The 57,671-nt window shown below is 39.7% G+C and carries 54 protein-coding genes; 43 read left to right on the top strand and 11 right to left on the bottom strand.

Annotated features, from left to right (window positions below; genetic code table 11):
• Positions 1–30: 30 nt before the first annotated feature.
• Positions 31–1,179, bottom strand: a complete 1,149-nt coding sequence (locus BUA88_RS07505; RefSeq protein ID WP_072915263.1) for an acyltransferase family protein — start codon at positions 1,177–1,179, stop codon at positions 31–33.
• 176 nt (positions 1,180–1,355) lie between these two features.
• Here BUA88_RS07505 and nadA point away from each other — a divergent pair, with 176 nt between their 5' ends.
• The 10 genes from nadA to BUA88_RS07455 all read left to right on the top strand — a co-directional run bounded on the left by nadA (position 1,356) and on the right by BUA88_RS07455 (position 15,025).
• Complete coding sequence (gene nadA / locus BUA88_RS07500) at positions 1,356–2,261, top strand: quinolinate synthase NadA (protein WP_072915260.1); 906 nt, start codon at positions 1,356–1,358, stop codon at positions 2,259–2,261.
• The gene (locus BUA88_RS07495; protein ID WP_072915256.1) at positions 2,261–3,565 is read left to right on the top strand and encodes an L-aspartate oxidase; all 1,305 of its coding nucleotides are present in this window, start codon (positions 2,261–2,263) and stop codon (positions 3,563–3,565) included. Before nadA ends, BUA88_RS07495 begins: the two co-directional genes overlap by 1 nt.
• A 1-nt stretch (position 3,566) precedes the next feature.
• Positions 3,567–4,418, top strand: a complete 852-nt coding sequence (gene nadC / locus BUA88_RS07490) for a carboxylating nicotinate-nucleotide diphosphorylase (RefSeq protein WP_072915253.1) — start codon at positions 3,567–3,569, stop codon at positions 4,416–4,418.
• A 13-nt stretch (positions 4,419–4,431) separates the two neighbouring features.
• Positions 4,432–4,959 carry a transcription repressor NadR gene (locus BUA88_RS07485; RefSeq protein ID WP_072915248.1) on the top strand — a complete coding sequence of 176 codons (528 nt, stop codon included), beginning with the start codon at positions 4,432–4,434 and terminating at the stop codon, positions 4,957–4,959.
• A 21-nt stretch (positions 4,960–4,980) separates the two neighbouring features.
• Positions 4,981–5,655 carry a uracil-DNA glycosylase gene (gene ung, locus BUA88_RS07480; protein ID WP_072915244.1) on the top strand — a complete coding sequence of 225 codons (675 nt, stop codon included), beginning with the start codon at positions 4,981–4,983 and terminating at the stop codon, positions 5,653–5,655.
• Positions 5,656–5,835: 180 nt separating this feature from the next.
• Positions 5,836–8,283: an ATP-binding protein gene (locus BUA88_RS07475; protein ID WP_072915241.1), complete on the top strand. Its 2,448-nt coding sequence runs from the start codon at positions 5,836–5,838 to the stop codon at positions 8,281–8,283.
• Positions 8,284–8,301: 18 nt separating this feature from the next.
• The gene (locus BUA88_RS07470; RefSeq protein ID WP_072915236.1) at positions 8,302–9,066 is read left to right on the top strand and encodes a response regulator; all 765 of its coding nucleotides are present in this window, start codon (positions 8,302–8,304) and stop codon (positions 9,064–9,066) included.
• A 76-nt stretch (positions 9,067–9,142) separates the two neighbouring features.
• On the top strand, positions 9,143–11,200 hold the full coding sequence (locus BUA88_RS07465; RefSeq protein WP_072915232.1) for a methyl-accepting chemotaxis protein: 2,058 nt from the start codon (positions 9,143–9,145) through the stop codon (positions 11,198–11,200).
• Between the two features lie 70 nt (positions 11,201–11,270).
• Complete coding sequence (locus tag BUA88_RS07460) at positions 11,271–12,356, top strand: metallophosphoesterase family protein (RefSeq protein ID WP_072915228.1); 1,086 nt, start codon at positions 11,271–11,273, stop codon at positions 12,354–12,356.
• Positions 12,353–15,025, top strand: coding sequence for an AAA family ATPase (locus BUA88_RS07455; RefSeq protein WP_072915224.1), 2,673 nt, complete (start codon positions 12,353–12,355; stop codon positions 15,023–15,025). Before BUA88_RS07460 ends, BUA88_RS07455 begins: the two co-directional genes overlap by 4 nt.
• Before the next feature lie 40 nt (positions 15,026–15,065).
• Here the strand turns inward: BUA88_RS07455 and BUA88_RS07450 are convergent, their stop codons facing one another.
• The 3 genes from BUA88_RS07450 to BUA88_RS07440 are packed head-to-tail and all read right to left on the bottom strand — an operon-like array spanning position 15,066 to position 18,032.
• Positions 15,066–15,338 carry a hypothetical protein gene (locus BUA88_RS07450; RefSeq protein ID WP_072915220.1) on the bottom strand — a complete coding sequence of 91 codons (273 nt, stop codon included), beginning with the start codon at positions 15,336–15,338 and terminating at the stop codon, positions 15,066–15,068.
• A 26-nt stretch (positions 15,339–15,364) separates the two neighbouring features.
• Positions 15,365–16,654: a UDP-N-acetylmuramoyl-L-alanine--D-glutamate ligase gene (murD, locus tag BUA88_RS07445; protein ID WP_072915216.1), complete on the bottom strand. Its 1,290-nt coding sequence runs from the start codon at positions 16,652–16,654 to the stop codon at positions 15,365–15,367.
• Complete coding sequence (locus BUA88_RS07440; RefSeq protein ID WP_072915212.1) at positions 16,626–18,032, bottom strand: MurL-like N-terminal domain-containing; 1,407 nt, start codon at positions 18,030–18,032, stop codon at positions 16,626–16,628. Before BUA88_RS07440 ends, murD begins: the two co-directional genes overlap by 29 nt.
• A 96-nt stretch (positions 18,033–18,128) precedes the next feature.
• Here BUA88_RS07440 and BUA88_RS07435 point away from each other — a divergent pair, with 96 nt between their 5' ends.
• The gene (locus tag BUA88_RS07435) at positions 18,129–19,091 is read left to right on the top strand and encodes a helix-turn-helix transcriptional regulator (protein ID WP_072915208.1); all 963 of its coding nucleotides are present in this window, start codon (positions 18,129–18,131) and stop codon (positions 19,089–19,091) included.
• Positions 19,092–19,386: 295 nt separating this feature from the next.
• Here BUA88_RS07435 and ymfI read toward each other — a convergent pair whose 3' ends face one another.
• Positions 19,387–20,118: an elongation factor P 5-aminopentanone reductase gene (gene ymfI / locus BUA88_RS07430; protein WP_072915203.1), complete on the bottom strand. Its 732-nt coding sequence runs from the start codon at positions 20,116–20,118 to the stop codon at positions 19,387–19,389.
• A gap of 190 nt (positions 20,119–20,308) precedes the next feature.
• Between ymfI and hpf the strand changes: the two genes are divergently transcribed.
• The 4 genes from hpf to BUA88_RS07410 all read left to right on the top strand — a co-directional run bounded on the left by hpf (position 20,309) and on the right by BUA88_RS07410 (position 24,376).
• Complete coding sequence (gene hpf, locus BUA88_RS07425) at positions 20,309–20,842, top strand: ribosome hibernation-promoting factor, HPF/YfiA family (RefSeq protein ID WP_072915198.1); 534 nt, start codon at positions 20,309–20,311, stop codon at positions 20,840–20,842.
• A gap of 92 nt (positions 20,843–20,934) precedes the next feature.
• Positions 20,935–21,831 (top strand): helix-turn-helix transcriptional regulator, encoded by an 897-nt coding sequence (locus BUA88_RS07420; protein WP_072915194.1) that lies wholly within the window; start codon positions 20,935–20,937, stop codon positions 21,829–21,831.
• Between the two features lie 103 nt (positions 21,832–21,934).
• On the top strand, positions 21,935–22,978 hold the full coding sequence (locus BUA88_RS07415; RefSeq protein WP_072915190.1) for a D-alanine--D-alanine ligase family protein: 1,044 nt from the start codon (positions 21,935–21,937) through the stop codon (positions 22,976–22,978).
• A gap of 18 nt (positions 22,979–22,996) precedes the next feature.
• The gene (locus BUA88_RS07410) at positions 22,997–24,376 is read left to right on the top strand and encodes a UDP-N-acetylmuramoyl-tripeptide--D-alanyl-D-alanine ligase (RefSeq protein ID WP_072915186.1); all 1,380 of its coding nucleotides are present in this window, start codon (positions 22,997–22,999) and stop codon (positions 24,374–24,376) included.
• On the opposite strand, the gene BUA88_RS07405 is transcribed toward BUA88_RS07410, so the two are convergent.
• Positions 24,377–25,108, bottom strand: a complete 732-nt coding sequence (locus BUA88_RS07405; protein WP_072915182.1) for a lysophospholipid acyltransferase family protein — start codon at positions 25,106–25,108, stop codon at positions 24,377–24,379.
• A gap of 272 nt (positions 25,109–25,380) precedes the next feature.
• Between BUA88_RS07405 and BUA88_RS07400 the strand changes: the two genes are divergently transcribed.
• The 11 genes from BUA88_RS07400 (at position 25,381) to BUA88_RS07350 (ending at position 34,648) form a co-directional block, all read left to right on the top strand.
• Positions 25,381–25,620, top strand: a complete 240-nt coding sequence (locus BUA88_RS07400; RefSeq protein WP_015548439.1) for a Veg family protein — start codon at positions 25,381–25,383, stop codon at positions 25,618–25,620.
• Positions 25,621–25,777: 157 nt separating this feature from the next.
• On the top strand, positions 25,778–26,875 hold the full coding sequence (locus BUA88_RS07395; RefSeq protein WP_072915179.1) for a coiled-coil domain-containing protein: 1,098 nt from the start codon (positions 25,778–25,780) through the stop codon (positions 26,873–26,875).
• The gene (locus BUA88_RS07390) at positions 26,872–27,630 is read left to right on the top strand and encodes a hypothetical protein (protein WP_072915173.1); all 759 of its coding nucleotides are present in this window, start codon (positions 26,872–26,874) and stop codon (positions 27,628–27,630) included. Before BUA88_RS07395 ends, BUA88_RS07390 begins: the two co-directional genes overlap by 4 nt.
• A complete protein-coding gene (locus BUA88_RS07385) occupies positions 27,608–28,480 on the top strand; it encodes a methionyl aminopeptidase (protein ID WP_072915169.1) in 873 nt (290 codons plus the stop codon). Before BUA88_RS07390 ends, BUA88_RS07385 begins: the two co-directional genes overlap by 23 nt.
• A gap of 12 nt (positions 28,481–28,492) precedes the next feature.
• Entirely contained in the window at positions 28,493–29,197 is a 705-nt protein-coding gene (locus tag BUA88_RS07380) for a pseudouridine synthase (protein WP_072915164.1), read from the top strand.
• Between the two features lie 98 nt (positions 29,198–29,295).
• Positions 29,296–30,483, top strand: a complete 1,188-nt coding sequence (locus tag BUA88_RS07375) for an ABC transporter substrate-binding protein (protein ID WP_200798852.1) — start codon at positions 29,296–29,298, stop codon at positions 30,481–30,483.
• An 88-nt stretch (positions 30,484–30,571) separates the two neighbouring features.
• The gene (locus BUA88_RS07370) at positions 30,572–31,453 is read left to right on the top strand and encodes a branched-chain amino acid ABC transporter permease (protein WP_072915155.1); all 882 of its coding nucleotides are present in this window, start codon (positions 30,572–30,574) and stop codon (positions 31,451–31,453) included.
• Positions 31,454–31,462: 9 nt separating this feature from the next.
• On the top strand, positions 31,463–32,542 hold the full coding sequence (locus BUA88_RS07365) for a branched-chain amino acid ABC transporter permease (protein ID WP_072915326.1): 1,080 nt from the start codon (positions 31,463–31,465) through the stop codon (positions 32,540–32,542).
• Positions 32,542–33,300, top strand: a complete 759-nt coding sequence (locus tag BUA88_RS07360; RefSeq protein WP_072915150.1) for an ABC transporter ATP-binding protein — start codon at positions 32,542–32,544, stop codon at positions 33,298–33,300. Before BUA88_RS07365 ends, BUA88_RS07360 begins: the two co-directional genes overlap by 1 nt.
• A gap of 1 nt (position 33,301) precedes the next feature.
• Positions 33,302–34,006 carry an ABC transporter ATP-binding protein gene (locus BUA88_RS07355; protein WP_072915144.1) on the top strand — a complete coding sequence of 235 codons (705 nt, stop codon included), beginning with the start codon at positions 33,302–33,304 and terminating at the stop codon, positions 34,004–34,006.
• Positions 34,007–34,018: 12 nt separating this feature from the next.
• Positions 34,019–34,648: a cytidylate kinase-like family protein gene (locus BUA88_RS07350; RefSeq protein ID WP_072915140.1), complete on the top strand. Its 630-nt coding sequence runs from the start codon at positions 34,019–34,021 to the stop codon at positions 34,646–34,648.
• Between the two features lie 44 nt (positions 34,649–34,692).
• Here BUA88_RS07350 and BUA88_RS07345 read toward each other — a convergent pair whose 3' ends face one another.
• Complete coding sequence (locus BUA88_RS07345; RefSeq protein ID WP_072915135.1) at positions 34,693–36,105, bottom strand: class I adenylate-forming enzyme family protein; 1,413 nt, start codon at positions 36,103–36,105, stop codon at positions 34,693–34,695.
• A 124-nt stretch (positions 36,106–36,229) separates the two neighbouring features.
• Here BUA88_RS07345 and BUA88_RS07340 point away from each other — a divergent pair, with 124 nt between their 5' ends.
• The 6 genes from BUA88_RS07340 to BUA88_RS07320 all read left to right on the top strand — a co-directional run bounded on the left by BUA88_RS07340 (position 36,230) and on the right by BUA88_RS07320 (position 42,268).
• On the top strand, positions 36,230–38,794 hold the full coding sequence (locus BUA88_RS07340; RefSeq protein WP_408633808.1) for an endonuclease MutS2: 2,565 nt from the start codon (positions 36,230–36,232) through the stop codon (positions 38,792–38,794).
• Between the two features lie 237 nt (positions 38,795–39,031).
• A complete protein-coding gene (locus BUA88_RS16335) occupies positions 39,032–39,169 on the top strand; it encodes a hypothetical protein (protein WP_176757570.1) in 138 nt (45 codons plus the stop codon).
• Positions 39,170–39,364: 195 nt separating this feature from the next.
• A complete protein-coding gene (locus BUA88_RS07335; protein WP_072915130.1) occupies positions 39,365–39,709 on the top strand; it encodes a PadR family transcriptional regulator in 345 nt (114 codons plus the stop codon).
• 20 nt (positions 39,710–39,729) lie between these two features.
• Positions 39,730–40,698 (top strand): permease prefix domain 1-containing protein, encoded by a 969-nt coding sequence (locus BUA88_RS07330; RefSeq protein ID WP_072915125.1) that lies wholly within the window; start codon positions 39,730–39,732, stop codon positions 40,696–40,698.
• 3 nt (positions 40,699–40,701) lie between these two features.
• Entirely contained in the window at positions 40,702–41,490 is a 789-nt protein-coding gene (locus BUA88_RS07325; RefSeq protein ID WP_072915122.1) for a DUF4097 family beta strand repeat-containing protein, read from the top strand.
• Positions 41,491–41,659: 169 nt separating this feature from the next.
• Positions 41,660–42,268 carry a hypothetical protein gene (locus BUA88_RS07320; RefSeq protein ID WP_072915117.1) on the top strand — a complete coding sequence of 203 codons (609 nt, stop codon included), beginning with the start codon at positions 41,660–41,662 and terminating at the stop codon, positions 42,266–42,268.
• 87 nt (positions 42,269–42,355) lie between these two features.
• Here BUA88_RS07320 and BUA88_RS07315 read toward each other — a convergent pair whose 3' ends face one another.
• Positions 42,356–44,398 carry a beta-galactosidase gene (locus BUA88_RS07315; RefSeq protein ID WP_072915112.1) on the bottom strand — a complete coding sequence of 681 codons (2,043 nt, stop codon included), beginning with the start codon at positions 44,396–44,398 and terminating at the stop codon, positions 42,356–42,358.
• Between the two features lie 198 nt (positions 44,399–44,596).
• On the opposite strand from BUA88_RS07315, the gene BUA88_RS07310 reads away from it, so the two are divergent.
• The 5 genes from BUA88_RS07310 to BUA88_RS16650 all read left to right on the top strand — a co-directional run bounded on the left by BUA88_RS07310 (position 44,597) and on the right by BUA88_RS16650 (position 49,052).
• The gene (locus tag BUA88_RS07310) at positions 44,597–45,547 is read left to right on the top strand and encodes a 3'-5' exoribonuclease YhaM family protein (protein WP_072915108.1); all 951 of its coding nucleotides are present in this window, start codon (positions 44,597–44,599) and stop codon (positions 45,545–45,547) included.
• Positions 45,547–47,208 carry a 23S rRNA (uracil(1939)-C(5))-methyltransferase RlmD gene (gene rlmD, locus BUA88_RS07305; RefSeq protein WP_072915102.1) on the top strand — a complete coding sequence of 554 codons (1,662 nt, stop codon included), beginning with the start codon at positions 45,547–45,549 and terminating at the stop codon, positions 47,206–47,208. The genes BUA88_RS07310 and rlmD overlap by 1 nt, the downstream gene beginning before the upstream one ends.
• Positions 47,209–47,427: 219 nt before the next feature.
• Positions 47,428–47,718, top strand: a complete 291-nt coding sequence (locus BUA88_RS07300; protein ID WP_026511000.1) for a CD3324 family protein — start codon at positions 47,428–47,430, stop codon at positions 47,716–47,718.
• On the top strand, positions 47,702–48,010 hold the full coding sequence (locus tag BUA88_RS16765) for a DUF1062 domain-containing protein (RefSeq protein ID WP_072915098.1): 309 nt from the start codon (positions 47,702–47,704) through the stop codon (positions 48,008–48,010). The genes BUA88_RS07300 and BUA88_RS16765 overlap by 17 nt, the downstream gene beginning before the upstream one ends.
• A gap of 46 nt (positions 48,011–48,056) precedes the next feature.
• A complete protein-coding gene (locus tag BUA88_RS16650; protein WP_083572435.1) occupies positions 48,057–49,052 on the top strand; it encodes a GNAT family N-acetyltransferase in 996 nt (331 codons plus the stop codon).
• Positions 49,053–49,172: 120 nt separating this feature from the next.
• On the opposite strand, the gene BUA88_RS07280 is transcribed toward BUA88_RS16650, so the two are convergent.
• The gene (locus BUA88_RS07280) at positions 49,173–49,985 is read right to left on the bottom strand and encodes a helix-turn-helix domain-containing protein (protein ID WP_072915095.1); all 813 of its coding nucleotides are present in this window, start codon (positions 49,983–49,985) and stop codon (positions 49,173–49,175) included.
• 206 nt (positions 49,986–50,191) lie between these two features.
• Here BUA88_RS07280 and BUA88_RS07275 point away from each other — a divergent pair, with 206 nt between their 5' ends.
• From BUA88_RS07275 to BUA88_RS07250, 6 genes are all read left to right on the top strand, one after another.
• Positions 50,192–50,542, top strand: a complete 351-nt coding sequence (locus BUA88_RS07275) for a plasmid mobilization protein (RefSeq protein WP_026528705.1) — start codon at positions 50,192–50,194, stop codon at positions 50,540–50,542.
• Between the two features lie 166 nt (positions 50,543–50,708).
• Positions 50,709–50,903, top strand: coding sequence for a hypothetical protein (locus BUA88_RS07270; RefSeq protein WP_044931394.1), 195 nt, complete (start codon positions 50,709–50,711; stop codon positions 50,901–50,903).
• An 86-nt stretch (positions 50,904–50,989) separates the two neighbouring features.
• Positions 50,990–51,352 (top strand): helix-turn-helix domain-containing protein, encoded by a 363-nt coding sequence (locus BUA88_RS07265; RefSeq protein ID WP_027207030.1) that lies wholly within the window; start codon positions 50,990–50,992, stop codon positions 51,350–51,352.
• A 142-nt stretch (positions 51,353–51,494) separates the two neighbouring features.
• A complete protein-coding gene (locus BUA88_RS07260) occupies positions 51,495–52,418 on the top strand; it encodes an ORF6N domain-containing protein (protein ID WP_242939591.1) in 924 nt (307 codons plus the stop codon).
• 20 nt (positions 52,419–52,438) lie between these two features.
• Complete coding sequence (locus BUA88_RS07255; protein ID WP_072915090.1) at positions 52,439–54,115, top strand: recombinase family protein; 1,677 nt, start codon at positions 52,439–52,441, stop codon at positions 54,113–54,115.
• A 115-nt stretch (positions 54,116–54,230) separates the two neighbouring features.
• The gene (locus tag BUA88_RS07250) at positions 54,231–55,718 is read left to right on the top strand and encodes a GGDEF domain-containing protein (RefSeq protein WP_072915087.1); all 1,488 of its coding nucleotides are present in this window, start codon (positions 54,231–54,233) and stop codon (positions 55,716–55,718) included.
• On the opposite strand, the gene BUA88_RS07245 is transcribed toward BUA88_RS07250, so the two are convergent.
• Together BUA88_RS07245 and BUA88_RS07240 are read right to left on the bottom strand one after the other, a co-directional pair.
• On the bottom strand, positions 55,704–56,675 hold the full coding sequence (locus BUA88_RS07245; protein WP_083572432.1) for an ion transporter: 972 nt from the start codon (positions 56,673–56,675) through the stop codon (positions 55,704–55,706). The genes BUA88_RS07250 and BUA88_RS07245 overlap by 15 nt on opposite strands.
• Before the next feature lie 27 nt (positions 56,676–56,702).
• Positions 56,703–57,506 carry an N-acetylmuramoyl-L-alanine amidase gene (locus BUA88_RS07240; protein WP_072915081.1) on the bottom strand — a complete coding sequence of 268 codons (804 nt, stop codon included), beginning with the start codon at positions 57,504–57,506 and terminating at the stop codon, positions 56,703–56,705.
• Between the last annotated feature and the right edge of the window lie 165 nt (positions 57,507–57,671).

The raw sequence follows: 57,671 nt of genomic DNA, 5'->3' as shown, positions 1-57,671 counted from the left end.
GTCTCACCTGATATGGTGGGACCTCTTTTTTTATCCTTTTATATATAACCATTTTGATTTCTTTATTACATACGTAAGTAATACAAATATCCAGTAAGCTACAAGACCGATTCCAAACACACCGGCTGTCCAGATGAAGAGCTTTAAGGCGAATCCCCAGAAATCATTATAAAGAAGAGTTATCCAATCCTGAGTCTGCCAAATGCTGTAGGCAAAGCCGTTGTCATGTAAGAGATAAATCATGAAGGTAGCTTTTGCTATTGTATTAATGATGCGAAGCTCTGGAAGATTGATTCTTCTGAAGAGCTCGAAGATACATACACCCATGATGACTACCACAATGCTGTAGTTATCAAACTTAGGAATAGACTGAGTAAATTCAGTGACTTGAGCTGTAGTAGTACTCTGATTGTAATAGTATGACTGAATCTTTCCAATAACAGTATTGTGATATGAAATACCAATAAGCACATTAGTAAGAATGATAACTAGGAAGAAAACGTATCCACGAATCTTATCGAAAGGATTGTATTTCTTTATGTAACCGCCTAAGGCATAAAGGAAAATGCCGATTACAACAGTACGAAGGCCCTTTGCCAAATCATCTAAAAGCGAACCAGACCAGCTAAGTTGTGAGATAGCAAGGATTGTGAATAAGAATCCTAAATACTTCTTTCTATCAAGACTGGCAAGGAACTTATTTAAAAAGCAAAATGCTAAAAGCATGATAATGAAATAGTAGCCTACAAACCAGGACATTTTGTTGAAGTACTGAATCCTTATGTAGCTGAATAGATTTTCGTTTACATCGATTTGTGTGTACTTCCAAATAAATAGTGATGAGGTAAGTACAAGTGTGACAGCTGCAAATAAAAGCTGTGATAATAATTTCTTAGATATCTTTAACATGTCGATTTCTCTGTCTGCGAGAAAATATCCAGAAATCATAATAAAAAGCGCATTACCTACAAGGCCAAATGGCATAATCAGTGCCAGTGCCAGTAGCTGCTTATAAAACAGAGGATTGTTGAACCATCCATTCTGTAGCTTTTCTATTGAAGTGAGATTTACAAGCTGGACATTTACGCAATGAAGAATGATGTGATAGCTAATAATCATAAACATTGCAAATATGCGAAGCAGCTCTATATTTGAAGCTCTTGAGCTCTTGTTATACATATGATTCTCCTAACAGTGAAAACTTATTATTAGCAAATACATTATTATACATATTCCTAGTAAAAAGTCCAATTTGAAGCAATTTATTCTGCTGTTTTTACAACTGTCTTGTCAGTAGACTTTACATATGATATAGTGGGTGAAAATGACACCGGTTTGTAAAAGGAGAATAAGTTATGACACTGGTAGAAGAAATACAGAATTTAAAGAAGGAGAAGGATGCGGTAATCCTTGCTCACTATTATGTTAACGATGAAGTACAGGCTATTGCAGACTATATAGGCGATAGCTACTATCTGGCAAAGGTAGCTGTGGGACTAAAGGAAAAGACTATTGTTTTTGCAGGAGTAAAGTTCATGGGAGAATCTGCAAAGATTCTCAATCCAGAAAAGACTGTGCTTATGCCTGACGAAAAGGCTGATTGCCCGATGGCTCATATGGCGGAGATAGAGCGTATTGAGGAAGTAAGACGTGAGTATGATGACGTGGCTGTAGTTTGCTATATCAATTCTACCGCAGAGCTTAAGATGCATTCGGATGTGTGCGTAACATCTGCAAATGCTATGAAGATTGTAAAGTCACTTCCAAATAAGAATATCTTTTTCATTCCTGACGAGAATCTTGGAAGATATATAGCTACAAAAGTTCCAGAGAAGAATTTTATTTTCAACGACGGATATTGCCATGTTCACAAGAACGTAACTGCAGATATGGTAAAGCGTGCTAAGGAGGCTCATCCAGAAGCAGAGGTGCTTATCCATCCCGAGTGTACTCTTGATGTACTTGAGTATGCGGATTATATCGGAAGTACATCGGGAATCATTGATTATGCTACCAACTCTGATAAGAAGGAATTCATTATTTCTACAGAGCTTGGAGTTCTTTATCAGCTTAAGCAGAAGAATCCAGATAAGACTTTCTACGCAGCTGGATCAGTACAGATTTGTCCAAATATGAAGAAGGTTACTCTTGAGAAGGTGCGCGATTGCCTCCGTGACGGCACTGGGATAGTGGAAGTCAGTGAAGAGAAAAAGGAGATGGCATTGAAGCCTCTTCAGCGTATGTTGGAGCTTGCAAAATAATGGAAAAATACGATGTGATTATAGTAGGTAGCGGTGTGGCAGGTCTTTTCTGTGCACTTAGCTTACCTAGGGAAAAGAATATACTTGTAATCTCAAAAGATGCTCTGGACGGTTGCGACTCATTTTTGGCACAGGGTGGTATCTGTATGCTTAGAGATGAGGATGATTATGATGCATACTTTGAAGATACCATGCGTGCAGGTCATTATGAGAACAGAGTAGAGTCTGTAGAGATTATGATTAGAAGCTCTCAGGATATTATCAATGACCTGGAGGGCTATGGAGTAGAATTTGAAAAGAAGAATGGTGAATTTGTATTTACGAAGGAAGGTGCTCATTCTAATAATCGAATTTTGTTCCACGAAGATGTTACTGGAAGAGAAATTACCAGCAAGCTTTTAGCCAGAGCCCAGGAGAGAGAGAATATTACTCTCATGGCTCATACCACAATGGTTGACTGGGTATGCAAGGATAACGTGTGCTACGGAATCGTTGTGGCAGATATGGACGGAAAGACCACAGCCATTCAGGGTGATGTAACGGTTCTAGCCTGCGGTGGACTTGGAGGAGTATATCCACATTCCACAAATTACCGCCATATCTCAGGTGATGCGTTAGCACTTGCTATGTATCACAATGTAAGATTAGAAAACTGTGATTATGTCCAGATTCACCCAACTACTCTTTACTCAAACCAGAGTGGCAGAAGCTTTTTGATTTCAGAATCTGTAAGAGGTGAGGGAGCGGTTCTTAGAAACAAGGCAGGAGAGCGTTTTACAGATGAACTCCAGCCTAGAGATGTGGTGAGTAAGGCTATTTTTGCTCAGATGGAAAAGGATGGAACTGAGCATGTATGGCTGGATTTTTCGCCAATCCCACGTGAGGAGATTTTAAATCATTTCCCTAATATCTATGCACGCTGCAAGCAGGCAGGCTATGATCCGCTTGAAACATGGGTGCCTGTAGTTCCAGCCCAGCATTACTTCATGGGTGGAATTTATGTAGATAAGGACAGCAAGACTACCATGGAGCAGCTTTATGCAGTAGGTGAGACCAGCTGTAATGGTGTGCATGGAAGGAACCGTCTTGCCAGCAATTCTCTTTTAGAGAGCCTTGTATTTGCAAAGCGTGCAGCACATGATATCGCAAATACGAAGTGCTTTAAAACTACAGATGATTTTGATAATCTTGTAAATGTTGATGGTTATGAGGATCTGCCATCAATCATGGAAAACTACCATGCGATGGTAGTTGGCGAAATAAAGAAAGAAGAAACTCTTAGAGCCAAGAAGGAGGCTATATAAAATGAATGATATTACTATGACTTTAAATGCAGATGAGCTTATCAGAATGGCTCTCAGAGAAGATATTTCAAGCGAGGACGTAAGCACTAACTCAGTTATGCCAGAGGCTAAGCCAGGCGAGGTTGAGCTTATCTGTAAGCAGGATGGTATTATATGCGGTATGGATGTTTATGAGAGAGTATTTAAGATTCTTGATGCGAATACTGTTGTAGAAAAGTATGTTAAGGATGGCGACGAGGTAAAGAAGGGTCAGCTTATGGCAAAGGTAAAGGGTGACATCAGAGTCCTACTTTCTGGCGAGCGTGTAGCTCTTAACTACCTCCAGAGAATGAGTGGTATCGCTACTTATACAAATGAAGTTGCATCACTTTTGAAGGGAAGTAAAACCGTTCTTCTTGATACAAGAAAGACAACTCCAAACATGAGAATCTTTGAGAAGTATGCAGTAAAGTGCGGTGGTGGACAGAATCACCGTTACAATCTTTCTGATGGAATCCTTCTTAAGGATAATCACATTGGCGCAGCTGGTTCCATTACAAAGGCTATCGAGATGGCGAAGGCTTATGCTCCATTTGTTCGTAAGATTGAAATCGAGACAGAGACACTTGAGCAGGTAAAGGAAGCGGTGGAAGCAGGCGCAGACATTATCATGCTTGATAATATGGACGTTGCAACAATGAAAGAAGCTGTTAAAATAATAGATGGCCGAGCAAAGACAGAATGCTCTGGAAATGTTACAAGGGAGAATATCGCAAACATTATCGACAGCGGAGTTGATTATGTTTCAAGTGGTGCACTTACTCACTCAGCACCAATCCTTGATATTTCAATGAAGAATCTTCATGCTATCTAATTAGGAGAATAGAATGGACGGACAGGCTAGAAGACAAAAAATAATAGAGATTATCCAACAATCTGATAAGCCTGTATCAGGCACAGCCTTGGCGCAGCAGCTTGATGTTAGTCGTCAGGTAGTTGTCACAGATATCGCCCTTATCAGAGCGAATGGTATAGAGGTTACATCTACAAACCGTGGATACGTAATTACGAATACCAATAAATGTAAAAGAATAATAAAGAGTCGTCACACAGATGACCAGATTTTAGAAGAGCTTTTTGCTATTGTAGACAATGGTGGTGTAGCAGAGAACATCATTATCAACCACCGTTATTATAACCGCCTGGAGGCACCTCTTAATGTAAGTTCCCGCCGAGAGGCAAAGGAATTTATGGAAGCCATCGAATCTGGTAAATCAAAGTCACTAAGCTCAGCCACCAGTGGATACCACTATCACATCATCAGCGCCGCCGATGAGGAGACGTTGGACGTAATCGAGCAGGAGCTGAAGGAGAAGGGATTTTGGTTACCACTCGACAGTTGGATACTAGAGTAACAGGCGAGGAAAGGATATAGAATGTCTGCAATTTCAAATGACTGGCTGGAGCCACTGACTCCAGAATTTAAGAAACCATATTACAAGAGCTTATATGAAAGCGTAAAGCGAGAATATCACGAAGGTCCGGTGTTTCCACCAGCTGATGATATTTTCAACGCCTTCGATTTCACACCACTTTCAGAGGTAAAGGTGGTAATCATAGGGCAGGATCCATATCATGAGCCAGGACAGGCCCATGGATTATGCTTTTCAGTAAAGCCTGGAGTAAAGACTCCGCCATCACTGGTGAATATTTACAAGGAGCTTCAGGACGACCAGGGATGCTACATTCCAAATAATGGTTATCTTGAAAAATGGGCCCGCCAGGGAGTATTGATGCTTAACAATGTGCTCACAGTAAGAGCTCATCAGGCTAATTCCCACAAGGACTTGGGATGGGAGCAGTTTACAGATGCAGTAATTGATATCCTGAATAAGCAGGACAGACCAATAGTATTCCTACTTTGGGGGTCTCCAGCAGCAAAGAAATGTGCAAAGTTGAATAATCCTAATCATTTGATTTTAAAAGCTCCACATCCATCGCCACTATCAGCTTACAGAGGCTTCTTTGGATGTAAGCATTTCAGTCAGACAAACGAATTCTTAAAGTCAAAGGGGCTTGCTCCAATTGACTGGCAGATAGAGAACATATAAATAACGTTTAAACTAAGCCTACTGGCCACACAAATGCTGTGACTAGTAGGCTTTTTTCACAAATACTTCATTGTTTTAACATTGTGTCTACTAAGCAAAAACATTATAGTTATATTAGAGTATTTTACGCTAGGCGGATTGTGTAAAAAGTTAGATTTATAAATATCACTGGAGTTTGTTTTGAAAAGACTAATTGGATTTATAAAACACTTTTTTAGTCCGGACTTACCAACGGACCTTATATTGTTCAATATCATTACCATCATAGGTTTCATTGGTGGTATTATTGCCATCCCATTTAATGCTATCAATGGTACTACGCCTGCACTTACGGTGGTAATTCTAATAGCTTGCATTAACGATGGTATATGTATTTATATGGCAAACTATAGAAACAGACTAAAGAACGCTACTATAGCGGTCTGTTTTACAGTGGGTATTGGTTTGTTCCCAGTCATGTTCTTCCTAACTGGTGGTATCAACAGTGGTATGGTTTGCTGGCTATCCATGGGAATCGTATTTGTATTTATGCTACTAGATGGCATGGATTTTGTTTTCATGCTGCTTACTGATATAGCTATTATTATTGGTTGTTTTGTTATTTCATACTATCATCCAGATTATGTAATTAGTTTGGATTCAAGAAAAAGCGTTTATTATGATGTGGTGCAGTCTCTTTTGATAAGTGCGCTTGCTGTAGGTTCGATTATTAAGTTTCAGAAATCGATTTATAGAAATCTTTTTAAGCAGGCAGCCATTAATAATGATGATTTGCTGGAGAAAACACTCCAGGCAAAGAAGGCGGAGCGTCAGGCCCAGACAGCAACAGAGGCTAAGAGTAGCTTCCTCGCAAATATGTCTCACGAAATCCGTACACCTATTAATACCATCATGGGTATGGATGAGATGATTCTGCGAGAGACCTCAGAAAAGGTAGTAGAGGAATATGCTTTGGATATTAAGACGGCTTCACAGAATCTACTATCGCTGATTAATGATATTTTGGATATTACTAAGATTGAGTCAGGTAAAATGGGACTGGTAAATGGCGAGTACCAGTTCATGAGTCTTATGCATGATGTACTTAATAACGTCACCATAAGAGCAAAGGAAAAGGGATTAGACGTAAGGCTTGATATTGCCGGCAATATCCCTTGCGATATGTTTGGAGATGATGTTAGAATCCGCCAGATTCTGACTAATATAATAACAAACGCCGTTAAGTACACACAGGAAGGATATGTAGAAATATCTGCCAGATGTAAACGTAATTACGATAATACGGTTGATTTGACATTTGCTGTAAAGGATACAGGTATTGGTATCAAGCAAGAGGATATCAAGCGAATGTTTGAATCCTTTGAGCGTCTGGAGGAAAACCGCAACAGAAATATCGAGGGAGCAGGCCTTGGAATGGCAATTACCCAGAATCTTTTGAAGATGATGGGAAGTAACCTGGAAGTTCAAAGTGTTTACGGAAAGGGTTCTACATTTTCATTTACAATTAATCAGGAAATTGTTAACGATGAGGACATTGGAGATTTCAATCAAAAGCTAAAACAGCTGACAGCAAATTATGAGTACAGCACCAGCTTCGAAGCGCCAAAGGCAAAGTTTTTGGTTGTAGATGATAATACCATGAATCGTAAGGTTTTCGTTTCTCTCTTAAAGGAAGCGAAGGTTAACATTGATGAAGCGTCAAGCGGTGATGAGTGTCTGAACATGATTAAGAAAGAGCATTACGACATGATTTTCCTTGATCATATGATGCCGGGGCTTGATGGCCTTGAAACCTTCAAAATGATGGCCGCTCTTCCTGGTAATAAATGTCTTGGAACACCGGTTATTGCTCTTACTGCAAATGCTATTGCCGGAGCTAAGGAACGCTACATGACACTGGGATTCCACGGGTTCTTGTCAAAACCAATTGTTCCAGCTCAGTTGGAAAAAATGATTCGAGATTTCCTGCCAGAGGATTTGCTTGAGTATCATGAGACTAATGCAACTGATGAAGCAAGAAAGAATCGAGTTAAACAGGTTGAGCTTCCCGATGTGGAAGGTGTGGATTGGGATTATGCTCTTCTTCATTTCCCAGAAGCCAACATGGTTTTCCAGACTGCAATTGATTTTCATGATTCCATCAGCTATGAGCGAGATGAGATTATGAGATTTTATAGTGAGATTGATGGAGATGGTTTTCCGCTAGAGGATTATCGAATCAAGGTACATGCCGTAAAGAGTATGGCTAACACCATTGGAGCTACAGCTCTAGGAGGTTTGGCTAAGCTTTGCGAATATGCTGCCAGAGATGAGCAGATGGATAGAATCAGAATTCTTACTCCTGTTCTGATGGATGAGATGGATATTATGAAAGCCAGGCTTTCAGTTCTCACCTCAGATGTGGAAAAACCATTAATGGAGGATATGGACGACCTGTTTGCATTTCTTGAGATGCTGAAGATGGCTATCAGAAGTCACAATAGTGATCAGGCGGACAAGATTATGAAGCAACTTATGTCGTTCTCATATCCAAGAGATATACAGGAAAAGATAGAGCATCTTAATCTTCATGTCATGAACTTGGAGGAGGATGATGCTTTGATGGATATAGACGAACTACAACAGTAATCACTAAGGAGAATAGACATGCGAAAAATATTAATTGTAGGAGATTTTAGTAGCGACACCAGCGATGTTAACTCATTTCTTGAGCAGCATTTCCATACTCAGCTATGTACAGACAGCGGAAAGATAGTAAAGAGTATGCTTAAGATGTATGCGCCTGAGCTGGTTTTGATGGATATTGATGGTTTTGAGAATGTTCACGAGGAGGTTTTCGAAGCTATTAAGGAATATAATCCGGATCTCCCAGTTATCACATATGGACGTGAAAAGAAAAAGCAACTGTTCATATCATACTACTATTCTGGACAGTGTAAGCATATTGCACAGCCTACAAGAGAGACAATTATCCGTGAAATTTGCAAGGAGTTCAATATGAACGCCGATGTAATTATAAACGCGGTTGTAGACACAGAAAAAAAACACATCATTGTGGTGGATGATAATCCAGTTCTTCTTCGTAATATGCGAAATATGCTGCAGGATAAGTACAGAGTTACTCTTGCTACATCGGCAGCACAGTGTATGAAGGCAATGGGGCAGGATAGTCCTGATTTAATCATTCTTGACTACGAGATGCCAGTTGTTGATGGACGCCAAACGCTAGAAATGATTCGTGCAGAGGAAGATTACAAGAATGTGCCGGTGATCTTTCTTACCGGAATTGCCGACAAGGAGCATGTAGATGCGGTGCTTGATCTTAAGCCAGCAGGTTATTTTGTAAAACCACCAATGCAGACCAAAATTATTAATGCTATTGAAAATATATTTTTAAAACAAGGGGATTAAAGGGAGAATAAAAACTGAATAGTGGCTCAATGTGGTTGAATATTAGGTAGAGATAAATGTAATTTGGGGGGTGCCTATGAATTTCAAGAAGATTGGAACCAAGATGTTAGTTATGATTTTACCAGTGCTTGTGTTAGCGCAGATTGTTCTTACAATCATGTCTGCAACATCAAGTAATGCATTGGTAGATGAAAAGACACAGCAGGCAATGGAGGCAGAGCTCAAGGCTAACAATTCCATCGTTGGAGGATACCTTAGAGATGTTAAGACCTTAGCAGATGCTATTGTTATCAGTGTAGCAGATTCCTACACTTACACTCAGTGGGACGATTACGAGAAGATGCTACAGGATATGATTGCTACAAACGATATCGTTTTAGGTTCAGGACTTTGGTTTGAGCCTTATGCTTATGACCCTGAGCAGCAGTACTATGGTCCTTATGTTTACAAGGATGGTAATTCCACAGTAACTACCTGGGATTATAGCAATGCGGAGTATGATTACTTTAACCAAGAGTATTATACCAATGCTATGGGTTCCGATGTTGCAATGATTACTGACCCATACTATGATCCATCATCAGGAATTGTTATGTCGTCATGCTCTACTCCTATTGTGGCAGGAGGTAAGAAAATCGGTTGCGTAACTGTTGATATTCAGCTTACCGCAATTACGGACATAATTGCAAATGTTAAGGTTGGAAAGACAGGTGTTGGTATTCTTACAGCTGCAAATGGTTTGCTTATAGCAGGTCACGACGACCAGATGGTTCAGGATGGAAAGAGTGTATCAGAAGATTCCAATCCATCTTTTGTTGCTATGGCAGAGGATGTTTTGAAAAATCCATCAGGTGTTACAGGCTACCAAGAAGGAAAAACCAATTACAAGGTATTTTACGACACAATAGAAGAAACAGGCTGGAAATTTATGATTTCCATAGATGGCTATGAGCTTCTACAGCCAATATATCTGTTGATTAATAGACTTGTTCTTGTTTGTATCGTTGCAGTTTGCATTGCAATTATAATAATTATTATAGGAATTGGCGGTGTAGCCAAGACTATCAAGAGAGTACAGAAATTTGCAACAGAGCTGGCAGGTGGAGATTTCACAGTTGATCAGCTTTCAATTAAGGGTAAGGATGAGCTTGCTATCATGTCCAATTCTCTTAATGAAATGTACGGAAACAACAAAGGCGTTATTCAGAGCATATCTGACTACGCAGTTGAGATCAATGAATCCAGCAGTAATCTTAAGTATTCAGCTGGAGAGTTAAAAACAGAGTTCGATAAGATTGTTGATATTATGACATCCGTAAATGCGGATATGATGAATTCATCTGCAGCCACAGAGGAGCTTTCTGCTTCTGTTGATCAGGTAGCCCAGTCAGCTGATAATCTTAACGAGGAAACAAAGAATAGTCTTGATTTGGCAATTGATATCGAAAAGAGAGCTACAGATATCGGAAAGAACAGTCAGGAGGCATTTGATAAGTCTCAGACCCTTCAGGCTAGCTTCCAGGAGAAGTTAGAGGAAAGTATTTCTCAGTCTCAGGTTGTTGAAAATATTGGTGAGATGGCCAGTGTTATTGCTGATATTGCTGACCAGATTACATTACTTTCTCTTAATGCTTCTATCGAGGCTGCAAGAGCAGGTGAGCAGGGCAAGGGCTTTGCAGTAGTAGCAACTGAGATTGGAAAACTTGCAGGTCAGACTTCTGATTCGGTAGAAAAGATTCAGGAAACTATTTCTGCAATCAAGGATGCATTCGAAGGTCTTTCTACAAATGCTAAATCACTTCTTGATTATGTATCAGACACAGTTACACCTGATTACAAGAATTTCGTTGGTGTAGCAGAAAGATATGGACAGGATGCAGAGAATATTAAGAATAGTTCAGAACAGCTTTCAATAATGACTGATTCTATTCAGAACATAATGAGTGAGGTGCGTCTTGCACTGCAGAATATTGCAGAAGCAACACAGAATACTGCGGCCAACAGCGGTGAGGTCATGGATTCTATAGATCACCTTTCAGGTACTGTATCTAACATTAATGATATGTCAGATGAGCAGAATTCTATCTCTGACAACCTTTCAAGAGTTGTTAGTCAGTTTAAGCTTAGTGAATAGTTTAAAATGCTAGACACAAACCCGCACTAATATTATCATATATGGGGAGAATTAATGTTAGGGAGATTGTATGCGTATTATTCATTGTGCTGACTTGCATCTGGACTCCAAAATGGAGAGCAATTTAGATAGAGATCAGGCGCTTCTTAGACGTTCAGAATTAATAGAAACCTACGAGCGCATGGTCGAGTATGCAGAGGCAAATCAGGTTAGAGCGATTCTTATAGCGGGAGATTTATTTGACAAGCCACACATTCGTAAAGAAGTTAAAAAGCGTGTGGTAGAGCAGATTGTATCCCACCCTGAGATAGATTTTTACTATCTCAAGGGAAATCATGACAGATGTGATTTTATGGAAGAGGGAATTGATATAATTCCCTCTAATTTCCATATGTTTAATTCCGAGAGCTGGACTAGCTACACCTGTGAGGATGTTGTTATCACAGGCATGGAGCTCAATTCAACCAATGTATCCACATTGGCTCAGCGCCTCGTACTTGATTCTGCAGCTACCAATATCGTTATGCTTCATGGTCAGCAGTCTGATTATGATGGCAAGGATGGTGCAGAAATCGTTAATACCACCACATTAAAAGGAAAATTCATAGACTACCTTGCTTTAGGTCATGTCCACAAGTATATCTACGAGCAGCTTGATGACAGAGGAGTATTCTGTTATCCAGGCTGTCTGGAAGGGCGCGGCTTTGATGAGACAGGGGATAAGGGCTTTGTTCTTATGGAAATCAATGATGGCAAAATCGAAGCAGAATTTATTCCATTTGCAAAGAGACGTCTCCACGAAATCGAAGTAAATGTTAAAGCGGAGATGGATCTGCAGGGAGCCATCAATAAGGCTAAACGTCTAATAGATGATGTGGATCCTCAGGATATGATTAAGTTTATTATCACTGGCGAGCGAGAGCTGGATGATGAGCTGGACATTGTTCGTTTCGTTAGAAACTTTGAGAATAAATATTTCTTCGTAAAATGCTATGACCGTACAAAGACCATGGTAGATTACGACAGCTTTTTATACGACAAATCCCTCAAGGGGGAGTTTGTCCGTCTTGTTCAGGCTCAGGATATGGATGAGGATGAAAAAGCTAAGATTATTGAATTAGGCATTAGAGCCATTATGGGGGAGGATATCGAATGAAAATAATATCATGTTATATCGCCCATTTTGGCAAAATCAATGAATTCAAGTTCAATTTTGAAGATGGGTTTAATTCAGTTTTACAGGAGAATGGATGGGGCAAGACCACCTTCTCTGTGTTTATTAAGGCTATGTTTTATGGCCTGGAGTATTCTCCAAATACAAAGAAAAAGCTTTTAGACCGAAATCACTATCTGCCTTGGGACGGAAGTATCTGCGGAGGAAATATCGTATTTCAGGCTAAGGGCAAGGAGTACCGAATTGAGCGTACCTTTGGCCAGTCAGATAAGGATGATACCTTTGCTCTGTACGATAATGTAACAGGGCTTCTTTCTGACGATTATAGCGAGAATATTGGCGAGGAATTATTCCGTGTAGATAGAGATTCCTTCGAGAAGAGTGTCTATATTCCGCAGACTAGTCTGGCTACTGCTATGACAGATTCTCTTAATGCAAAGATGGGAAATCTTGCAGCAGCAAAGGATGATATCAGTAATTTTGATGTGGCATTAAAGAGTGTGAAGGATGCTAAGTCCAATTACACTAGAAATAGTAAGATAAATCCAGGTAAGCTTGTTTCTGTTAAGCAGGAAATTAACCGCTGTAAAGAAGAGTATGAAAAGCTTCCAGCCATAGAGGAAAGTGTAGAGGCTATGAGCTGCCTGGTGGAGGAAAAGCAGGCAAATATAGACAAGCTTACAGCTGATAAGACTAAGCTGGCAGAGACAATTCAGCTTCAGAGTAAGAGAGAACAGGAGCTTGGTGCATATAAGATTCAAAAGGAAAATCTCAGCAATGAGCTGACCACACTAGGTTCTCTAGAAAAGTTTTTTGCAGCAGGAGTTCCATCAGATGATGAGCTTGCAGTACTAGAACAGACTGAGCGTGATTTGGCAGTTCATGAGCGCGCAGTAAAAGTACTTGAGGATGAACAGGAAAAGGAACCTCCTGTTTTTGACAAGCCTTTTGAAAATAAGATTCCAGATGAAAGCGAATTTGCTATTTGGAATAAAATGGCAGCAAACCTTTCAGAGCTTAGAGCAAAGGCGGAGCATGCAAAGCTTTCTGAGGAATCCAGCCGACTTCTTACAGAATTAAAATTTTTCTTTGATAAGCTAGTGCCTACAGATGAGCAGCTTGCACATATTGAACATCAGACCACTCTTATCACTGGTATCAGCGCAAGGGTGGAACAGAGCAATGAGCGTCTGATTACACTTATTGCTGAGCGTGATGCAGAGGAGAGACACAGTAAGAGTAAGAGTATCTCTGTATGGCATATATTAGGAACGATACTTCTGGTTATTTTTATTCTTATTGGAGTTGTATTTACCAGATTTATAGATGACCAGATTGGAAGAATAATTGAGATAAGCAGCTTTGCAGCAGTCGGTATCGATTTGATACTTCTTTTGATAACAGGCAGACGTGCTTACAAGAAAAAGATGGAGACAGCCACGGAATACCAGGAGCGTATCAAAGAGGAAGAAGATGCTCTTGAAATCAGCAAGCTTGAGCTTCGTGAGCTGGAAGAAGAATGTGAGGAGTTCCTTTCTCATTTCCTTCTGACCAGAGCTGCTACTATGCAGGAAAATGTTTATGAAATCAGAAGAAAGCTGGATCAGTACCGTCACCTTTTGGCTGAGGAGCAGTCACGTCATCAGGAAGCAGAAGGCACTTTGGACGAGCTGGCAGATGTTCAGCTGGAGCTTTATACAAAGATTCAGCCATTTGCATCTGCATATGGAATCAACCTTTACGATATGGGTGGAGAGTATGAATTCCTTGCTCAACTGAAGAAGGATGCCCAAAGATTTATAGATTATCTGGCAAAGCAGGAAGAGCTCGCCCGTCACGAAAATACAATTCGTACAGTCAGTGCGGATATAAGTAATATTCTTAAAAATTATCCTGTGGATGAGAGTCTTGACAGAGCTGAAAAGGTACAGGAAATAAGCATCAAAAAGAAAGAATATCAGGCAGTTTTGGAGCGTGTTAAGAAGCTCAATGAAGAGATTGCACGCTTTGAGGCAGAGCATGATTTGAACGAGCAGGTTCTTTCGGTGGATGATTTGCAGCAGCAACAGACTGCTATTGATGAGCAGATTATGGAGCTCAACCGCCAGATTATTCAGGAGAAGGAGAACCTTTCTCAGGCTCTTGAAGGTGTGGAACGCCTGGCAGATATTGCAGAGCAGATTGAGCGCCTGGAGGAGCAGGAAAAGGAATATAAAAAGAATGCAGATATTCTTGCCAAGACAGAGGACTTCCTTCAGAAATCCAGAGAGAGCTTCCTGTCAAAATATATGCAGCCACTGCAGAATGGCTTGCACAAATATCTCAGTCTTCTTGATAGCCCAGATGGAACAAAGTCTGGCTATGCTATTGATGACTTTGAGCTTGATATGGACCTTAATATAAAGCTTTCTTATTCCGGAAGCACAAAGAGTGCGGAGTATCTTTCTCAGGGCTATCAGGATTTGGTGGCACTCTGCTCACGTCTCGCCCTTGTAGATGTACTCTACCCAGATGAGAAGCCAATACTTATACTGGATGATCCATTCACAAATCTTGATGACAAAAAGATAAAGGAGTCCTTAAAGCTCCTTCATAAGATTGCTGCTGACAGGCAGACAGTGTATTTTACATGTCATGATAGTAGGTTATAGTGGCAAATATAAATGATATTGTCATTTTTAAAGGCTTGAGTTAAAACTCAAGCCTTTTCTTATACTCCAGATGTCCTTCAACTACCCACTCATGAACGATGGAACGTTCAATTCCAAATTCCTGAGCGACAATCATTTCGTTAACATCATCGTTTTCATTTATGAACTCTTTCACTTTTGGGAAGAGTTCTTTTTTCATGCAGTCCCTACAAAGCTCGTAAGGAGAGTTTACAGGTATACGACAGTTACATTTTGTACAGAATTTTACTCTTGGACCTTCTTGATTTAAAAATGCTGAACGTGATCGTGCCATAAATCTCTCCTCCTATCAGGGAAGCTTTACAATCCAATATGTTCCTTAAAGAAATCACCGCGCTGCTCGAAGTTTTTGAAGACTCCATAGCTTGCTGCTGCAGGTGAAAGAATAACTGCTGTGCCTTTGCTTGCGTTTTCTTTAACGAATGCGCAGGCGCTGGCTAAATCTTCTATGTAATGCACATGCTCCATAAATTCTGGTGAAGCAACAGCAGAAAGCTTGTCTAAAAGGACCTTTCCACTGTCATACATAAGGATAATGTGCTCTAGTGTACGTGTTTGTAAAAATTCTACAAGTGGATCGTAGTCGATTCCTCGGTCCATACCACCAAGAAGAATTGTGCCTGCATTAGGAATAGCCTTGATGGCGCTCATGCAGGATTCTACAGTGGTAGAGATGGAATCATCATAATAATCTACGCCGTCCTTTGTGCCGATGAATTCTAGGCGGTGTGCAAGTGTCTTGAAGCTTGCGAGAGCCTCCATGAAATCCTTATCGCTGATATCGTAGCGGCGGCAAACATCATAAACAAAAGCTGTATTGAAAAGATTGTGAGTGCCGCGAAGTGTGACACCAGGAATCTCTTCGAAGCTTGAAAATGGAAGGTCGCCAGTCTTAACCTTGATGATGGCTGCCTTGCATTCGCCCTGTTTTGGAAGGAAATCTGGGTTGCAGAAAAGGAAATCGCAGTAGCCCTGATTTCTGTAAATGTTCTGCTTTGCGTACCAGTATTTTTCTACTGTACCATAGTGGTCAAGGTGATCCTCGTAAAGATTTAAAAGGATAGCCTTTGATGGTGAGTAGTGAGCATATTCTAGCTGATGGCATGAAAGCTCAAATACGATAATAGTACGTGGATGAATCTGATCTGTAATATCAAAAATTGGAAGACCAATATTTCCACCGAAGAGTACATCCTTACCACATGTCTTAAGTATATGATATAAAAGTGAAGATGTTGTGGATTTGCCTTTAGTTCCTGTAATTCCTATTGTCTGAGCGCCGTAAACCTGCAGGAAAAGATCTGCCTGGCAGGTGATATGGCACTTATACTCCTTAATGTCCTTTGGAAGAACGATCCCTGGGCTCTTGAAAACCACGTCGTAGTCATCGAGACAATCTAAGTAAGCAGCACCTGTAATTACATTGTGCATAGCTGTAAGATCTGAGCTGACAGCGTTAGCATCTGCAATATCGAGGCACTCATATACGCCTACTGATGAAATCATTCTAAAACTTGACTGGCCCTCACGGCCGAATCCTAAAATTAAAACCTTTTTATTATTAACTAAATTTCTGATTGTTTCCTTCATTTGATAGTGCGTCCTTAATTATTTTTTCAAAGAATTCATCCAAGGCATGCTCTGATGAATACTGATTTTTAAATTTTTCGAATGTGATGGCAGGAACTACTGCTGAGTCCTGATAGTGCATCAAAAGTGCTGGAAGCTGAATCTGCTTCTGCGCATATTTGCTGATAGCCTCAGTGATTGCAGCATTAACCTCATCACGGCTACCTACACATTCAAATGGCTTCTCAGGCAAGATTCCACAAAGCTTGTCGAAATCCTCCATGAGAGTCTCATCCTCAAAAAGTCTCTTGCCAAAGATGGCATCTAATTCCTCAAGTGTAAGGAATGGTGACAGGATGATATAAACAAACAGGCACTTTGGACAGTGTCCGCACCAGATGTCCTGCTTGCTGCCTACATTACAGCTCTTGAAAATGCCGTGGTACTTCTTGAAACGTGAGAAGAGCATGGCAATCTGAAGCTCAGAAAGTGGGCGCAGAAAGCTAAAGTAGAACACTCCTGAGCCGATGAAGTTCTTTTCATAATGTCTGAAATCAGCCTCGAATTCAAAGCTCTTTGAATACTGGTGATTTACATAGCTGTCCTTTACAGTGGATTCGTTGGCACTGCCTTCATTTGAAAGTGCCACGAACTGTAAGTCGTTAAGGTATCCTGCGATGATACTTGAAAATGCAACGAGAGCAGAGAATGGTGTGTGACCATTTAAGAAGCCCTGAGCATTAAGGTCTAACATGTTCTTATCAAGAGTACGCTTAGCGTAGATAGTGTGGTCAGTAAGTCCGCCTACTTCCACTGTGGCATCTGTAGCTCCTCTTGAATTGATAACATAGCAATTAACATCAGCTTTTTCACGAAGAAGCTCGATAGAAACTACAGAATCCTTTCCGCCACCAACAGGAACCATAACACGTGGCTTTTTGCCAGCTGCTATGCGCGGTCTGTCCTTTGGAGTGATGCTTCTAGGCTGCTTTGTGCCTTCGCATTTTACAGTCATGAAATCATCAAAGTCTTCCTCGATACCATTTGTGTAATAGAACTCTCCAAGACCATTGAAATAAAGCTTCTTCCACCAGCTAATCTGCTCTGCTGAAAGCTGTCTGTCCTTAATTATAACTGTAGGAGGGCAGGCAATCTTCCAATAGCTGACAAGCTCAACCATACCAAGTGAGAACACCATGTCATCAATAAGCTCTTCATCAATTGAAGCTACATCATTGATGCGTGGAATGCTCCATGTAGGATGAAACTCGCTTAGACCATCAATGGAAAAATCGAAGGTCATGCTGATGCCTTCATTATTTAAATCATAAGAATATCCCTGATATGTAAATGTAGGGTAATCTTCTCTGCATTTTTTATAAAAATCTTGTCTACTCATATATTTCCTTTTAAACAATTGATATTTCTTTTATACTTAACGTATGAATTATATCACAAAAAATTGTAAATAGAATAACTAAGCGGGGGATATGTAATGCCACACGTTGGAGGCCAGAAGCTAAAGATTATAAATGAATATCAAATACTTATGGATGAAAGCGATGAGCAGCACCAGATTAATGCTATGGAGATGACTCGCCGCCTTAAAGCAAGAGGAATTCCTGCTGAAAGAAAGACAGTCTATAAGGATATGGATACGTTGATGGATGCCGGTGTGGATGTGGTAAAGGGCGACCATGGCTATTACATTGGCACTCGCGCGTTTGAGCTGGCAGAATTAAAGCTACTTGTGGATGCAGTAGGCGCATCAAAGTTTATATCTCAGAAGAAAACAAAAGAGCTTGTGGAAAAGATTACTACTCTTGCAGGTATGGAAGAAGCAGCACAACTTCAGCGTCAGGTAGTTGTGCCAGAAAAGGCTACTGCTGCCAATGAAAAGATTTTCTATACAATTGATGTTATTTATCAATGTCTGGATAACGATAAGATGATGTCCTTCAAGTATCAGGAGTGGACTCTTACAAAGGAAATGAAGCCCCGTCATGGAGGAAAGATATATAAGGTAAGCCCTGCTTTCCTTATTAGAAATGATGAGAACTATTATCTTGTAGCTTTTGACGGAGAGAATCAGGAGATACGTCACTATCGTGTGGATAAGATGGTATCGGCTGAAATGCTTGATGATGCTCGTGAGGGTAGAACGCAGCGCGACGCACTGAACCCACAAGAATACGCAAGGCATCATGTCAGCATGTTCGCTGGCGAGGAGCGAGCAATCACCATAAGATTTCCTAAGCATCTGGTAGGTGTTGCCCTTGATAAATTTGGCACAGGCATAGACCTTCGACCTGATGGAGAAGACTATGTAAAGGCTCGAATCAATGTGGCGGTCAGCCCTCAGCTGTATGGTTGGCTCACAGGTGTTGGAGCAAGTATTTGCTTCCCTGATGAGGAGGCTGAGAAGTATAAGGAATATTTAAAGAGGTTGATTTTATAATCCATTTTAAAATGACAAAGCATATAACTTATTAAATTTCTAGATAATTATATGCTTAAAACAGGCATTTTTAGTTTATCAAGCATATAAAAAAGAAAAAAACTTTCATTTTATATGCTCATACAAGATATTTAGAGATATAAAACTTCTAAAAAAGCATATAATTATTAAAATAATTTGATTATTATATGCTTGGACATCTAAATTAGCCCTTCTCAAAACTAGAAATAGCATATAAAAATGTATTTATACCCTATATTATATGCGTGATGGGAATTATAGTCCTTGTTATATATCAAATATAGCCCCCATCAACTCCGATTATCTGCCCTGTCATGTATGATGGGGCATTTATTATGCTTAAAACAGTCTGAGCAATCTCACCAGGATCGCAGAAGCGACCAACAGGGATTTCCTCTGCAAGCTCAGCCTTTTCCTCAGGGGAAAGCTGTCCATTCATGTCTGTATCTACAACTCCACAGGTGATGGCATTGACAGCCACGCCATTAGGAGCAAGCTCTTTGGCAAATGCCTTTGTAAAGGAATTTACACCCCCTTTTGAAGCAGAGTAGGCTACCTCGCAGCTGGCACCTACAGTTCCCCACATAGAACTGATGTTAATGATATTGCCAGCTCTACGGCTAACCATAGAAGGGGCCACAGCTTTTGATGTGTAGAAAACTGAGGAAAGATTAGTGTTAATAACATTATCCCACTCGTCTACTGACATATCTGTTAATAATCCGATGTGAGCAATACCTGCATTGTTGACAAGTACATCTATCTGCCCCAGCTTATCCAAAGCATCCTCACAGGCAGGAATAGTAAAGCCGTAATCGGCAACATCTCCCTGATATGTGTAAACCTCGATTTTATAATTGGCATGAAGCTCTTCTGCAAGAGCATTTAGCATATCTATATTGCTGTGGCAAAACAGAGCCAGGTGATATCCATTTTTAGCAAGTTCAATTGCTATGGCACGTCCGATACCCCTGCTTGCACCAGTGATTAAAGCTGTCTTTTTCATTGAAATCTCCTTATTATTTGGCGTATGTCGCACTATTAGTATATACAATATATTAAGAAAATATTAATTATCTGATAAATTCTTGAGGTTTTTACACTCAATTGATATACTGTTTACATAATAAATCAATTTCTCTAAATATAAAAGAGAAGGGGGTTTGTTAAATACTTGGTAAAGGTGGTACGACATCATGAAAACAACAATTACAGGAAAGAACATCGAGTTAACTCAGGGTCTTAAGGAAGCGGTGGAGGAGCGCTTTAAGAAGTTAGACAAGTATTTTAACAAGGATACTGAAGCAATCGTAACATTAGACGTAGAGAAAGGACGTCAGAAAATAGAAGTTACAATCCCTATGAAGGGAAGTTATCTGAGAGCAGAGGAAGTTACTTCTGATATGTATGCTTCAATCGAGGCTGTCACAAACACATTGGAGGCTCAGCTCAAGAAGCACAGAAATAAGATTATCGACAGAAAGCAGTCTGATTCAAGAGCAATCTTCGCACAGGATTTTATCGAGGAAAAGGTTTCAGACGAGGAGAAAATCCAGATTATCCGTACCAAGAAATTCGATATGAAGCCAATGTATGCTGAGGATGCATGCCTTGAAATGGAAATGCTTGGACATGATTTCTTCATGTTCAGAAATGCTGATACTGACGAGATTAACGTAGTTTACAAGAGAAAGAACGGAGCTTACGGTCTTATTGAACCAGAGTTCTAAAGTTCGGAATTTAATTAAAAATTTAACAATGAATTTTAACCTCCTATTGCTATAATGCGAGACATTCCATTATAGGATTAGGAGGTATTTTTATGCGAAAAACAAATTTTAGTACGTATTTGAGGTGGTTGAGAAAGGAGTTTAAGCTGACGCAGCAACAGCTGGCGGAAATGGTGGATTGTGCTATAAGTACAATTGCAAGGCTTGAGGCAGGGAAAGAACTGCCTAGTCGAAAAATTTTTATGAAGCTGGACAGTATATTTGAATCCTTTGGGATAATATACGACGAGCTGTGGATGGAAAGTGTATTTGGCTTTAAATCTGCAAGGAAGGAATTGTTAAATGCCATAAAAAATGGACGTGGTGAAGAAATCGAAAGAAAGTTGGAGAAGTTTAGATGCCTGATGGAGGAGTGCGAGGGGGATAATGATGAGGAAGAAAAAAGAGAAAATATGCAGTATTATGCTTTGGGACATCTTATATCTATAAGGAAAAGAGGGCTTAGCGTGGAGCAGTTTCTCGATGAGATAATTCAAACCTACGAGCTTAGGAGAAAGATTCCTGATTTTAATGATTTGCCTAATATTAAATTGTCTCTGATAGAATTTCAGATTTTATATGAAATTAGTGAAGCATATCGAGTTATGGGGGATGTGGAGACAGCAGAATTGATATGCAGAGGCCTATTGGCTAATGACTTTGATCCACGAAGCCCTTTTGTAATAGATAAATATATGGAAGCTTCCTTTGCACTGGCCAGGGTCTGCATGACAAAAAACGATTATTCCACTGTGAAGCAATGCTTAGAATACATTTTCAGCAGATATTTAAGTGATAAGGATACCAGGACTTTGCTTCATTCACTAATGATTCAAATGGACGTATGTGAATCTTTCGGAGATAAGAAAGGGGCTACCATAATCCAAAACTTTTTGAATGCTACAAAGGAGCTGGTTGAATATATGAATAGGCTGGAAACAAAAATCTAGAGTAATTAAATGCTGCTTATCCCATGGCACTTGTAATTTTTTGAAAAAAATACTATATTAACGCAAGGAAAATAATAATTTATATAAATTGAAAGGCAGATTTATGGATATAGTAGTTTTGGCTGGTGGATTGAGCTCAGAGAGAGACGTTTCCTTCAAGTCTGGTACAATGGTGGCTAAAGCCCTTAGAAACAGAGGCCATAGAGCATTGGTTCTCGATGTCTTTATGGGATATAAAGACGCAGAATGTGATATCACAGATATCTTCGAAAATAGCGAGGAAAATTCTGTTAAGGTTGCAGATATTCCTACAGAGGCTCCAGATATTGAGGCGATTAAGGCTAGTCGTCCAGACCAGAGCCCAAGCTTCTTTGGACCAAACGTTATTAAAATCTGCCAGAAGGCGGATGTTGTTTTCATGGCTCTTCATGGTGGTGAAGGTGAAAGCGGAAAGGTTCAGGCTGCCTTTGATTTATTTGGAATAAAGTATACAGGAAATGATTATGTTTCAAGTGCAATTGCCATGGATAAGCAGATGACAAAGAATGTCATTGAAAAAGCAGGAGTTCCTGTTCCAAAGGGTGTTTCACTTAAGAAAGAGAATCGCAAGAAGTTTAAGTTTGACAAGTATCCTTGCATTGTTAAGCCAAACTGCGGTGGATCATCAATCGGAGTTACTATTGTAAATACTCCAGATGAGCTTGATGATGCTTTGGACGCAGCTTTCAAATGGGAAGACGAAGTCGTAATTGAGCAGTTTATCAAGGGTAGAGAGTTTTCTGATGGTGTTATCGAGGGAAAAGCTCTTCCTATTATTGAGATTGCTCCAAAGCAGGGCTTCTACGATTACAAGAATAAGTATGCTGCAGGTTCAGCTGTCGAGACTTGTCCGGCAGAAATCAGCACAAAGGCTACTACAAAAATGCAGACATATGCTGAGAAAGCATTTAAAGCTCTTGGTCTTACAACATATGCACGTATAGATTTTATGATGGATGAGCAGGAGAATATATATTGTCTGGAAGCTAACACTCTTCCAGGAATGACACCAACAAGCCTTCTTCCTCAGGAAGCAGCAGTTGTTGGCATGAACTTCGAGGATTTGTGTGAGCATCTCATCAAGGTATCATTAATGAAGTACGCATAAGTTAGAGAGAAGAAGTATATGAGAAATATGACATTGGCACATGTTGCTCAGGTAGTTGATGGGCAGCTGGTAACGCCTGCGGGCACGGAAGCCCTAAAAAATACAGAAATTCAGGGTGCTGTTAACGACAACCGCAAGGTGGAAAAGGATTTCCTATTTATTCCAATGGTTGGAGCCAGAGTTGACGGTCATGATTTTATCGAGGATGCTTTCTCAAAGGGAGCTCTTGCTAGCCTTTCAGAAAGAGAGTTGGATAATCCAACAGGCCCATATATTATTGTAAAAGACACAAAGCTTGCGTTGAAGCAGATTGCTACTGATTATAGAATGCAGCTTAGCATTCCAGTTATCGGTATTATAGGAAGTGTTGGAAAGACTAGTACAAAGGAAATGCTTGCATCAGTGCTTGGTACAAAGTACGAAGTGCTTAAGACAGAAGGAAATTTCAACAACGAGATTGGTCTTCCACTTACAATCTGCCGTATAAAAGATGAGCATCAGGTGGCAGTTGTTGAGATGGGAATCTCTGATTTTGGAGAGATGCATCGACTTGGCGACATTGCAAAGCCTGATTATGTTGTAATGACAAATATTGGTCAGTGCCATTTGGAATTTCTTAAGACACGTGATGGAATACTTCAGGCTAAGACAGAAGTATTTGAGCATATGAATAAGAATGGAGCAGTCATTCTTAATGGCGATGATGACAAGCTTATCAATGCAGATACTCTTGGAATCAGAAGGATTTTCTACGGTCTTAACGGTCAGGAGGTCAGTGCCAGCGATGTTACAGCTGAGGGCATGACAGGAACAAGAGCAGTTATTAATGCTTTCGGAGATACATTTGAAGCCAACATTCCTTTGCCTGGTACACACAATGTCATGAATGCACTTGCTGCTACAGCAATGGGTAAGGAGCTTGGTCTTACAGATGATGAAATCAAGCGTGGTCTTGAGAAAGCCAGCACTATTGCTGGTCGTAACAACGTTATCGAGGTTAGAGATATTACTATCATCGATGATTGTTACAATGCAAATCCTGTATCAATGAAGGCTTCTATTGAGGTTCTTGGAAAAGCGCCAGGACGTTCAATTGCAGTTCTTGGAGATATGGGTGAGCTTGGAGAGGACGAGCGTCAGCTTCACTATGAGATTGGACAGGCTCTCGAGGATAATCACATTGGATATGTATTTACAGTTGGTGAGCTTTCAGAGGAGATTAATAAATCCCTTAGTCAAAAAAATAGCTCCTGCATGGCACATCACTATGCCGATGTAGAAGCTATGTTAGAAGACTTATTACCAATTATTCGTGGTGGTGATACTATCTTGGTTAAGGCATCGCATTTTATGAACTTCTCAACTGTCGTCGAAGCTATAAAAACAAGATTTGAGTAATTAAATTAATTTTGCATCAGCTTCAAGCTGAGTTTTCATTACGCTCTGGATATAAGCGCCAGGGCGTTTTTTGTTTTCGCCTTCAAGTGTGTTAGGATCAATTGGTGGAAGGAAGGTTACTATAACCTTTGCACGTTTGCATTTTGGCATGTGTGCTTCCAAAACTTCTCTGGTATTTGTGAAGCAAACTGGAACAATAAAACTGTTAGTCTTTGTTGCAACCTTGAGAGAAGCCTCGTGGAATTCCGCCATATCACCTGTTTTTGAACGAGTTCCCTCAGGGAAAACAAACATGTTGATACCTGATTTGATGTATTCCTGAGCTTTAATGATAAGCTTTAAATCCTGACGAGGATCTGTTCTTGTAAGGAAAAGACAATAATTAATTACCATCCAGGTGCTGAGAAGAGGAACCTTTTTGATATCGTCTTTTGCAAGGAAACCTGTTACTGCAGGGCAAAGATGATACCCGATTACAACATCAAAGTAGCTCTGGTGGTTACCAACAAAAAGAACTGTCTTGTCCTTTGGAATGTTTTCTAAGCCATGAGCTTCGTATTTGGCACCAGCTAAGAAAGCTACAACACCAAAGGCCCAGGCTACTATTTTATAGCCGATAACGTCCTTGGCTCTCTTGTTGAAAAGTCCTAAAATAAAAAGAATTCCCCAAATAGGAATACTAACTATCAAAAAAACTGTGATAAATAAAACTGTGAATATGGTTCTAAGCATGTTGACCTCCAAGTTTTTGATAGTTTAATTATAAAATAGTCATTATTAATAAGCAAATGGATGGTGAAGTATCTTCTAATCATTTAAATGTAGTTTTAATAAAAGTTATAAAGTGTAACGAAATCAGGGGCTGACAGGCATTTTTTATAATAAATATTCAAAAAACTCCTCTAAAATTTTGACAAATTATACAAAAAATGGTAAACTAGTTTCAGCAAATTATAAATTGCTAGAACTGCAATATTTATATTGCTAGAAAAGGGGGAGACATCATGGAACGAGAGGACTTTGACAAGGTGCGCGAATCTGTTAGATCGCAGTGCGGTAGTAGAGTTGTTATTCAGTTAGACAAGGGGCGTAACAAGGTTGACATTCAGCAAGGTGTTATTCAAGAAGCTTACCCAAGTGTATTTACTATATTAGTTGACGACACCGAGACATGTCCATCACAGTTGTTATCCTTCAGCTATACAGACATAATTACTAAAGAAATTCGCATGAAACTTTGCTAGTTACAATTTCATAATGGCTTCAAAAGAGACCTCAGCTTCGGCTGAGGTCGTTTTCGTTTTTAGGTTGAAAAGGACTCCTATAACTTGTATCATAATATAGAGGGATTGTGTAAAAATCCCCAGATATTGGGTTTACCAGTTTTTGGAGATAGTGTTTATGAAATTTTCTAAGATTGCTAAGGCAGCAATATGTATAGTGGTTTGTGTGGCAGTTCTTGCATCAGATTCCACTGTCTCTAATGCGGTTCGTTCTATTTCAGAGATTGAAGCGGAACAGGACGCTTTACAGGATGAGATAGATGCCTTAGATGCAGATTTATATAGCTTGGTTAGCCAGATAGCCGAGATAAATGCAGAGATTGATTCTACTGCAGCAGAAATTGAGGATACTCAGGCATCCCTTGCGGAGGCCACAGCAGCCAGAGAAGCTCAGTACGCAGCAATGAAGCTTCGTATCAAGTACATGTACGAGACTCCACAGGAAAGTCTTTTGGAGATGCTTATTCGCTCAGGTTCCATAACACAGTTTTTAAACCGAGTTGACTATGCGAAGAGTGTTCAAAAATACGACAGAGCTAAGCTTGACCAGTTCATTGCCACACAGGCAGAAATAGAAGAGTTGGCTGCCGCCTTAGAGGAGGAGAAGGCATCTCTTGAGTCAGCAAAGAAAGAGCTGAAGACTCAGGAAGCTGCTCTTGAGACCATGGTTACCGAGAAGCGTGGCGAGATGGATGATTTGGATGCCGAGCTTAAGGAAGCAAAGGAAATTGCCGCTCGTGAGGCTGCACTTAGAGCCGCCAGAGAAGCCGCTGCAAGAGCTGCAGCAGGTGGTACAGGCGGAGCAGTTAAGACTACTGGAAACTATAATGTTAACGGAGATTTAAATCCAGGCTATAAGACAGGAACCAGCGGTTCCAGCGTTGTATCCTATGCAAATCAGTTTGTTGGAAACAGATATGTTTGGGGTGGAACATCCCTTACTGAGGGCTGTGATTGCTCTGGATTTGTTCAGGGAGTTCTTGCCAACTTTGGTATTACATACGGTTCACGTATGACATCAGGTTCATTCCGTGGTGTTGGTCAGGAAGTAAGTTACAATTATATGCAGCCAGGAGATATAGTATGTTACCCAGGTCACGTGGCTATTTATGCCGGTGGCGGTCTTATTGTTGAGGCACAGAGTACAGCCACAGGTATTACAAACTACAGACCTGTCACATGTCACTCAATCATTACGATTAGAAGGGTGCTATGATTATAAAAAAACTTATAAAAATATTATTGGTTATTTTGTGCGTAGGTGTAGTAATCTACGCACTTGTTACCATGGGAGATGGCAGAGGGCCGTTGAAATATAACGAGCACTTAGATGATACTGCGGTTACCATCGATGATGAAGAGATTACCTTCAGAGACCTGGCTTTTTACATTCTTTTTGAAGAAAGGAAGGTAGAGGAGCAGGCAAAGGTGTATAATTCTGATTACACCAAGGACTTTTGGAATCTCTACACCAATGAAACCTTCATCCAGTCAGCGTCTAAGGATGTTGTTATTGATATGGCTATTCATGACCATCTTTTTTATCGACTTGCAGTTGAAGAGGGGATGGATACTCTTAATGCCCAAGAGGAAGAAGATCTTTCATTCGCCATAAATGACTTTTGGGAAGATTTGCTAGATATTCAATGGGAAAAGCTTCCTTGTGATGAGGAAACTATAAATGAGCAAATCAGAATTGCAGCAATAGCAGAAAAATATCAGAATCATCTCGCCGAAGAAAACGGACCTAGTCAGGCTGCGTATAAATACGATGGCTATAACTATGGCCTTATCAGAGACGAGCATTCTGTTAAAATAAATGATAAGTTGTGGGATAAGTTTGTTCTTGGAGACATTACACTCAAACACACAAAGATAAATTATATTAATGGTTTGACTGATGAGGAAAAGGAAAAGTTTAAAGCAGAGAAGAAAGGTTTACGTAGAAATGCAAAAGATAAATCGCAATGACCCATGCTGGTGCGGCAGTGGTCGTAAGTATAAGCAGTGCCATGAGGCAATGGATAGAAAGATTGACAGCTTCGCTGTGAAAGGACATAAGGTTCCAACACACGACATGCTCAAAACTCCAGAGCAGGTAGAGAAGATTAGACAGTCAGCAGTTATTAATATGGCTTGTCTTGATGCTGTTGCCGAGGCAATTCATGAAGGAATGAGCACAGCAGAGATTGATAAGATTGTATATGATACCACTACAAAAATGGGTGGTATTCCAGCACCACTTAATTACGAGGGATTTCCATACAGCGTATGTACATCAGTAAATGATCAGGTTTGCCACGGATATCCTTCAGAGGATGTAATCCTTAAAAGTGGTGACATTGTAAATGTAGACTGTTCTACAATTTTAGACGGATATTATTCTGACTCATCAAGAATGTTTATGATTGGTGATGTTGATCCAGAGACAAGAAAGCTTGTTGAGGTTACAAAGGAGTGCTGTGACCTTGGATTAGAGCAGGTTAAGCCTTGGGGATTCCTGGGTGATGTAGGTGCTGCTATTTGTAAGCACGCTCACGCTAATGGATATCAGGTTGTTCGTGAGATTGGCGGACACGGTGTAGGACTTGAGTTCCATGAGGAACCATGGGTTGGTTACAATACACTTCCTGGCACAGAGCTTCTTTTAGTTCCAGGCTTTATGTTTACAATCGAGCCTATGATTAATATGGGCACTCAGAAGATTAAGACTGATCCTAACAACGGCTGGGAGGTTTCTACACTTGATGGAAAGCCTTCTGCTCAGTGGGAGTATCAGGTACTTGTTACTGAGACAGGCTACGAAGTAATTTCTTATTAAGGTAAATTGAATATGATGCGATTAGACAAGCTTTTGGTAGAATTAAATATCGGAACAAGGTCTGAAGTTAAGGCTCTTCTTAAGAAGGGCCTTATTTTTGTAGACGGAGAGAAGGCAGGAAAGCCAGAGCAAAAGGTGGATGAAAACTCTGTAGTGATTACCTATCAGGGTAAGGAATGCACATATAAGAAATTTTCATACTATGTTATCAACAAGCCAAAGGGGGTTATCACAGCTACAGAGGATGCCCATGAGAGAACAGTCATGGATGTTTTCTATAGTCAGTGTCCTGATGCACCTAAGGGACTTGCTCCTGTTGGAAGATTGGATAAGGATACTACTGGTTTATTACTGATAACAAATGACGGACAGCTTGCTCATGATATGCTTTCTCCTAAGAAGCATGTGGATAAAACATATTATGTGGAGCTGGATGGTGAATTAACACCTGAGGATGTTGCAGCTTTGGAAGCAGGAGTTCACATAGGAGAGGGAGAGCCAACAGCACCTGCTACAGTGAAATATGAGGGTGGAAAAACCTGTTATATAACAATTCATGAAGGAAAATTTCATCAGGTAAAAAGGATGTTTTTTGCAGTGGGAAAAACAGTGCTAGAGCTGAAAAGAACAGCGTTTGGACCGCTTGTGCTTGATGAGGAAAAACTACCGGTCGGGCACATCAACGAGTTAAAGTGTGAAAGTTTTTCTTGCAAATAATTTAAACAAGATTTATTATATCTTCAAAGTAGTTTCACGGATTAAAGTGATAAAGCGAGACGAGAGGTTTTCGCAGTGAAAGAAATGGAGGTATGAATATGAAAAAGAGAGCATTAAGTTTAGCACTTTGTGCAGCAATGGCAGCTTCTTTATTTGTAGGTTGTGGAGGAAATGACAAAGCAGCTACAGGTGGAGAATCAGTAGACACATCAGGAGAGCTCACATGGAGAATTGGTGGTATTGGACCAATCACAGGTGGTGCTGCTCAGTACGGACAGGGCGTTATGAATGCAATTCAGCTTGCTGTAGACGAGGTTAACGAGGCAGGCGGAATCAATGGATATAATATTTCGTTCAATTTTCAGGATGACGAGGCAGATCAGCAGAAGTCAGTAAATGCATACAATACTTTGAAGGACTGGGGAATGCAGATTCTCGAGGGAACAGTTACTTCAGGTGCAGGACAGGCTGTATCCGCTGAGACATACGCAGACAGAATGTTTATGCTTACACCATCTGCTTCTTCAACAGATGTAACAAGCGGACATGACAATGTATTCCAGGTTTGCTTCTCTGACCCTAACCAGGGAAAGGTTTCTGCAGACTATATTAAGGATAATGAGCTGGCAACAAAGGTGGGCGTAATTTACGATAGCTCAGATCCATATTCATCAGGTGTATATCAGACATTTGCAGCAGAGGCTCAGGCAATTGGACTTGAGATCGTGGCAACAGAGGCTTTCACTGCAGATTCAAAAACTGATTTCACAACACAGCTTCAGAAGTGTAAGGACGCAGAGGCTGATCTTCTTTTCCTTCCTTTCTACTACACAGAAGGATCAATCGTACTTACACAGGCAAATCAGATGGGATATGCTCCAGTAATGTTTGGTGTAGATGGCTTTGATGGACTCCTTTCAGTTGAAAACTTCGATGTAAAGCTAGCAGAAGGTGTATACCTTCTTACACCATTCGCTGCTGATGCAGAGGACGAGGCAACAAAGAGCTTTGTATCAAAGTATGAAGAGAAGTTTGGTGGAACACCTAACCAGTTTGCAGCTGATGCTTATGATGGTGTATTCATTCTCAAGGCAGCACTTGAGGCATCAGGTCTCACACCAGAGGCTTCTTCAGAGGAAATCTGTGAGGCACTTATTTCAGAAATCCAGAATGTATCTTACGATGGACTTACAGGCGAGGGAATGACATGGAACGATAAAGGTGAAGTATCAAAGGCACCTAAGGCCGTAATTATCAAAGATGGAGCATATGCTTCAGTAGATTAATTAGAGCATCAAAGACGATGCAGGGCTGTTCCAAAAATGGGGCAGCTCTGCATCTAATTTTATTTTATTCGAAAGAGAGTAACAGAGTATGGGATTCTTAACCTATTTAATCAATGGCTTAAGCTTGGGAAGTGTATATGCAATTATCGCTTTGGGATACACTATGGTTTATGGTATCGCAAAGATGCTTAACTTCGCACACGGCGATGTTATCATGATCGGAGCATATGTTGTTTTCATGTGCATGGCAAATTCTGGCATGCCTGCTGTAGTTTCTATTGTTATTTCGATAGTATGCTGTACAGCACTTGGAATGATTATAGAAAAGATAGCATATAAACCACTTAGAAAGGCAACTAATCTGGCGGTGTTGATTACAGCTATCGGTGTCAGCTATTTTCTTCAGAATATGGCATTGATGCTATTTGGTTCGAATCCTGTAAGCTTCACATCTGTAATTAACTGGCAGGGAATATCACTTGCTGGTGGCTCGCTGAAAATCACAGGAAATGCAATCATTACTATCATAACATGTGTGGTAATTATGATTGTACTCATGTGGTTCGTAAAGAATACAAAGCCAGGTCAGGCAATGCGTGCAGTATCGGAGGATAAGGAAGCAGCAATTCTTATGGGAATCAATGTGAATGCAACTATTTCTCTTACCTTTGCAATTGGTTCAGGACTTGCAGCAATCGCTGGTGCGCTTCTTTGTTCATCTTATCCATCACTTACACCTTACACAGGTTCAATGCCAGGTATCAAGGCATTCACAGCGGCTGTATTTGGTGGAATCGGTTCGATCCCAGGAGCACTTATTGGTGGGCTTCTTCTTGGTATTATTGAGATTTTGGCAAAGGCATACATCTCCAGCCAGTTGGCAGATGCAATTGTATTTGCAGTATTGATTATTGTATTGCTTGTTAAACCTACTGGAATTTTAGGCAAGCAAATCAAAGAGAAAGTGTAGGTGACGGCCATGAATTTATACAAGAATTTAAACAAATCTACACAGAAGCTTATTACAACAATCGGCGTGATTGTCCTACTTTATATTGTAATGTCAGTTATGGAAAGCACAGGAAATCTTAGCTCTCTTATGAAGGGACTTCTTGTACCAGTTTGTGCTTATTCACTTGTAGCAGTAGGACTTAACCTCTGCGTTGGATATCTTGGAGAGCTTTCTCTTGGACATGCTGGATTTATGTGTGTTGGTGCATTTACATCAGCATTTTTCTCTCGAGCTACACAGGAGACTATTCCAGATGTACCTAGATTTATTCTGGCACTTGTAATTGGAACAGCAATGGCAGCACTTTTTGGATTCTTAATTGCCATCCCAGTACTTAGATTAAGAGGAGATTACCTTGCAATTGTTACACTTGCTTTTGGTGAGATTATCAAAAATGTTATTAACGTAATGTACATTGGTAAGGATTCAAAGGGCATTCATTTTTCAATCAAGGATCAGCTTTCCCTTGGAATGGACCTTGATGGAAAGATGCTTATCAATGGACCACAGGGTATCACTGGAACACCACGTCAGTCTACATTTACTATTGCTGTAGTATTACTTGTTCTGGCACTTATCGTAACTCACAACTTTGTTAATTCCAGAACGGGCCGTGCTGTAAAGGCTATTCGTGATAATCAGATTGCAGCAGAGACAGTAGGTCTTCCTGTTACAAAATACAAGCTTATCGCATTTACGATATCAGCAGCCATAGCTGGAGTTGGTGGAGTGCTTTACGCTCATAACATCAATTCTCTTACAGCTACTACAAACAATTTTGGTTACAACATGTCCATTATGATTCTTGTTTATGTAGTACTTGGTGGAATCGGAAATTTCTCAGGCTCAGTTATTTCGGCAGTAATACTTACTATGCTTCCTGAGCTTCTCAGAGGACTTTCAACATATAGAATGCTTATTTACTCAATTGTACTTATTGTATTGATGTTGTTTAACTGGGCTCCAGCACTCCTTAAGTGGAGAGATGACCATGGTCTTACAACAGCAGCTATACTTGGCAAATTTAAGAAGAAGGAGGTGCAGTAATGAGCTTACTTGAAGTTACAAATTTAGGCATTTCCTTCGGAGGACTTAGAGCAGTAGATGAGTTCAATCTTTCTATCGAGCAGGGAGAGCTTTATGGCTTGATTGGACCTAACGGAGCCGGTAAGACTACAGTATTTAACATGCTTACAGGTATTTATAAGCCAACTGATGGCAAGATTTTCCTTGATGGAAAGGATGTCACTGGCAAGAAAACAGCAGATATTAATAAGGCTGGCGTAGCACGTACATTCCAGAATATTCGTCTTTTCGGAGATCAGAGTGTACTTGATAATGTAAAAATAGGATTACATAATTCCTTTGAATATGGCACAGCTACAGGCATTTTCAGACTGCCAAAGTTTTTTGCTACAGAAAAGGAAATGGATAAGAAGGCGTTGGAAATTCTTTCAGTATTTGGATTGGATTCTTCGGCAGATATCCTTGCATCTAATCTTCCTTATGGAAAGCAGAGAGAGTTGGAAATCGCAAGAGCTCTTGCTACAAATCCAAAGCTTCTTCTTTTGGATGAGCCTGCAGCAGGTATGAACCCAAACGAGACACGTGACTTGATGAACACTATCGCGCTTATCAGAAAAGAATTTGGTGTGACAATTCTTCTTATCGAGCATGATATGAAGCTTGTATCTGGAATTTGTGAGAAGCTTACTGTATTAAACTTCGGTCGTGTGCTTGCCCAGGGAAAGACCAGCGATGTGTTAAATGACCCAGAAGTTATTAAGGCTTATTTAGGAGAGTAATATGTTAGAAGTAAAAGACTTAATCGTAAATTACGGAGTTATCCAGGCTCTAAAGGGCATCTCTTTCGAGGTTAACGAAGGTGAAGTCATTGCACTTATTGGTGCAAACGGAGCAGGAAAGACAACTACATTACAAACTATATCTGGTATGCTTCAGCCAACTTCTGGCCAGGTGCTTCTTGAAGGCACAGATATCACTAAGGTTCCAGGCCATAAAATTGTATCTATGGGTATGGCTCATGTACCTGAAGGAAGAAGAGTTTTCCCAGGATTAACAGTGCTTGAAAACTTGAAAATGGGAGCATATACTAGAAGTAACAAGAAGGAAATCGGGGATGCTTTTGATCGTGTATACGAAAGCTTTCCACGTTTGAAGGAGCGTCAGAATCAGCTGGCAGGAACCCTTTCAGGCGGTGAGCAGCAGATGCTTGCCATGGGTCGAGCTCTTATGAGCCAGCCACGTATTATCCTTATGGATGAGCCTTCAATGGGACTTTCACCTATCTACGTGGAAGAGATTTTCAATATCATCCAGGAGATTTCCAAGGCAGGCACCACAGTACTTCTTGTAGAACAGAATGCAAAGAAGGCACTTGCTATTGCAGATCGTGCGTATGTATTGGAAACGGGGAACATCGTACTTTCTGGAGATGCCAAAACTCTTATGAATGATGATTCTATCAAGAAGGCATATCTAGGAGAATAGGGAGGTTTCATCATGGGGGATGAAAAGAAGCTAGTTATTAGTATTGCTAGAAGTTATGGTTCGGGAGGTCTTACACTTGCGAAGAAGCTTGGCAAGGAACTAGGTCTTCCAGTTTATGACAGAGAGATTCTTAGAATGGCATCTGACCAAAGCGGAATAAACGAGGAGTTGTTCGGTGAGGTGGATGAACACGTTAGAAAGATTTTCCTTTCTGCCAAGGCTCATTACAAGGGACTTCCATTAAGTCCAGAGTATGCAGCTTTTACATCAGATGACAATCTGTTTGAACTTCAGGCAGATGTTATCAAACGCATTGCCAATACACAAAGCTGTATTATCGTAGGTCGTTGTGCGGATTACATCTTGAAGGACAGAGCATATGTGCTTTCCCTTTTCTTCTATGCATCAGAGGATGATTGTCTTACAAGATTGCGCAGACAGGTAAGCGGTACAGACGCTGAGCTTCTCAAGAGAATGCATGACATTGATAAGCACCGTGCAGATTATTACAAGTATTACACAGGACGTGATTGGAACGATGCCAGAAATTATGATTTCTGTCTGGATACAGGTGTCATGGATTATGACAGACTCATAGAGGTCGTAAAATCTTACATTGAAATAAAGAATAGAGAAATCTAGAAAATAAAAAACAGGGTTGGAGCAATTCCAACCCTGTAATTATTTTATCGCTTAATCTTACCAAGCTGTGTCTTTTCAAATTCCTCATCACGGAATTCAACTTTGTAAATTCTCTTGAAGATAGGTAACTTCTTATTAGTCTCAGAAATGTAATTCTTAACTTCTTCCTGAGCATCCTTATCGCAGAATACTTCGAGGTGAATTCTGTCATTATCTGCGTATGCCTTACACTCTTTTACAGCTTCACAGCCATAAGCGTGCTTTTCAAGCTCTTCTGGGCTAACATTCTCACCGCTTGACAGAATGATAAGATTCTTCTTTCTACCTGTGATGTAAAGGAATCCATCCTCATCCATATATCCAAGGTCACCTGTGTGAAGAATGCCATTCTCATCAAGGACCTCTCTAGTGCCCTCAGGATCCTTGTAGTAACCAAGCATTACACCATAGTACTTGATGCAGATTTCGCCATCAATGAATACAACTTCGCAGCCGTCAACCATACGGCCAACTGAACTAAGGTGGTTAGCAACATCAAAGTTACATGTGATATTACCACTTGCCTCTGTTAAACCGTAGTACTGACCAAATCCGATTCCGTTGTTGAGGAATGTATTGATTACAGCAGGGTCTGGCTTAGCGCCACCTGTAAGAATAAGCTTAAGACCACCTAAACGCTCCATGTTACCTTTCTTAATGCATGTTAACCAAAGGTTCATAATACCAGGAGTAACAAGACCTACGTCAATCTGCTCGCCCTCAAGATCTGAAAGTACGTTTCTTGGGTCAGCACTAAGATATGTAGTAGCCTTCTGTTCAATTCTGTAAAGCCATCCTACGATACCAGCAACGTGATAGAATGGGAAAACGTTGTAGATTCTAAGACCTGCAGCGCCCTTTGCATCCTCTGAGAAATCGCTGTTGTGACCAGTAGCTTCAAAACCAACAAGGTTGTTAACAGAAAGCATAACACCCTTTGAAAGACCTGTTGTTCCAGAAGTGAAGATGATAAGTGCAAGATTGTTCTTTTCTTCCTCTGTAAAGTCCTTAAGCTCGATGCTACCATTGCCTTCCTTAAGCATTTCATGCTTATCAGCAATTGTGATGTTGCTTACAACTTTTTCTCTGTACTTATCTTCAACGATAATACCATCTAAATCTGAACGGTAGATAGCAGCTTCGATGTTTTCTGGTGTCTCGAAGAAGTTAACAGGTACAAGAACACCTCTGCTAAAGAGAACAGCACCAAGAATAACTGTGTACTCGTAATTGCTGTCTGCCATGATACCGATGTGCTTCCCTTTGAGATCACCGAAGGTCTGCTGAAGGTTGTAAGCGCAAGCCTTCATCTTGTCAAGGTACTCTCTGTAAGTTACAACAAAGCTGTTTTCGCCAGCTAAGTTTTTGAAAGCTGGTGCGTCACCATAGCTCTCAATAAGCTTTAATAATTCAACCATTATTTCCTCCTAAATGTTACTTAATCTATAAAATTCAGCCTCTGTATATTAAGTATGCGTGATTTAACGCGCCAATTATACATGTTGGAAGGGAAAATGAATATACATAAAATGACTAAATTATATGGCTAAAAGTGTGTATTATTTGCATTTTTATAATAGAAGCCTTATGATTGAGGTCATCACAGGTATTTTTTATTTTTTGGAGTGCAAAATGAACTTAAAAGTATTAAAAACACTAGAGTATGACAAGATAATAAACAGGTTATCAGAGCTGGCTACATGTGAGGCAGGAAGGCTTCGCTGTCAGCAGCTTCTTCCTATTAATGACATAGAAGAAATTAAGGTGATGCAGCAGGAGACTGCATGCGCCTTTAATCGACTTGTAAAATTTTCTGATGTAAGTGCCAGTGGTACTACAGATTTAAGACCTTCTCTTGCCAGATTGGAGTTGGGTTCATCTCTTAGCATAGAGGAGATTCTTGCGGTAGCAAATGTCCTTGAGGTTACAAAGCGTGTGGCTAAGTATGGCAGCCAGATGGAAGAGGAGGATGCTCTTTCCTTCTATTTCAATGGACTTTCTCCAGAGGTGCAGATTCTTAATGAGATTAGAAGATGTATCATCGATGAGGAGACTATTGCCGATGATGCCAGCACAGCCCTTTTCGATATCAGAAAGGGAATGCAGCGCACTAACGAGAAGATTAAGAGCGTCATGAATTCTATGCTCAATAACAGTACAACAAGAGGTTACCTTCAGGAGCCAGTTGTTACTGTTCGTGGTGGAAGATTCTGTTTACCAGTTCGAGCTGATTACAAATCAAGAGTTCCTGGTATGGTTCATGACCAGTCTTCTACAGGAAGTACATTCTTTATTGAGCCAATGCAGGCGGTTGATTTGAACAACGAGATGCGTGAGCTTCAGGTGCGTGAGCAGGATGAGATTGAGCGAATCCTTGCTATTCTTTCAAATAAGATTGCAGAGGCATCAGAGGGAATCATTCGTAATTACGAATTACTTACAGAGATTGATTTTATACTTGCAAAGGGAAGATATGCCATTGAGCTTAATGCCAGCAATCCTGAGTTTAATGAGGATGGAATTATAAATCTTCGTGGAGCAAGACATCCTTTGTTAGACCCAAAGAAGGTTGTAGCTACAGATATAAAACTTGGAGAGGATTACAATCTTCTTCTTGTTACAGGACCTAATACTGGTGGTAAGACAGTATCACTTAAGACTTGTGGTCTTCTTACACTTATGGCCCAGGCTGGACTTCATATTCCTGCGAAGGACAGAAGTCAGATAGCAGTATTTGATGATGTTTATGCAGATATCGGTGACGAGCAGTCTATAGAGCAGTCACTTTCCACATTCTCATCTCATATGGTTAACATTGTCCACATTTTAGAGGCAATCAACGGTGGAAGTTATTCTAAGGAGACTGAGAAGCTTATTGCTGAGAACAAGAAGGATTTTGTTTATTCAAAGGTAATCCACGGAACAAAGGAGGAGCAGAAGGTTCCACAGTTCCTTATTCTTATTGATGAGCTTTGTGCAGGTACAGATCCAAAGGAAGGTGCGGCTCTTGCACAGTCCATCTTGGACAGATTACACGTCCTTGATGTACGTACAATGGCTACCACTCACTACAGTGAGCTTAAGGTATACGCACTTTCTACAGAGGGTGTTGAGAATGCTTCATGTGAATTCTCATTGGAGACTCTTAGCCCTACATATCACTTGATTATTGGTGTGCCTGGAAAGTCTAACGCTTTTGCGATTTCGTCAAAGCTTGGAATCCCAGCTGATTTAATTGAGGATGCTCAGGGTAGATTGTCAGATGATGATAAATCCTTTGAAGATTTGATGGTAGATTTGGAGCAGAAACGTCATCAGGTAGAAGAGGATGCAGCAGAGGCAGCTGCCGCTTTGAAGGAAGCAGAGACTAAGCTTGCAAATGCTACAGCCAAGGAAGAAAAGATTAAGGCTCAGCGTGAGGAGCTTATTCGTCAGGCTCATGAGGATGCAGCTGCTATCCTTCAGGAGGCCAAGGATATTGCGGATGAGGCCATTCGTGACTTTAATAAATTTGGTAAAGGTGGCGGAAACATTTCTGCTATGGAAGCAAAGAGGGCGGCTCTTGGAAAGGGTGTAAATAAATCTAAGAGCAAGGCCAAGGAAAAGCAGGAGGTTCAGGAGAATCACAACGTACCTACAAATCTTCATGTGGGAGATAAGGTAAAGGTGCTTTCTATGAATCTTACAGGAAATGTTTGCACAGCGCCTAATTCAAAGGGTGATGTGACAGTACAGATGGGTATCATGAAGTCTACTGTAAATATTAAGGACCTTGTGCTTATCGAGGAAGAGGATAAGTTCGTTCCTAAGAAGGGCACAAGAGTTAAGAATATGACCTATGGTGGCTTCAATAAAGCAGCATCTATTTCACCAGAGATTAATCTTCTTGGCTGCACTGTTGATGAAGGTATCGCAAAGCTTGAGAAGTATCTTGATGATGCATACATCAGCCATCTCACTTCAGTTCGAGTTGTTCACGGAAAGGGTACCGGAGCCCTTCGAGCTGGTGTGCAGCAGTACCTTCGCAAATGTAAAAATGTAGCTGAATTCCACCTTGGAGAATTCGGAGAAGGCGACGCCGGCGTTACGATTGTAACTTTTAAATAAATGTAGAATATTGAGGTCAATCTGTAGGTAACAAGCTCTAATATTTCTTAAATGAAGCTTTCTTCAGCTGAATGTAGAAATATTATGGCTTGTGACTGTAACAGATTGGCCATTTTTAGTGTGATACTTGTGTGATAAAAGTTATGATATATTTTTTCTTGTAAAAAGGACTAAAGAAAAAAAGAACACGTCCGATAAAAAGACTAGTGAAAACAAATTACGAGGAGGAGTTAGAAAATGAAGATCGGCGAAATCATTAAGTGCGCAACATTGGAGGAAGTTTTTAGAAAGGCTTTTGAGCTTAACAGAGTGGGGATTAAAACAGAGTTTATCTCAAGCAATGAGCTTAGAGTTGTTGCTGTAAATGCAGTATAAAAAGTATCGCACATTGAGCTATCTGGAACGAAAGTTTCAGATAGCTTTTTTGTTGTCTGAAAAAATTTTTACAAAAAGGTGTTGACATACTTTGTCTGTCGTAGTATATTTACTTCAACAGATGAAATACTTCATCAGACGTAGTACGACACGCAAAGTACGATAGACATAGTACGACAGATAAAGGAGGTTAATATGGGCGAAATCAGTAGTGACGTTATCCGTGGCTACAACGATACCATGATTCTTAGCATCCTAATAAAAGAGCCATCCTACGGTTATGAAATATCTAAGCAGATAAAACAAATCACAGAAGAGAAATACATAATCAAGGAGACCACACTTTATTCGGCTTTTACAAGAATGGAGAAAAACGGATACATAGAATCCTTCGTAGCAGACCCGGATCCAGAGGGGAACGGAAAGAAAAGAACCTATTACAGAGTCACAGATTCAGGTAAAGATTTTTACCGGGAGAAATGTGAAGAGTGGGAACTAACAAAAGAGGTTGTTGAACGGTTTATAGAAAAACAGGATTAGGAGAAGATAGGAGAACATATATGGAAACAATAAAAAACTATTTGGAGACAATGTTCGCAAATATGCCAAATACTCCAGAGGTTAAGAAAGCTAAGGCTGAGTTGCTTTCTATGATGGAAGATAAATTTAATGAGATGATTGCTGATGGGGTAAATGAAAATCAGGCAGTAGGAACAGTTATTGCAGAGTTTGGTAATCTTGATGAGCTTGCAGCAGATCTTGGTCTTGCAAAGGAGCTTAGGGAGACTCACGAGAGAGAAGAATCTAAGCCACGTCGCTTCCTTAGAATGGAAGAGGTAGAGGACTACTTAAATGTTATGAAGGGAAATGGATTATTAATAGGTATTGGTGTTTTACTTTGCATCACATCAGTTACATGGCCAATTCTTTTTGAATTCCTTCTTAGAGGACAGGTAGGAGATGGTCTTGGTGTAACAGGAATGTTTATCAGCATCGCTGTTGCAGTTGCATTATTTGTATTTGCAGGTATCAGAGGAAATGATTGGAAATTCTTAGATAAAGAGCTTTGCCAGATTGACCTTTCTACAGCAGATATGGTAAAGAGCAAAAAGAGAGACTTCAAAGTTCCACATGCAATAATGATTGCTGTAGCAATTATGTTATTCATTTTATGGATTCCTACAGCAGCAATTGATATTGATATCGTTTCTAATTGCTTATTCTATTTCGTAGGTGCAGGTGTTTGCTTGATTATATATGCGACTACAGTAATGGGAAGTTATGAAAAGGTTTTAAAGCTTAATGATTCAAAGACAATCAGTGGTAGTTATGGAAAGGATAAAGGTGATATCGTGTATGTAAATAAATTTGCAGAGGGCGTTATGGAAGTTTACTGGCCAACAGTTACCTGTTTATATCTTATTATCAGTTTCGTTACTATGGATTGGCATATCACATGGATGATTTGGGTAATAGGTGCAATCGCACACAGATTGTTAGAGGTAGTATTGGCGGCTGAGGAGGATTAAGCAATGGAAAATAAGAAATGGACTAAGAAATATTTAGTTATAATATGGTTGGTTACACTAATTATTGTAGTGGCAGCTATGTGGGGACACATTATGAACTTTGGCGGTTTTAGCTGGTTCAGTGACGGCTGGCACAACGGAAATTCAGAGACAAGGAATTATGATTTTTCAAATGAAAAGGTAACAGATATTGTCATCGATATGAGTGCAGCTGATATTAATATCAAGTATGGCAGCCAGCTTTCTGTAGATTCAAGCTTCCCTGAAAAGTATGAGCCAACTGTAGAGCTTAAAGGTGGAAAGCTTACAATTGTTCAGAAAGATAGTGCAAAGCATAAGAAGAACCTTGATGGTTATAAGCTAGATATAGTTGTCCCAAACAATACAAAGTTAGACTCTCTAAAGATTGACATTGCAGCAGGAGATATTGATATCAAGGATATTCAGGCAGATGATTTTGATATCGATGCAAATGCTGGAGATATCGATATTAATGATATTACAGCTGAGAAGATCGATATTGATGCCAACGCAGGCGACATCGATGTAAAGAATGCGACAGCAGAAAAAATTGGTATCGATGCAAATGCAGGTGATCTTAATCTTATGGATTCTACAGCTAAGTCAGCTGAGGTAAGTGCAAATGCAGGTGATATTGATATCACAGGTACTTACGACAAGATTGAATGCGAGTGTGATTTTGGTGATGTAGATATTGATGCTCCTAGTACAGAAAGAAAAAATATTGATGTTGATTGTGCTTTTGGCAGTGTCAACGTTAACAGCAAATAATATTTAATATAGCAATACAGCGAGGCACTTAATCATAGGTGCCTCGTTTTTTTATGGATTAATTCATATAAATTTTGCTGTGACACTTGTGTGATAATCCAAATGATAATATGGCATCAGAATAAAGGAAGGGATGAGGAAACAGAGGTAGTATTAGGAGGACAAAGAAATGAGTTTTGAAAAGTTAGTAAAAGGAATGATGAGTTTAAGTCTTGTAGCAATAACATCAATGTTAGTAGTTGCAGGGATCAAAGGGGAAGCAGTTGAAGTAATAGGAGATGATTATGATCCAACAGTAACAGCAGCAGACCTTGAGGATGTAGCAGTTACAGAGTATTGCCTTCCAGAATATAAGACATACGAGAGCAAGGAAGGTTGGACAGTTCAGTACAACACAGAAGTTTTCCAGGTAGAAGAAGGAAATGATTTTGTAGGTTTTGATTACACTGGTGATTGCTCTGGCAGATGCATGGTAACAGTATCAACACTTACTGGAATGACACAGGAAGAAGCTAGAGACGAGATGGTGAATATGTGGGGTGAAAAGGCTACAACTTACGAAGGACATTTTTCAGTTGATGAGAAGTTTGCATATTGGGTATGTATGGAATCTGAGGTAGGAGAAGGCTTAGGTTTATACGATACAGCAATCATTGTTGAGCATAATGGAAACACAATTCTATTTGAGTGTGTAGAGTACATGGGAATAGATGAAGAAGTAGATATGATGGTAAGTGATGAGCTTGCAATGATAATTGATTCAGTGCAGTTTAATTAATAAAAGGTAGTTCTCTATAATAATTTTTTTCATTATAGTTCTCCTTTAAAAATGAGCGGGGCCCATAAAGCCTCGCTCAAATTATTTTTAAGAAATTTTAATTACAGCAATTTGATATTTGCCAAGGGTTAATGTACCATCAATATCTTCACCTGAAAGTATATCAAGTCCGGATATATCAGCTATATCTTTATCTTCTGTAGTGCAATTCAGATAGAAATCATATCTGGCATTATCAGAAAATCTGCTGTGTTTTTCTATGCCATCTGGCAATTTCGTAAATGCGATATCTGCGTGTGTCAGCATTTCACGATAAATGAATTCAATATCGTGCTGATTCGTACGGCAGGCTACATAATATGCATGACCTTTTCCATATTTATTGCAGGTAATAGCAGGCTTGCCCTCAAGGTAATCATTCTCGTAGCGGGCTAATATATCCGCCGAAACATCTCTAAGCATTTCCTGATAATCATGTACAGCTACTGAATGATAACTGCGATTTGCCTTATCATGAATCTTGATAGATACCTGATCCTCAGGATAGAGAGTGTCAATTTCTTCTGTACGAAGTCCGAAAACCTTATCAAGGCCATCACCAGGAAATCCTCCAAGATTAGCAAGTAAATCTTTGTTAACATAGCCGGTGAAGTATGTTGCCATGAATTCTCCACCATTATTAACAAAGTCTGTTATCTTCTGACCAATTCCATCGTGAAGAACGTAAAGCATTGGTGCACATATAATATTATATTTGCTCCAATCACTATCAGAAGAAACAATATCTGGTTCAATGCCGAAGTGCATGAATTCATTGTAAATACTCATACAGGTCTCATCAAATTTCTTTGTTTCGTTGGAAAGAGCCCAAGCATCATCAATTGCCCAGCGATTATCCCAGTCGAAAACGATAGCTACTTTGTTGTTGGAAACAGAACCTTTAATCTCACTGATTTTCTTTAGGTCGGCTCCGAGAGCAGCCACTTCTTTGAAAATTCTGGTGTCGTTTGTACCAATGTGGTCGATTACAGCACCATGCCACTGCTCAGATGAGCCACGGCTCTTTCTAATTTGGAAATACTGAACTGTATCAGAGCCTGTGGCAATTGCCTGCATTGAAATGAGCCTGTGCATGCCTGGACGGCGGTATTTGTTGTATGGTCGCCAGTTTACAAGACCAGGAGCAGATTCCATCATCATAAATGGCTGATTTGGCTTTAAGCTTCTAAATAGGGCGTGATTAAAACTTCGCTCTAATAGGTGATCTGCATCTGACTGCCAGTTGTTGTGATTTTCAGGGTAATTGTCCCAGCTGATTACATCGATGAATTGGCTCATGTACCAGTAATCATAGTCGTAGAACATCTCCATGAAATTGGTAGTAGTAGGCTCCTTAGCACCTGCAGCTCGTAGTGTGTCGATTTCGAAACGCATGAAATCTGTAGCTGACCAAGTAGTGAAGCGCTTCCAGTCAAGATTCAAACCAAGAACGCAATTTTCACCGTTTGCGTAAGGTGGATCAATCTGGTCAAAGCTGTTAAAGGTGTGAGACCAGAATGTAGTCCACCATGCTTTGTTTAGTTTGTTAATATCGTGGTCGTAGCGGTCGGCGAGCCATTCCTGGAACTTTTTGCGACAGGTGTCGCAGTAGCAGTAGCCACTAAGTTCATTTGAAATATGCCACATTAATAGACCAGGATGGTTTGCGAATTTCTCGGCAAGAGCAGTGTCCATAATTCGTACTTTATCGCGGAATTCTGGAGACTGCATACAGTGATTATGTCTTACTCCATGATGGTTCCTGATACCACGCTCGTCGCATCTCATGGCTGATGGATATTTTTCATCAAGCCAGGCAGGACGTGCGCCAGTAGGTGTGGCAAGAACAGTATATATGCCGTTTTCATATAGCTTATCCATGATATTAGCAAGCCAGTCGAAGTTGATATTGCCTTCAGTAGGCTCGTGGGCTGCCCATGAAAAAACGCCCATAGTGACAGTATTTATGCCAGCTTCCTTCATGTATTGAATATCTTTTTCTAAAATGTCAGGTCTATCGAGCCACTGCTCTGGGTTGTAATCTCCGCCATGAAGCAGGCCTTCCACCTGAGGAAATAAAATCTTATTCATAGTTACATCTCCTTATATAACCCTTGTATAAAAATCCTAACACAGAAAATGTGCGAAAACGATTAAAAATAAGCGAAATAATTTATATTTTCGCTCATAGTCTTATGATTGATTCTACTGGACCATTCACTTATAATTAAAGAAGCTAAATTGCAGCTTGGCTGCGCGGCTCCATTGGGGCTTAGATTGGAGATTTACATGAAGTACATTAACACCCTCAGAGAGGGAGACAGAGGCACAGAGACATATTTGTGCAAAAAGAAGACACAGGGCATTTCAAAGACAGGAAAGGCGTTTGAGTCACTTACATTATGCGATAAGACAGGCACCATCGATGCCAAGATTTGGGATGTTGATTCCGAGGGCATCAGCGATTATGACGAGCTTGATTTCATCACTGTTACAGGCGATATCACAAGCTGGAATGGTGCATTACAGTTTAACATAAAGCGCCTTCGCAAGGCTAATGAGGGAGAGTTTGATATTACAGATTACATCCCAGCCAGCAAGAAGGACATCGGTGTTATGTGGAATGATTTGACAGCACTTATCAATTCTATCCAGGCACCATACATGAAAGCATTACTTAAGAAATACTTTGTTGAGGATAAAGAATTTATCGAGGAATTTAAAGCTCATTCAGCTGCAAAGTCAGTTCATCACGGCTTCACTGGTGGTCTTTTGGAGCACACTTTATCAGTTGCTACAAACTGCGATTATTTCAGCAGACAGTATCCATTCCTTGATAGAGATTTACTTATAACAGCCGCTATCTTCCATGATATCGGAAAGGTTAAGGAGCTTTCAGAGTTCCCACGAAATGATTACACAGATGAGGGACAGCTTCTTGGTCATATCTATGTAGGAGCTACAATGGTAGACAGAGCCATTGATGAAATCGAAGGATTCCCAGCTGTTAAGCGTAAAGAGCTTATCCACTGTATCCTTTCACATCACGGCGAGCTTGAGTTCGGTTCACCAAAGAAGCCGGCTATTGCAGAGGCTATTGCTCTTTCATTTGCGGACAACATCGATGCAAAGCTTGAGACTATTTACGAGGCTCTTGAGAATGTTGAGGAGAATAATTTGACATGGCAGGGATTTAATCGTCTGCTTGATTCAAATATCCGTAGAACAGGAAAAAATTAATGAACAAAAACGATATTGTAAGATTAACAATAGAAGATATGTCCCTTGAAGGGGCTGGAATTGGTCACACTGATGGTGTGACCATTTTTGTCAAAGATGCAGTTGTTGGCGACGTTTGTGATGTCATCATTACAAAGGTGAAAAAGACCTATTGCTTTGCAGCTTTAAAGGAGGTAGTGGAGGCTAGCCCATATAGAGTAGAACCTGCATGTCCTAATGCCAGACAGTGTGGTGGCTGCCAGATCATGCAGGTTTCATATGAAAAGCAGCTGGAGATTAAGGATAATATCGTGGCAAGTAATCTGGTGAAGATTGGCGGTTATGATAGAGCTTTTGTGGATTCTATTCGCGAGCCAATCCTTGGTATGACAGATCCGCTTCGTTACCGCAACAAGGCGCAGGTGCCTGTTGGAGTGGATAAGGACGGAAAGATTATCGCAGGATTTTACGGTGCCAGAAGTCATAGAATCGTGCCATCAGACGACTGTAAAATTTGCTCTGAAAAGAGTATGAATATCGTATATACGGTAATCGATTATATGAATGAAAATGGTGTGTCAGCTTATGATGAAGCTACTGGAAAAGGCCTGATTCGCCATGTGCTTGTCCGAGAAGGTAAGGCTACTGGAGAGACAATGGTTTGCGTGGTTGTTAATGGCGATAAGCTTCCAGCGGCGGATTCGCTTATATCGCATATACAAAGTGTGGAGCCTTCGCTTGCGTCATTAGTCCTTAATATCAACACTCGTCGCGATAACGTCATCATGGGATATGAGACCAGGGTGCTTTATGGCAAGGAAGCCATCCGCGATACCATCACTCTCACAAATGGTGATACCATCGCTTTTGATATCAGCGCAAATTCCTTCTATCAGGTCAACCATGACCAGATGGAACGTTTATATAGCAAGGCCTTAGAATACGCAGATTTACACGGCACAGAAGAGGTTTGGGATCTATATTGTGGAATCGGAACTATTTCCCTTTCAATGGCAAAGCATGCTGGCAGAGTAATCGGAATCGAAGTAGTGCCACAGGCCATCGAAAACGCAAAAGCCAATGCGAAGCTTAATGGCTTAGACAACGCAGAATTCTATTGCGGCGAGGCAGAGGTTGTGCTACCAGAAATCTACGAAAAGATGTCACGTCCGGATGTCATTATGGTAGACCCACCTCGCAAGGGTTGCGACACAGTGGCTCTTGATACTATGGTTAAAATGCAGCCTAACCGAATCGTCTATGTTAGCTGCGATAGCGCCACACTGGCCCGCGACCTTAAGTACCTTGAGGAGCGTGGTTATCACATTCAAAAATACACTGTATGCGATCAGTTTGGTCATACCATGCATGTGGAGACGGTATGTTTATTGTCCAAACTTCATGAAGCAAAGCATCATATCAACGTAAAGGTAGATATGGACGAGCTTGATCTTACAAGTGCGGAAGCGAAAGCAACATATAAAGAGATTGAAGAATGGGTGCAGGAGCACTACGGATTCCATGTGACAAACCTGAATATAGCTCAGGTAAAGCAGAAGCATGGGATTATAGAAAGAGAAAATTACAATAAGCCAAAATCAGAAAATAGCAGACAACCGGGATGCCCGGAAGAAAAGGTAAAGGCTATAGAAGAGGCTTTGAAATTTTTTCAGATGATATAAGGCCTGATTTATGGCGCAAGTTCTTTTATAATTATTGTTAAGGTTGAATCGTAAACTGTATTCACGTACAATTTACAAAGATTTTACTTTATTTGATTGGAAAGGAGCATGATTATATGACCATCAGAGTTGTTATCGCTCAGTAGTCTGAGCTTAAATAATAAATGAATCGTAAGCTCAGATGAATCCTAAAAGAAATATCAATTTAGGAGGAGCATTATGAGCTATATTAAGGCAGAGAACGTGCTGCCACAGGAACTGATTGAAACGATTCAGCAATATGTAGACGGTAAATTGATCTATATTCCCTGCAAGGAAAAACAGGAGTGGGGAACCACGACTTCTGCCAAGGTCTTCTTTCGTGAAAGAAATGAAGAAATATACGAAAACTATATAGGCGGAATAGGAATACACGAACTTGCACACAGGTTTTCCTTGTCGGAGAAAAGCATTCAGAGAATCCTCAGGAATCAGAGGCTGGCCTTAAGCAAAGGTGCCCCTTCTGTCTGATCATACCAAAACAAGAGTGTTCTTTAGATGTGGAGGTTGTGGGAAGAAACAGGAGTTTATCAATTCCTATAGATTTAGAGTAAATGCTAACGGTAAGAGTGTTGATGTATGGCTGATATATCGATGTAAGAAATGTAAGCATTCCAAGAACCTCACAATTTATGAAAGGACTCGTCCAGGAAAGATACCTAAAGAATTGTTTGAGAGCTTTATGAATAACGATATGGAAACTGCCATGAAGTATGGTAGCGATATAGACTTTTTAAAAAGAAACAATGCTGAATTAAAATGAATTTCGGCCGGGCTATGTGTCCGGCCATTTCAATAGGGAGAATGTAATGGAAGAACAATATTTTTTTCATGTAATATCCGACATTCCCAAGAAGGTCGGTGAACATATCATTCTGGATGACAAGCATCCAAACGGTGTACACAAGCGTGTATATGAGGAACTCGAAACAGTAAATGATATATATAACAATCCTGAAAAATATAAGGATACAGAACTGACGCACAAGGTGGATGTAGCGCTTCGTGAGCTTGCGTTGGAAAAAGTTAGAAAAGAAAAGTATTCGGAGTACCCTTCGAGAATGGCTTCGCTATATGTGTCTAAGTCATACGAGGAAGCTGAGAGGTGGGGAGACTATTTTGCTAAGTTAGGAAGACCTACTTTCGGAATTGCAAAGATAAAAGTGACTGGAAGAGTTTTTGAAGGAGATGCCTACAAGTGTTTTGATGGAGTAACAGACGAACAAGAGAATCTTAGGATGGCTGAAATCTATTGGCAGAATGGAGCTAATGAGGATGGACATGAATCAATCGTGGAGATTCTTGCTGACGGAGATATAGAGATTGTTGAGATGGTAAAAGATATTAATGCGAATACGGAATACAAATATTTTGAGTTGAGAGAAAAACCCGACTTAAAAGATATGGATGCAGATTGGTTTCACAAAAAGTGGGGAGTCCCCAAGGATGCTTATCTTGAATGTATGACAGCGTATCTTAATAAAGAGACCGAAAATGGTTGGTACCTATGCATGTTAGGAGATCAAATTGTCGGCGGGTTAGGTGTAATCGATAATGATTTTCATGACAGGAAGGACTTAAGCCCCAATGTTTGCGCTGTATATACTGAAGAGGCTCATCGTGGACAGGGGATAGCAGGAAATCTTCTTAATCTTGTTGTGGAGAACATGAATAAAAAAGGAATTTCACCGCTCTATCTTGTTACAGATCATACTGGTTTTTATGAGCGTTATGGATGGGAGTTTTACTGTATGGCTCAAGGGGATGATGAACCGGAGCAGACGAGATTGTACATTCATCGATGATACATTTGAAATAAACAACTAGGAAAAGACGCACTCTATACTTACTAATGGCAGGTATGAGTGCGCCTTTTTCTTGAAAAAGAAAATGTAATAGATTTCGGAAAAGCATTTGACATTGGTTTATTTTTTCTTTTTGCCGCGTCCGGTTCCTTTTACAGGTTTACAAAGATCTGAATATCTCTGGAGGATATCGGTAAAGGTTTTAAACTCATAAGGGTTCATCTTAGTGAAGTTGATTTTAAAGAGTTTGCTGTACATTATCATCTGAGCTTGTGTTGCATTATCGGCAGTCTTTAGTTCTTCAAATGAGTCAAGGATATCATCAACAGGTGTAGTTGCATCACCGGTTTCTGCATCTTTGCTATGAGCATCTCTTAAATCTTTTGCGATTTTTACGATATCATTTCCGAGAAGGTTGTTAAAGTAATTATCTTCGGAAATAGAAGCTGTCGCCAATGTTTTCATATAATGATCTTCATCAGATATGCCTTTGTTTTGAAGACGGACTCTTGTCTGTTCAATCATTTTGTTGAGGTTTCTAAATTGCATTCCGGCAAGATTGTCAATGTAGATTTCCATGTCAGTGAGAAAATTTTTAAACTCTGGATGCTTTATCATTTCGCATATTAGGCGAGCATTCAGCTTGCCACTTTTTAATATTTCAACAGTTTCATCATCTAACCCTAAGTCATCAACAGGGAATCTGTGCTGTTCACGATTCTCGGTAAGTCCTAATAAATAATCGGAAGTTACTCCATAAAAATTTGCAAGGGAGATAATAGCCTTGTGAGTAATTTCTTTGTAATCATCAGTTTCATAATTTCCTAGAGATGCTCTGGATATTCCGGTCTGTTCTGCCAGTTCTTGCAGTGACAGACCTTTTTCTATTCTTAAATCCTTTAGTTTTTCCTGAATTGATAATTTACACTTCAATGCTTTATTCCCCCAATGCTTTTCCAAAAGATCTTGTATATGTAAATCATAACAGAATGTAAGTTTGCTATAAATGATGAATTCCAATATCGTGGAAAATTTTGAGAAGAGCAGCTATTTCCTACCTCTTGGATATACGGAGTAGGGCTTCTAAATCTTGGATAATTAGTCCATGAACAACGATAACGAGAGGAGGTGAAAAGCAAATGTTGTTAAATCAGGGATACGTTCCATGTAACAAACAGATTCATATCAAGATTCCTGAAAATGAATTGCAGATGATTCATGACAGGATGGAGAAGATAGGAGTCAAAAACATGAGCGCCTATATTAGGAAGATGGCAATCGATGGATATTACATTCACATAGACTTCAGTGAGTTATTAGAAATCATTAAACTTCTAAAAATTGACAGCAACAATATCAACCAGATTGCAAAAGTTGCCAATTCATGTGGCACTGTAGATGGCAAAACAATTTCGGATATGAAGGAGAATCATGAACGAGTTTTGAAGAAGGTGGAAAAGACTTTTAACAAATATTTGGACATTTATTGACTTCGTTTTTTAGCCTGTTTTGCAGGCGTAGCTTGCCGATGAAAATCGGCAATCAGGGGGATTGGGGCATACTCCCCAACAAGCAAAATCGCATCAGGTGTACACCGATGCACTGCTTGCCAATTTGTGAAAGGCCAAAAAATCTCATTTAAGGAAGGGGATAGCTATGAAGAATAAAGTGATAGTAAAAGACAAAGATGAATGGAGTTCTCTTGCAAACTTTATCGGAAATATAATAGCAAAATACGCTGATGAAATTGATTTTGATTCATTACCGGATCCTGATGTCTATCTTCAAAAAAGATATATATATGAATCTTATAAGGCGTATATGAAGTTCCGTAATAAGAAAACGAAGTAGAACATTGAAGGATATCATGAGGTGTGATAAAATAAATTCACTAATATGAATATTACATAGGTGAATGGCAAAGCGAGGTATCACTCATGATTATCAGCGAAAGAATTATAAAGGTTTTGAAAGAACGCAATATGACTCAGGCGGAGTTTGCAAAGCAGGTAGGTATTTCAACTAGTACCATAAGCGAATGGAAAAAGAGAAAGACCAATCCTACGGTAGAAAAGATAATGGACATCTGTAATGTTTTGCAAATTACCCCGGAGCAACTTCTTACCGGTAAAGGAATTGAGGATGAAGAGGAAATTGCTGCAGCAAGTCCTGAAAGTAAATTCACTCCAGGCGATGTTCAGATGATTGAGGATTATCATAATCTTAAGGAAGAACAGCAGAAGCGTCTTATGGCTTATATGGAAGCCCTGAAGAAGATAGAGAGTCTTGAGGATATGTAGATAAAATAATTTGATTAAAAATTTGGACCAGTGGTTTGAGGTCGATTTTTTCGACCACAAAAAACATCTTTGTTTGAATATAGAATACATGAAGTCACAATTTGTGACTTCAAAAAAGAAAATGCAAAGGAATATAGTGTTTATGAAAAATACAACAGACTTACTCACAGTTGAGTCTATTAGAAACTGTGTATATACGATACGCGGACAACAGGTGATGCTTGACAGTGATTTGGCTGATATTTATGGATATGAGCTTAAAGCTATGAACCAACAGGTGAAAAGAAATATTGAGCGCTTTCCAGAAGATTTTATGTTTCAATTAACAAAAGATGAAGTTGAATTGGTGAAGTCACAATTTGTGACTTCACGAGAAAACACATTTTTTTCTGGACAAGGTGGAGGTCGTAGAAAATTTCCATATGCCTTTACAGAACAGGGCATTTATATGTTAGCAACGGTTCTAAAGGGTGAATTGGCCACTAAGCAGAGTATTTTTATAATGCGTGCTTTTAAGGAGATGCGTCACTTCATTGCTAATAATGCTCTAATGTTTGAGAAGATTAATGCTATCGAACTGAAGCAGTTGGAATATCAAAAAGATACAGATGAGAAGTTTGGCAGGATATTTGAGTATATGGCAAATCATGAGGAAGAAAATCAGAAGATTTTCTATGATGGTCAGATTTTTGATGCCTTCAGTTTTCTTACAGATATTATCGGACATGCAAAGAAGGAAATTGTTTTAATAGATGGATATATTGATGTGATTACATTAAATATCCTTGCTAAGAAAAATGCGGGCGTTGATGTATTTGCATATACGTTGCCCAGTGCAAGAATATCTTCGCAGGATATTAATAATTTCAATGCACAGTATCCTACATTAACAATTAAGAAGACTATAGCTTTTCATGATCGGTTTTTGATTATAGATGGCGTGGAAGGCTATCATATCGGAGCTTCTTTGAAGGATGCAGGAAAGAAGTGTTTTGGGGTGAATAAGATAGAAGGTACGGATGTTGTTAAGGATATTATGAAGAAAGCACAACAGACAGGAACGTAACATAGAAGGGATTGATTAAATTGGGTAAGGATAAAACAAAAGTATATTTATATACCCGTGTTTCTACATCTATGCAGATAGATGGCTATTCGTTGGATGCACAGAAATCCAGAATGAAAGCTTTCTGCGAATTTAATGATTATGAAATCGCCGGAGAATATGAAGATGCAGGCAAGTCCGGTAAGTCCATTGAAGGGCGTGTCGCCTTCAACAACATGATGGAAGATATCAAATCTGGAAAAGATGATGTCTCTTTTGTTCTTGTATTTAAGCTTTCCAGATTTGGCAGAAATGCGGCTGATGTTCTAAATTCACTTCAGATTATGCAGGACTTTGGCGTGAATTTAATCTGTGTAGAGGATGGAATTGATTCATCAAAAGAAGCAGGAAGGCTTATGATTTCTGTACTGTCAGCAGTTGCTGAGATTGAGCGTGAAAACATACGTGTACAGACTATGGAAGGTCGTATGCAAAAGGCTAGAGAAGGTAAGTGGAATGGTGGCTTTGCTCCTTATGGATATGCCTTGGTTGATGGAAAGCTTGAAATAAATGAAGAGGAAGCTGTAGCTATCAGAACAATCTTTGATCAGTACGTTAATACAGATATGGGATCAAACGGAATCGCAAAATATTTGGAAAATCATGGAATACACAAAATAGCTAGACAAAATGGAAAGAATCCACTTTTTGATGCTTCACTTATCCGACGTATTATTCAGAATCCTGTATATTGCGGCAAAATTGCCTATGGTAGGAGAAGAACAGAAAAGGTTCATGGAACAAGAAATGATTATCGTCAGGTTTATAAGGATGATTATCTGCTTGTAGATGGCCTTCATGAGGCTTTAGTATCAGAAGAAGTATGGGAACAGGCACAAATCAAAGCCGTGGCACAGGCTAAAAAATATGAAAAAGTAAATTCTCCTAAAGGTGAAAAAATTCATCTTTTATCAGGTATATTAAGATGCCCAGTCTGTGGTGCAGGCATGTATGGGAATAAAAGCATTAAGCATAGAAAAGATGGCACAAAGTACAGTGATTACTTTTACTATGGCTGCAAGCACCGCAATATGACAAGAGGGCATAAATGCGACTATCGAAAGCAGGTGTCAGAAACAAAACTGGATGGAGCAGTAATTGAGGTGCTAAGGAAACTTGTGAGCAATAAGAAATTTGCCGGGATGATGCGTGAGAAAATCAATATGGAAGTTGATACTTCAGCACTTGATCAGGAAATAACTGCTCAGGAAAAGACGCTACGCCAAAGTTACTTGAACAAGGATGCCATTCTTTCAGATTTGGACAACTTGGATTATGAAGATAAGCATTACAAGAGAAGAAAAGCAGATTTAGAGGATCGCCTCAGTAAGACTTATGATAAAATCGAAGAGACAGAAAATGCCTTAGTAGAGGCTAAAGCTAAGAAGCGGTCGATACTTGCTGAGAAGGTTTGTGGAGATAATATCTACAAAGCGCTAATCTTTTTCGATAAAATGTATGAGCCGATGAATGAAGCGGAACGCAGAGAGTTCCTGACACAATTCATTGAAAAGGTTGAGATTTATGAAGAAGAACAAGAGAACGGTCAATGGCTTAAATCCATAGAATTCAAGCTTCCTATCATCTCAAAAGATATGAAGATAAGTTTGGACAATAGTTCGCAAATCGAGACGGTTGCAAAATTGACCCATAATTAGGTGCAATATAAATCTCACAGAAATTTCACACTGTACACACCATTGCTAACGAATAATCTGCTAGATTTAAGTTAGTGTTACTATGTGCATAGAATGTGGTGTGAAGGTAAGAAAGATGGCTAGTAATCTGTTTAGGGCTGTCACAAGACGCAGACAGAAAAATGAAGATATACGAGAGTACTTTAGCGTATGTATGGATGCCATTAATGAGGGAAATCTATACATGCTTCGTCGTGCTTGCATGTATATTTCTATCATCTACTTGATAATGATAGTTATTGCTCTGATTTTTGTGCCGAATTTTAGGGTCACATGGGTGCATATTTTGATGCTGCCTTTGATGGTAATCCAGTATTGTATCAATGTATACGCCTCAAAGCACACTCCAATAGGTACCAGAGCGACAGGAATTATCTGTTGTTCATTTTACTTTTGGCTTGCAATGGTATTTATCCTTATTGATACATACGTCTATTCAGATAAGCAGGCATATTTTGTTCCGATGCTGATACTTGTATTTCCAGTACTGTATATAGACCGAATGTATAAGTATGGCTGGGAGGAAATGACAGCATCTATCACTTTTACAGCTTTATCTTATCATTTTAAAGAATTCGCTTTATTTAGACGTGATGTGTACATGATTTTAGGCGCTTATTCTGTTTCAATGGTACTGGCTCATCTTATTCTTGAAATGCGAAGTAGAGAAGCTTTGGCGATGAAGGAACTCAAGGGCGAGAGTTCACTGGATAAACTTACCCATATTTTTAATAAAGATGCATTGCTATCAAAGATTGATGCGTATTTTCTTCAAAAGCCAGAAGACGATTATTGTGCGATGATGATTTTGGATTTGGATGATTTCAAATCTGTAAATGATAATTTGGGACATAATACAGGTGACATCCTTTTGGAAAACGTAGGAAGTCTTCTTATAGAAAGCTTCAGAGCATATGATATTACAGGAAGGTATGGCGGTGATGAATTTGTGGTTTTGATGCCTCAGATGAGTGATGTCAGCATACTTCAATCTCGTTGCAAAGCCCTGCAGAGACTGCTGGGTGATATAAACTTAGGAAATAGCGAACCATTTACAATGAGTGTGGGTGCTATTATAAGTAATAGCATACGAGATAGTAATAAGCTATTTATGATGGCAGATGATGCTCTGTATAAATCTAAAATTGATGGAAAAAATAATTGCACTATATGGAGTGTTGAACAGCGCAGTTATGAGAAACCAATCATTCTTAGTATCAATGATGGAAGAGTTGAAGCCATCAGAAAACTAAAAGAATATAAAGGTGATGTTTTTGAAATTCTTTCTGCAGCCAGTGATTATGATGCTCTTTGCACAATTAGCCAGTATAATAAGCAGTTGAAATTGGTGTTACTGGAAGTAAATGAAGAAAATGAATTTGGAACACTGACAATGAAATATATGAAGCAAAGAGAAAGCTTCAACAAGATCCCAATCCTCGCAGTGGTCAAAACTCTTGAAGGAGAAAAACTTGCGAAGGAATTGGGAGTAGATAAAGTACTAATGTACAATTCATCAGATAAAGAGTTTGGTGAAGCAATCAATACATTAGTAGGTATGTGAGAAATAAGCTTCGGCGGCCAGAACAACTGTGTCGCCGATTTTTAATGTCAAATCCTGTACAGGAATAAGTGAATCGCCGTCGCGGGTTACTATAGCTGGAAGATAGTGATCTGGCACACCAATATCCTTAATCTTCAAACCATTCCAGCAATGTCCTTCAGTAACATGAATTGTGAGCAAATCGATGTGCTCATCCCTGGCAAAGTTGTTCATAAGCTTCATCTTTGCATAGTGCTCAACGAATCCAGCAGATAAGATACCAGTCGGGATGGCCACTGCGCCGACACCCAAAAAACCTGTGAGGATTGCCATAATTCTTCCAGGTGTCGTGATGGGATAAATGTCTCCGTAGCCTACTGTAAGAAGAGTAGATACTGACCACCAAATTCCTGAAAATGCATTTCTAAAAACTCTAGGCTGTGCTTCATGTTCTGCATAGTAAATTCCAATTGAGCTTGCAAGCATAAGAATCATAAGAATTACGAGAGAGGATGTAATCTGATTTCTCTTTTCTTTTAATACTGAAAAGATAACTGCGAAAGAATCATACTGTCCGTTAATTCTAAAGAGATGGAAAATTCTAATTACTCTAAGGAATCTAAAAGCAACAAATCCAGATAAAAAGAAAAATGGAAGAATGGTAAATAAATCTATAATTCCGTCAAAGGATAGTAAGAATTTGATTATAGCCTTTCGACGTGAAACCTCTGGATACAATAAATCTGCAGTCCATATGCGGAGACCATACTCCACACAGAAAAGAAGAATTGTCACAAAGGCAATAACATTAAGAATTGGAAAAATTGGGGTAAATTCTTCATAGGTTTGAAGAACCATCACAGCAACATTTAAAAGGATTGTAACAGTGATGAAAATATCAAATGTTCTACTTGCAATATCACCCTTATTTCCAATTTGAATAACATGAAAAATCTGTTCTTTGTTAATTTTTTTCAACTTATTATTCTCCCAAAATCGAAAAATTTATTTTAATGAAAGTCCGTAGTACTGAGCAATTCCAGTGGCATCAGCTATGCCGAGCTGCTGATATTGATCAGTGGTGCTAAGGTGATTAATTCTATCAGAATTATTTGTGCAGAAGGCATGCTCTACAATGATGCATGGAAAACCACTTGACTTCGATTTATTTATAAGTGCGTAGTAATCTTTTGCAGAACCGTCAGGATACTTTCCGTTTTCTGAGTCTCTTGTAACAATACCTGTACCATTAGGGCAAAGCTTCCAATCATTTATGGTAAGGCCTGTAGTTGTAAGATTAGTAAGGATTGATTTACCTAAATCAGAGCCCTTTACACAGAGGTCAGGTCTATAGTTTGGATTAGGAATGATGACTTTTGCACCATTTTGTGATTTATCCAAATCAGGATCATAGTCATTGTGGAGACTGATAAGGATATCCGCATTTACGGATTTGGCATAATTGACTCTTCCAGTCAGACAATCTGCTGAAGAATCAGGATTTGCGCCATAAGGACAGTCAAAACCATAGCGTGTCATATAAACTGTGACACCATTATATTTCTCGAGCTCCTGCTTGCAGTAGTAGGCTATATAAAGATTTGCGATACCTTCCTCAAAGCCCTCATAGTGACAGCCCAAATGAGTGTTATCGTGGCCAGCATCCAAAACAACGACGACATTCTTGGAAGCCTTGGTGGTCTTCTTTTTTGCTTTTGCATCTACACTTAGAGTGGAGCTTGCAAAAAGAGAAAGAGCTAACGAAAAACATAAGGCACATGTTACTATTCGTTTGATAGAAGTTTTCATAATTCTTTTTCCTTTCTTGTAGAAAAATCTTAAAACAATTTTACCATCCTAATGTTTGTTTATCAATTTGATGTTGATTAACTGTCCAAAAGGAGATTTTGTTGAAATATTCATAGATTATTCACATAAAGCGCAATAAAATACAAAACTAATTTGATAGATTAA

Source organism: Pseudobutyrivibrio xylanivorans DSM 14809 (assembly GCF_900141825.1).
GTDB lineage: Bacteria > Bacillota > Clostridia > Lachnospirales > Lachnospiraceae > Pseudobutyrivibrio > Pseudobutyrivibrio xylanivorans.
This window is presented reverse-complemented; position numbering and strand designations above follow the sequence as displayed.

What these genes read in the sequence shown, in the direction of transcription:
- BUA88_RS07345 (WP_072915135.1), bottom strand. Translation starts at nt 36,105, where the DNA reads ATGGTTGAATTATTAAAGCTTATTGAGAGCTATGGTGACGCACCAGCT.
- BUA88_RS07320 (WP_072915117.1), top strand. Translation starts at nt 41,660, where the DNA reads ATGAGTTTTGAAAAGTTAGTAAAAGGAATGATGAGTTTAAGTCTTGTA.
- BUA88_RS07375 (WP_200798852.1), top strand. Translation starts at nt 29,296, where the DNA reads ATGAAAAAGAGAGCATTAAGTTTAGCACTTTGTGCAGCAATGGCAGCT.
- BUA88_RS07355 (WP_072915144.1), top strand. Translation starts at nt 33,302, where the DNA reads ATGTTAGAAGTAAAAGACTTAATCGTAAATTACGGAGTTATCCAGGCT.
- nadA (WP_072915260.1), top strand. Translation starts at nt 1,356, where the DNA reads ATGACACTGGTAGAAGAAATACAGAATTTAAAGAAGGAGAAGGATGCG.
- BUA88_RS07260 (WP_242939591.1), top strand. Translation starts at nt 51,495, where the DNA reads ATGAAAAATACAACAGACTTACTCACAGTTGAGTCTATTAGAAACTGT.
- BUA88_RS16335 (WP_176757570.1), top strand. Translation starts at nt 39,032, where the DNA reads ATGAAGATCGGCGAAATCATTAAGTGCGCAACATTGGAGGAAGTTTTT.
- BUA88_RS07410 (WP_072915186.1), top strand. Translation starts at nt 22,997, where the DNA reads ATGAGAAATATGACATTGGCACATGTTGCTCAGGTAGTTGATGGGCAG.
- ymfI (WP_072915203.1), bottom strand. Translation starts at nt 20,118, where the DNA reads ATGAAAAAGACAGCTTTAATCACTGGTGCAAGCAGGGGTATCGGACGT.
- hpf (WP_072915198.1), top strand. Translation starts at nt 20,309, where the DNA reads ATGAAAACAACAATTACAGGAAAGAACATCGAGTTAACTCAGGGTCTT.
- BUA88_RS07265 (WP_027207030.1), top strand. Translation starts at nt 50,990, where the DNA reads ATGATTATCAGCGAAAGAATTATAAAGGTTTTGAAAGAACGCAATATG.
- BUA88_RS07340 (WP_408633808.1), top strand. Translation starts at nt 36,230, where the DNA reads ATGGCTAAAAGTGTGTATTATTTGCATTTTTATAATAGAAGCCTTATG.
- BUA88_RS07495 (WP_072915256.1), top strand. Translation starts at nt 2,261, where the DNA reads ATGGAAAAATACGATGTGATTATAGTAGGTAGCGGTGTGGCAGGTCTT.
- BUA88_RS07335 (WP_072915130.1), top strand. Translation starts at nt 39,365, where the DNA reads ATGGGCGAAATCAGTAGTGACGTTATCCGTGGCTACAACGATACCATG.
- rlmD (WP_072915102.1), top strand. Translation starts at nt 45,547, where the DNA reads ATGAACAAAAACGATATTGTAAGATTAACAATAGAAGATATGTCCCTT.
- BUA88_RS07325 (WP_072915122.1), top strand. Translation starts at nt 40,702, where the DNA reads ATGGAAAATAAGAAATGGACTAAGAAATATTTAGTTATAATATGGTTG.
- BUA88_RS07275 (WP_026528705.1), top strand. Translation starts at nt 50,192, where the DNA reads ATGTTGTTAAATCAGGGATACGTTCCATGTAACAAACAGATTCATATC.
- BUA88_RS07460 (WP_072915228.1), top strand. Translation starts at nt 11,271, where the DNA reads ATGCGTATTATTCATTGTGCTGACTTGCATCTGGACTCCAAAATGGAG.
- BUA88_RS07435 (WP_072915208.1), top strand. Translation starts at nt 18,129, where the DNA reads ATGCCACACGTTGGAGGCCAGAAGCTAAAGATTATAAATGAATATCAA.
- BUA88_RS07440 (WP_072915212.1), bottom strand. Translation starts at nt 18,032, where the DNA reads ATGAGTAGACAAGATTTTTATAAAAAATGCAGAGAAGATTACCCTACA.
- BUA88_RS07365 (WP_072915326.1), top strand. Translation starts at nt 31,463, where the DNA reads ATGAATTTATACAAGAATTTAAACAAATCTACACAGAAGCTTATTACA.
- BUA88_RS07390 (WP_072915173.1), top strand. Translation starts at nt 26,872, where the DNA reads ATGATTATAAAAAAACTTATAAAAATATTATTGGTTATTTTGTGCGTA.
- nadC (WP_072915253.1), top strand. Translation starts at nt 3,567, where the DNA reads ATGAATGATATTACTATGACTTTAAATGCAGATGAGCTTATCAGAATG.
- BUA88_RS07450 (WP_072915220.1), bottom strand. Translation starts at nt 15,338, where the DNA reads ATGGCACGATCACGTTCAGCATTTTTAAATCAAGAAGGTCCAAGAGTA.
- BUA88_RS07385 (WP_072915169.1), top strand. Translation starts at nt 27,608, where the DNA reads ATGCAAAAGATAAATCGCAATGACCCATGCTGGTGCGGCAGTGGTCGT.
- BUA88_RS07270 (WP_044931394.1), top strand. Translation starts at nt 50,709, where the DNA reads ATGAAGAATAAAGTGATAGTAAAAGACAAAGATGAATGGAGTTCTCTT.
- BUA88_RS07465 (WP_072915232.1), top strand. Translation starts at nt 9,143, where the DNA reads ATGAATTTCAAGAAGATTGGAACCAAGATGTTAGTTATGATTTTACCA.
- BUA88_RS07330 (WP_072915125.1), top strand. Translation starts at nt 39,730, where the DNA reads ATGGAAACAATAAAAAACTATTTGGAGACAATGTTCGCAAATATGCCA.
- BUA88_RS07240 (WP_072915081.1), bottom strand. Translation starts at nt 57,506, where the DNA reads ATGAAAACTTCTATCAAACGAATAGTAACATGTGCCTTATGTTTTTCG.
- BUA88_RS07415 (WP_072915190.1), top strand. Translation starts at nt 21,935, where the DNA reads ATGGATATAGTAGTTTTGGCTGGTGGATTGAGCTCAGAGAGAGACGTT.
- BUA88_RS07250 (WP_072915087.1), top strand. Translation starts at nt 54,231, where the DNA reads ATGGCTAGTAATCTGTTTAGGGCTGTCACAAGACGCAGACAGAAAAAT.
- BUA88_RS07420 (WP_072915194.1), top strand. Translation starts at nt 20,935, where the DNA reads ATGCGAAAAACAAATTTTAGTACGTATTTGAGGTGGTTGAGAAAGGAG.
- BUA88_RS07485 (WP_072915248.1), top strand. Translation starts at nt 4,432, where the DNA reads ATGGACGGACAGGCTAGAAGACAAAAAATAATAGAGATTATCCAACAA.
- BUA88_RS07370 (WP_072915155.1), top strand. Translation starts at nt 30,572, where the DNA reads ATGGGATTCTTAACCTATTTAATCAATGGCTTAAGCTTGGGAAGTGTA.
- BUA88_RS07405 (WP_072915182.1), bottom strand. Translation starts at nt 25,108, where the DNA reads ATGCTTAGAACCATATTCACAGTTTTATTTATCACAGTTTTTTTGATA.
- BUA88_RS07470 (WP_072915236.1), top strand. Translation starts at nt 8,302, where the DNA reads ATGCGAAAAATATTAATTGTAGGAGATTTTAGTAGCGACACCAGCGAT.
- BUA88_RS07455 (WP_072915224.1), top strand. Translation starts at nt 12,353, where the DNA reads ATGAAAATAATATCATGTTATATCGCCCATTTTGGCAAAATCAATGAA.
- BUA88_RS07315 (WP_072915112.1), bottom strand. Translation starts at nt 44,398, where the DNA reads ATGAATAAGATTTTATTTCCTCAGGTGGAAGGCCTGCTTCATGGCGGA.
- murD (WP_072915216.1), bottom strand. Translation starts at nt 16,654, where the DNA reads ATGAAGGAAACAATCAGAAATTTAGTTAATAATAAAAAGGTTTTAATT.
- BUA88_RS07310 (WP_072915108.1), top strand. Translation starts at nt 44,597, where the DNA reads ATGAAGTACATTAACACCCTCAGAGAGGGAGACAGAGGCACAGAGACA.
- BUA88_RS07360 (WP_072915150.1), top strand. Translation starts at nt 32,542, where the DNA reads ATGAGCTTACTTGAAGTTACAAATTTAGGCATTTCCTTCGGAGGACTT.
- BUA88_RS07505 (WP_072915263.1), bottom strand. Translation starts at nt 1,179, where the DNA reads ATGTATAACAAGAGCTCAAGAGCTTCAAATATAGAGCTGCTTCGCATA.
- BUA88_RS16650 (WP_083572435.1), top strand. Translation starts at nt 48,057, where the DNA reads ATGGAAGAACAATATTTTTTTCATGTAATATCCGACATTCCCAAGAAG.
- BUA88_RS07350 (WP_072915140.1), top strand. Translation starts at nt 34,019, where the DNA reads ATGGGGGATGAAAAGAAGCTAGTTATTAGTATTGCTAGAAGTTATGGT.
- BUA88_RS07400 (WP_015548439.1), top strand. Translation starts at nt 25,381, where the DNA reads ATGGAACGAGAGGACTTTGACAAGGTGCGCGAATCTGTTAGATCGCAG.
- BUA88_RS07380 (WP_072915164.1), top strand. Translation starts at nt 28,493, where the DNA reads ATGATGCGATTAGACAAGCTTTTGGTAGAATTAAATATCGGAACAAGG.
- BUA88_RS07300 (WP_026511000.1), top strand. Translation starts at nt 47,428, where the DNA reads ATGAGCTATATTAAGGCAGAGAACGTGCTGCCACAGGAACTGATTGAA.
- BUA88_RS07395 (WP_072915179.1), top strand. Translation starts at nt 25,778, where the DNA reads ATGAAATTTTCTAAGATTGCTAAGGCAGCAATATGTATAGTGGTTTGT.
- ung (WP_072915244.1), top strand. Translation starts at nt 4,981, where the DNA reads ATGTCTGCAATTTCAAATGACTGGCTGGAGCCACTGACTCCAGAATTT.